54 protein-coding genes and 1 tRNA gene (1 of these 55 running past the window's edge) are annotated in these 57,221 nt (G+C 60.5%); 39 read left to right on the top strand and 16 right to left on the bottom strand.

Going from position 1 to position 57,221, the window contains the following annotated elements:
• Positions 1-418, bottom strand: the beginning of a protein-coding gene (locus AB1E33_RS15755; protein ID WP_372578231.1) for an amino acid ABC transporter permease. It extends 425 nt beyond the left edge of the window; only the first 418 of its 843 coding nucleotides appear in the window; its start codon is at positions 416-418; its stop codon lies off the left edge, out of view.
• Position 419: 1 nt separating this feature from the next.
• Entirely contained in the window at positions 420-1,166 is a 747-nt protein-coding gene (locus tag AB1E33_RS15750; protein WP_372578230.1) for an amino acid ABC transporter ATP-binding protein, read from the bottom strand.
• A gap of 271 nt (positions 1,167-1,437) precedes the next feature.
• Here AB1E33_RS15750 and AB1E33_RS15745 point away from each other — a divergent pair, with 271 nt between their 5' ends.
• The 7 genes from AB1E33_RS15745 to AB1E33_RS15715 all read left to right on the top strand — a co-directional run bounded on the left by AB1E33_RS15745 (position 1,438) and on the right by AB1E33_RS15715 (position 9,843).
• The gene (locus tag AB1E33_RS15745) at positions 1,438-2,016 is read left to right on the top strand and encodes a carboxymuconolactone decarboxylase family protein (RefSeq protein WP_372578229.1); all 579 of its coding nucleotides are present in this window, start codon (positions 1,438-1,440) and stop codon (positions 2,014-2,016) included.
• An 11-nt stretch (positions 2,017-2,027) separates the two neighbouring features.
• Positions 2,028-2,615: a helix-turn-helix domain-containing protein gene (locus tag AB1E33_RS15740; RefSeq protein ID WP_372578228.1), complete on the top strand. Its 588-nt coding sequence runs from the start codon at positions 2,028-2,030 to the stop codon at positions 2,613-2,615.
• Between the two features lie 12 nt (positions 2,616-2,627).
• On the top strand, positions 2,628-4,010 hold the full coding sequence (locus tag AB1E33_RS15735) for an MATE family efflux transporter (protein ID WP_372578227.1): 1,383 nt from the start codon (positions 2,628-2,630) through the stop codon (positions 4,008-4,010).
• Positions 4,011-4,211: 201 nt separating this feature from the next.
• Entirely contained in the window at positions 4,212-4,454 is a 243-nt protein-coding gene (locus AB1E33_RS15730; RefSeq protein WP_372578226.1) for a hypothetical protein, read from the top strand.
• Between the two features lie 73 nt (positions 4,455-4,527).
• The gene (locus AB1E33_RS15725) at positions 4,528-5,109 is read left to right on the top strand and encodes an ImuA family protein (RefSeq protein WP_372578225.1); all 582 of its coding nucleotides are present in this window, start codon (positions 4,528-4,530) and stop codon (positions 5,107-5,109) included.
• Entirely contained in the window at positions 5,024-6,502 is a 1,479-nt protein-coding gene (locus AB1E33_RS15720; RefSeq protein ID WP_372578224.1) for a Y-family DNA polymerase, read from the top strand. Before AB1E33_RS15725 ends, AB1E33_RS15720 begins: the two co-directional genes overlap by 86 nt.
• The gene (locus tag AB1E33_RS15715) at positions 6,499-9,843 is read left to right on the top strand and encodes an error-prone DNA polymerase (protein WP_372578223.1); all 3,345 of its coding nucleotides are present in this window, start codon (positions 6,499-6,501) and stop codon (positions 9,841-9,843) included. Before AB1E33_RS15720 ends, AB1E33_RS15715 begins: the two co-directional genes overlap by 4 nt.
• Positions 9,844-9,920: 77 nt before the next feature.
• Here the strand turns inward: AB1E33_RS15715 and AB1E33_RS15710 are convergent, their stop codons facing one another.
• Together AB1E33_RS15710 and AB1E33_RS15705 are read right to left on the bottom strand one after the other, a co-directional pair.
• Positions 9,921-11,471 (bottom strand): alanine/glycine:cation symporter family protein, encoded by a 1,551-nt coding sequence (locus AB1E33_RS15710; RefSeq protein ID WP_372578222.1) that lies wholly within the window; start codon positions 11,469-11,471, stop codon positions 9,921-9,923.
• 11 nt (positions 11,472-11,482) lie between these two features.
• Positions 11,483-11,920 (bottom strand): universal stress protein, encoded by a 438-nt coding sequence (locus AB1E33_RS15705; protein ID WP_372578221.1) that lies wholly within the window; start codon positions 11,918-11,920, stop codon positions 11,483-11,485.
• 192 nt (positions 11,921-12,112) lie between these two features.
• Between AB1E33_RS15705 and AB1E33_RS15700 the strand changes: the two genes are divergently transcribed.
• Positions 12,113-12,598 (top strand): Lrp/AsnC ligand binding domain-containing protein, encoded by a 486-nt coding sequence (locus AB1E33_RS15700; protein ID WP_372578220.1) that lies wholly within the window; start codon positions 12,113-12,115, stop codon positions 12,596-12,598.
• On the opposite strand, the gene AB1E33_RS15695 is transcribed toward AB1E33_RS15700, so the two are convergent.
• Positions 12,537-13,796, bottom strand: a complete 1,260-nt coding sequence (locus tag AB1E33_RS15695; protein WP_372578219.1) for an Hsp70 family protein — start codon at positions 13,794-13,796, stop codon at positions 12,537-12,539. The genes AB1E33_RS15700 and AB1E33_RS15695 overlap by 62 nt on opposite strands.
• A gap of 162 nt (positions 13,797-13,958) precedes the next feature.
• On the opposite strand from AB1E33_RS15695, the gene AB1E33_RS15690 reads away from it, so the two are divergent.
• Genes AB1E33_RS15690 through AB1E33_RS15675 form a run of 4 tightly spaced genes read left to right on the top strand, consistent with a single transcriptional unit; the run spans position 13,959 to position 17,956 of the window.
• Complete coding sequence (locus tag AB1E33_RS15690; RefSeq protein WP_372578218.1) at positions 13,959-15,083, top strand: MlaE family lipid ABC transporter permease subunit; 1,125 nt, start codon at positions 13,959-13,961, stop codon at positions 15,081-15,083.
• Positions 15,084-15,088: 5 nt separating this feature from the next.
• The gene (locus tag AB1E33_RS15685; RefSeq protein ID WP_372578217.1) at positions 15,089-15,901 is read left to right on the top strand and encodes an ABC transporter ATP-binding protein; all 813 of its coding nucleotides are present in this window, start codon (positions 15,089-15,091) and stop codon (positions 15,899-15,901) included.
• Between the two features lie 7 nt (positions 15,902-15,908).
• Entirely contained in the window at positions 15,909-17,303 is a 1,395-nt protein-coding gene (locus AB1E33_RS15680) for an MlaD family protein (protein ID WP_372578216.1), read from the top strand.
• Positions 17,300-17,956 (top strand): ABC-type transport auxiliary lipoprotein family protein, encoded by a 657-nt coding sequence (locus AB1E33_RS15675; protein ID WP_372578215.1) that lies wholly within the window; start codon positions 17,300-17,302, stop codon positions 17,954-17,956. The genes AB1E33_RS15680 and AB1E33_RS15675 overlap by 4 nt, the downstream gene beginning before the upstream one ends.
• Before the next feature lie 525 nt (positions 17,957-18,481).
• Here the strand turns inward: AB1E33_RS15675 and AB1E33_RS15670 are convergent.
• The 3 genes from AB1E33_RS15670 to AB1E33_RS15660 form a co-directional block, all read right to left on the bottom strand.
• A complete protein-coding gene (locus AB1E33_RS15670) occupies positions 18,482-19,777 on the bottom strand; it encodes an NAD(P)/FAD-dependent oxidoreductase (RefSeq protein WP_372578214.1) in 1,296 nt (431 codons plus the stop codon).
• Between the two features lie 4 nt (positions 19,778-19,781).
• Positions 19,782-21,176, bottom strand: a complete 1,395-nt coding sequence (locus tag AB1E33_RS15665) for an aspartate aminotransferase family protein (protein WP_372578213.1) — start codon at positions 21,174-21,176, stop codon at positions 19,782-19,784.
• Positions 21,177-21,344: 168 nt separating this feature from the next.
• Positions 21,345-21,995, bottom strand: a complete 651-nt coding sequence (locus AB1E33_RS15660) for a GntR family transcriptional regulator (protein ID WP_372578212.1) — start codon at positions 21,993-21,995, stop codon at positions 21,345-21,347.
• Positions 21,996-22,147: 152 nt separating this feature from the next.
• Here AB1E33_RS15660 and AB1E33_RS15655 point away from each other — a divergent pair, with 152 nt between their 5' ends.
• The 10 genes from AB1E33_RS15655 to AB1E33_RS15610 all read left to right on the top strand — a co-directional run bounded on the left by AB1E33_RS15655 (position 22,148) and on the right by AB1E33_RS15610 (position 32,152).
• Positions 22,148-23,236, top strand: coding sequence for a polyamine ABC transporter substrate-binding protein (locus tag AB1E33_RS15655; RefSeq protein ID WP_372578211.1), 1,089 nt, complete (start codon positions 22,148-22,150; stop codon positions 23,234-23,236).
• 60 nt (positions 23,237-23,296) lie between these two features.
• Positions 23,297-24,424: an ABC transporter ATP-binding protein gene (locus AB1E33_RS15650; protein WP_372578210.1), complete on the top strand. Its 1,128-nt coding sequence runs from the start codon at positions 23,297-23,299 to the stop codon at positions 24,422-24,424.
• Complete coding sequence (locus AB1E33_RS15645) at positions 24,424-25,314, top strand: ABC transporter permease subunit (RefSeq protein ID WP_372578209.1); 891 nt, start codon at positions 24,424-24,426, stop codon at positions 25,312-25,314. The genes AB1E33_RS15650 and AB1E33_RS15645 overlap by 1 nt, the downstream gene beginning before the upstream one ends.
• Positions 25,311-26,126, top strand: coding sequence for an ABC transporter permease (locus tag AB1E33_RS15640; RefSeq protein WP_372578208.1), 816 nt, complete (start codon positions 25,311-25,313; stop codon positions 26,124-26,126). The genes AB1E33_RS15645 and AB1E33_RS15640 overlap by 4 nt, the downstream gene beginning before the upstream one ends.
• Positions 26,127-26,132: 6 nt before the next feature.
• The gene (locus AB1E33_RS15635) at positions 26,133-27,464 is read left to right on the top strand and encodes an NAD(P)/FAD-dependent oxidoreductase (protein ID WP_372578207.1); all 1,332 of its coding nucleotides are present in this window, start codon (positions 26,133-26,135) and stop codon (positions 27,462-27,464) included.
• 109 nt (positions 27,465-27,573) lie between these two features.
• The gene (locus AB1E33_RS15630) at positions 27,574-28,533 is read left to right on the top strand and encodes a cytochrome ubiquinol oxidase subunit II (protein ID WP_372578435.1); all 960 of its coding nucleotides are present in this window, start codon (positions 27,574-27,576) and stop codon (positions 28,531-28,533) included.
• Positions 28,530-30,620, top strand: a complete 2,091-nt coding sequence (locus AB1E33_RS15625; protein WP_372578206.1) for a cbb3-type cytochrome c oxidase subunit I — start codon at positions 28,530-28,532, stop codon at positions 30,618-30,620. The genes AB1E33_RS15630 and AB1E33_RS15625 overlap by 4 nt, the downstream gene beginning before the upstream one ends.
• Positions 30,617-31,249, top strand: a complete 633-nt coding sequence (locus AB1E33_RS15620) for a cytochrome c oxidase subunit 3 (protein ID WP_372578205.1) — start codon at positions 30,617-30,619, stop codon at positions 31,247-31,249. The genes AB1E33_RS15625 and AB1E33_RS15620 overlap by 4 nt, the downstream gene beginning before the upstream one ends.
• Entirely contained in the window at positions 31,242-31,571 is a 330-nt protein-coding gene (locus AB1E33_RS15615) for a cytochrome o ubiquinol oxidase subunit IV (protein WP_372578204.1), read from the top strand. Before AB1E33_RS15620 ends, AB1E33_RS15615 begins: the two co-directional genes overlap by 8 nt.
• A 134-nt stretch (positions 31,572-31,705) precedes the next feature.
• Complete coding sequence (locus tag AB1E33_RS15610) at positions 31,706-32,152, top strand: hypothetical protein (RefSeq protein WP_372578203.1); 447 nt, start codon at positions 31,706-31,708, stop codon at positions 32,150-32,152.
• Positions 32,153-32,186: 34 nt separating this feature from the next.
• Here AB1E33_RS15610 and AB1E33_RS15605 read toward each other — a convergent pair whose 3' ends face one another.
• Positions 32,187-33,173, bottom strand: a complete 987-nt coding sequence (locus tag AB1E33_RS15605; protein ID WP_372578202.1) for an aldo/keto reductase — start codon at positions 33,171-33,173, stop codon at positions 32,187-32,189.
• Positions 33,174-33,269: 96 nt separating this feature from the next.
• Here AB1E33_RS15605 and AB1E33_RS15600 point away from each other — a divergent pair, with 96 nt between their 5' ends.
• Positions 33,270-34,079, top strand: coding sequence for a LysR family transcriptional regulator (locus tag AB1E33_RS15600; protein ID WP_372578201.1), 810 nt, complete (start codon positions 33,270-33,272; stop codon positions 34,077-34,079).
• On the opposite strand, the gene AB1E33_RS15595 is transcribed toward AB1E33_RS15600, so the two are convergent.
• Positions 34,076-35,089 (bottom strand): DUF3500 domain-containing protein, encoded by a 1,014-nt coding sequence (locus AB1E33_RS15595; RefSeq protein ID WP_372578200.1) that lies wholly within the window; start codon positions 35,087-35,089, stop codon positions 34,076-34,078. The genes AB1E33_RS15600 and AB1E33_RS15595 overlap by 4 nt on opposite strands.
• A 142-nt stretch (positions 35,090-35,231) precedes the next feature.
• On the opposite strand from AB1E33_RS15595, the gene AB1E33_RS15590 reads away from it, so the two are divergent.
• Together AB1E33_RS15590 and AB1E33_RS15585 are read left to right on the top strand one after the other, a co-directional pair.
• On the top strand, positions 35,232-36,107 hold the full coding sequence (locus AB1E33_RS15590; RefSeq protein ID WP_372578199.1) for a TIGR01459 family HAD-type hydrolase: 876 nt from the start codon (positions 35,232-35,234) through the stop codon (positions 36,105-36,107).
• 105 nt (positions 36,108-36,212) lie between these two features.
• On the top strand, positions 36,213-36,656 hold the full coding sequence (locus AB1E33_RS15585) for a MaoC family dehydratase (RefSeq protein ID WP_372578198.1): 444 nt from the start codon (positions 36,213-36,215) through the stop codon (positions 36,654-36,656).
• 315 nt (positions 36,657-36,971) lie between these two features.
• On the opposite strand, the gene AB1E33_RS15580 is transcribed toward AB1E33_RS15585, so the two are convergent.
• Together AB1E33_RS15580 and AB1E33_RS15575 are read right to left on the bottom strand one after the other, a co-directional pair.
• Entirely contained in the window at positions 36,972-37,781 is an 810-nt protein-coding gene (locus AB1E33_RS15580) for an alpha/beta fold hydrolase (RefSeq protein WP_372578197.1), read from the bottom strand.
• Complete coding sequence (locus AB1E33_RS15575; RefSeq protein ID WP_372578434.1) at positions 37,778-38,380, bottom strand: 2-hydroxychromene-2-carboxylate isomerase; 603 nt, start codon at positions 38,378-38,380, stop codon at positions 37,778-37,780. Before AB1E33_RS15575 ends, AB1E33_RS15580 begins: the two co-directional genes overlap by 4 nt.
• Before the next feature lie 108 nt (positions 38,381-38,488).
• Here AB1E33_RS15575 and AB1E33_RS15570 point away from each other — a divergent pair, with 108 nt between their 5' ends.
• Complete coding sequence (locus AB1E33_RS15570) at positions 38,489-39,508, top strand: ribose-phosphate pyrophosphokinase (protein WP_372578196.1); 1,020 nt, start codon at positions 38,489-38,491, stop codon at positions 39,506-39,508.
• Between the two features lie 9 nt (positions 39,509-39,517).
• Here AB1E33_RS15570 and AB1E33_RS15565 read toward each other — a convergent pair whose 3' ends face one another.
• Entirely contained in the window at positions 39,518-39,742 is a 225-nt protein-coding gene (locus AB1E33_RS15565; RefSeq protein ID WP_372578195.1) for a hexameric tyrosine-coordinated heme protein, read from the bottom strand.
• Between the two features lie 113 nt (positions 39,743-39,855).
• Between AB1E33_RS15565 and AB1E33_RS15560 the strand changes: the two genes are divergently transcribed.
• The gene (locus AB1E33_RS15560) at positions 39,856-40,290 is read left to right on the top strand and encodes a MarR family winged helix-turn-helix transcriptional regulator (protein WP_372578194.1); all 435 of its coding nucleotides are present in this window, start codon (positions 39,856-39,858) and stop codon (positions 40,288-40,290) included.
• Positions 40,291-40,308: 18 nt separating this feature from the next.
• Here the strand turns inward: AB1E33_RS15560 and AB1E33_RS15555 are convergent, their stop codons facing one another.
• Together AB1E33_RS15555 and AB1E33_RS15550 are read right to left on the bottom strand one after the other, a co-directional pair.
• On the bottom strand, positions 40,309-41,370 hold the full coding sequence (locus AB1E33_RS15555; RefSeq protein WP_372578193.1) for a Hint domain-containing protein: 1,062 nt from the start codon (positions 41,368-41,370) through the stop codon (positions 40,309-40,311).
• A gap of 97 nt (positions 41,371-41,467) precedes the next feature.
• On the bottom strand, positions 41,468-42,232 hold the full coding sequence (locus tag AB1E33_RS15550; RefSeq protein ID WP_372578192.1) for a hypothetical protein: 765 nt from the start codon (positions 42,230-42,232) through the stop codon (positions 41,468-41,470).
• A 188-nt stretch (positions 42,233-42,420) separates the two neighbouring features.
• On the opposite strand from AB1E33_RS15550, the gene speA reads away from it, so the two are divergent.
• The 10 genes from speA (at position 42,421) to AB1E33_RS15500 (ending at position 55,030) form a co-directional block, all read left to right on the top strand.
• Positions 42,421-44,391, top strand: coding sequence for a biosynthetic arginine decarboxylase (gene speA / locus AB1E33_RS15545; protein ID WP_372578433.1), 1,971 nt, complete (start codon positions 42,421-42,423; stop codon positions 44,389-44,391).
• A 16-nt stretch (positions 44,392-44,407) separates the two neighbouring features.
• Positions 44,408-45,619: a saccharopine dehydrogenase family protein gene (locus tag AB1E33_RS15540; protein WP_372578191.1), complete on the top strand. Its 1,212-nt coding sequence runs from the start codon at positions 44,408-44,410 to the stop codon at positions 45,617-45,619.
• A gap of 121 nt (positions 45,620-45,740) precedes the next feature.
• On the top strand, positions 45,741-46,910 hold the full coding sequence (gene nspC, locus AB1E33_RS15535) for a carboxynorspermidine decarboxylase (RefSeq protein WP_372578190.1): 1,170 nt from the start codon (positions 45,741-45,743) through the stop codon (positions 46,908-46,910).
• On the top strand, positions 46,907-47,752 hold the full coding sequence (speB, locus tag AB1E33_RS15530; protein WP_372578189.1) for an agmatinase: 846 nt from the start codon (positions 46,907-46,909) through the stop codon (positions 47,750-47,752). The genes nspC and speB overlap by 4 nt, the downstream gene beginning before the upstream one ends.
• 551 nt (positions 47,753-48,303) lie before the next feature.
• The gene (locus AB1E33_RS15525) at positions 48,304-49,830 is read left to right on the top strand and encodes a Hint domain-containing protein (protein ID WP_372578432.1); all 1,527 of its coding nucleotides are present in this window, start codon (positions 48,304-48,306) and stop codon (positions 49,828-49,830) included.
• Between the two features lie 105 nt (positions 49,831-49,935).
• Positions 49,936-50,181: a hypothetical protein gene (locus tag AB1E33_RS15520; RefSeq protein WP_372578188.1), complete on the top strand. Its 246-nt coding sequence runs from the start codon at positions 49,936-49,938 to the stop codon at positions 50,179-50,181.
• A 47-nt stretch (positions 50,182-50,228) separates the two neighbouring features.
• The gene (locus AB1E33_RS15515) at positions 50,229-51,440 is read left to right on the top strand and encodes a Hint domain-containing protein (protein ID WP_372578187.1); all 1,212 of its coding nucleotides are present in this window, start codon (positions 50,229-50,231) and stop codon (positions 51,438-51,440) included.
• Between the two features lie 142 nt (positions 51,441-51,582).
• The gene (locus AB1E33_RS15510; RefSeq protein WP_372578186.1) at positions 51,583-51,825 is read left to right on the top strand and encodes a hypothetical protein; all 243 of its coding nucleotides are present in this window, start codon (positions 51,583-51,585) and stop codon (positions 51,823-51,825) included.
• Positions 51,826-52,031: 206 nt separating this feature from the next.
• Positions 52,032-52,304, top strand: a complete 273-nt coding sequence (locus AB1E33_RS15505) for an SDR family oxidoreductase (protein ID WP_372578431.1) — start codon at positions 52,032-52,034, stop codon at positions 52,302-52,304.
• Between the two features lie 800 nt (positions 52,305-53,104).
• The gene (locus AB1E33_RS15500; protein WP_372578185.1) at positions 53,105-55,030 is read left to right on the top strand and encodes a DUF3604 domain-containing protein; all 1,926 of its coding nucleotides are present in this window, start codon (positions 53,105-53,107) and stop codon (positions 55,028-55,030) included.
• Positions 55,031-55,462: 432 nt separating this feature from the next.
• Here AB1E33_RS15500 and AB1E33_RS15495 read toward each other — a convergent pair.
• Positions 55,463-55,538, bottom strand: a tRNA-Trp gene (locus AB1E33_RS15495).
• A gap of 162 nt (positions 55,539-55,700) precedes the next feature.
• On the opposite strand from AB1E33_RS15495, the gene AB1E33_RS15490 reads away from it, so the two are divergent.
• On the top strand, positions 55,701-56,408 hold the full coding sequence (locus AB1E33_RS15490; protein ID WP_372578184.1) for a lysophospholipid acyltransferase family protein: 708 nt from the start codon (positions 55,701-55,703) through the stop codon (positions 56,406-56,408).
• Between the two features lie 180 nt (positions 56,409-56,588).
• Positions 56,589-57,023, top strand: coding sequence for a hypothetical protein (locus tag AB1E33_RS15485; protein WP_372578183.1), 435 nt, complete (start codon positions 56,589-56,591; stop codon positions 57,021-57,023).
• Positions 57,024-57,221: the final 198 nt, after the last annotated feature.

The raw sequence follows: 57,221 nt of genomic DNA, 5'->3' as shown, positions 1-57,221 counted from the left end.
CGTAATAGAACAGATAAAGCAGAACCAGCAGCGGGATGTTCCGGATCAGTTCCAGATATCCTACCGCAACCGCCGACCCGATCACCAGACCGGATAGCCGCAACAACGCCACCAGCAGACCGATCGCCGTGGCCAGCAGAAAGGCGGTGACCGACAATTTGATCGTGGCGACCAGCCCGATCGGTATCTCGCCCCATTCGAAGCCGACCTCGGTGTTGCGGTAGAGGAATTGCGGCACCCGGTACCATTGCCAGTTATATCCCATGCCCTGCGCCCCGGCATAGGCGCCATAGGCGATCAGCCCGACGATAATCGCGTAGATGGTGACCGAGACCGGAACCGATCCGAAGAACCGCTTGTGAAACGGAGGTTTAGGCAACTCCTGACCGCTTGGCCGTGATATTCCCAGATCGCTCACCTCAATGGGCCAGAATCTGGTCCAGGAACAGCCGGCAGCGTTCGCTGGAGGGGTTGGTAAAAAATTGCTCGGGCGGTGAGATTTCGACGATCTGGCCCGCCTCCATGAAGACCATTGTATCGGCGACCTTGCGGGCAAAACCCATCTCGTGGGTGACGACAACCATGGTCATGCCGGTCTCGGCCAGTTCGACCATCACGTCCAGCACCTCGTTGATCATCTCGGGATCAAGTGCGGATGTCGGCTCGTCGAACAGCATGATCCGGGTTTCCATGCACAGAGACCGCGCGATCGCCACGCGTTGCTGCTGGCCGCCGGACAACTGAGCAGGGTATTTGTCTGCCTGTTCGGGGATATGCACACGGTCGAGATAGTTGCGCGCGGTTTCTTCGGCCTGCGCCTTTGGAATTTTGCGCACTTTCATCGGTCCGATCATCAGGTTTTCCAGAACCGTCAGATGCGGAAACAGATTGAACTGCTGGAACACCATGCCCACTTCCTGGCGCAGTTCGCGGATGTCCTTGGCGCCCTCATAGACCTCGATTCCGTCGATCACGAGACGCCCGGAATTATGCCATTCCAACCCGTTGAAACAGCGGATCAGCGTGGATTTTCCCGACCCAGAAGGGCCGCAGATCACAACCTTCTCGCCCTGATGAACGGTCAGGTCGATATTCTTCAGCGCCTGAAATGCGCCATAGAACTTGTCCAGGTTGGTCACTTCGATCATTGGATCAGCCTGGGTCATGTGGTGCCTGCGATGTTTGCAATGTCTGGCCCGTTGCGGGTTTTGACCGACTCAGAGCGCCGGTCCCCGTTCAGGCAGGAACCGTTCGCATAGCGGGCGCCGGGCTGGCGATGCGACTGGGTGGAGCAATCGGGCAAGGCCTCAGAATCCCCAAAATTGTTGCACTCTGTTCAATATGGTTGCTTAATATGCAATACTCGTCAATAAAAAACTCAGGGTCTCGCCTCAGGCTGCCCCAGGGTTGAACCGCCGATCAAGAGAGGAGCCGTGAATGTCTGCCTGGATCAGGATGATATCCGACGAAGATGCCGACGACCAGTTAAGCGCCGCTTTGGATCTGGCGCGCACGCCGCACGGGACGGTGGACAACGTGATGCGGGTGCACTCGCTGCGGCCCAACACAATGAACGGGCATGTTATCCTGTACCGTGCCTGCCTGCACGACCCCGCCAATACCGTGCCGATGTGGTTTCAGGAGGTGATCAGCTCTTACGTGTCCACGCTGAACGCTTGCCCCTATTCCTATGCCAACCACTGGGCAAACGCCCGCCACCTGATCGGAGACGACGCCCGCGCCAATCGGATCGAGGCGGCACTGAAGGCCCGCAGCCCCCAGGAAGCCTTTGACGGGGCAGAACTCGCCGCGCTGCGTTATACCGAGAAACTGACCCTGTCGCCGGGCACGATGGCCGAGGCGGATGCGGCCGCGCTGAAGGCGTCGGGCTGGCAGGATGGAGAAATCCTCGAAATCAACCAAATCGTGGGATATTTCAATTACGCCAACCGGTTATTGAACGGGCTGGGCGTAACCACCGAGGGCGATGTTGTGGGATATTACGCCAGCGAGTGACAGGATGAACCATGCAGGGTGACGCACCAGGAAGGCAGATCGACCGCGCCATCGGCGCCTCGCTGAAGGAGTTGCGCCAGAGCCGCAAGCAATCGGCCCGCCGCCTGGCCGAACAGTCGGGCATATCCGCCGCCATGGTCAGCCGCATCGAAAACGGGCTGGTCTCGCCCTCGATCGACACGCTGGCTGCTCTGGCCGAGGCGCTTCAGGTCCCCATCGTCTCGCTGTTCCGCGAAGCCCGCACCGATCACACCGATTACACGCTGGTGCGCCATGGCGAGGGGTTGAAATCGACCCGAATCGCCGGGGACCACAGCCACGAATATGTCAATCTGGCGCTGCATTCCCGCACCGACCTGCGGTTTCAGGCCCGCCGGGTGACGCTGTTGCGCGAAGGTGGGCACCCACCCACCTATATCGGCCACGGTGTCGTCTTCGTGCAGGCGCTGGAGGGCGAGGCGATCTACCGCTACGGCGAGGCCCGCTTCACGCTGGTTGCCGGGGACAGCATCAGTGTCGACGCCGAGCTGAACCACGGTTTCGTTGAGGTGCTGACGCCCGAGTTTGTCTTCCTCACCGTTCAGGCCGAACGCCCGTGACGGGCAGCTGACATGGCCGGGCCCGTCGAGCTTGACCTGACACGCGGGCCGATCTCGGGGCATTTTCGCGCCTTGGCCATACCCGCCGCGGTCGGAATGCTGTTCAACACGCTCTACAACGTCGTGGACATGTTCTTTGCCGGGCTTTTGTCGACCAGCGCACAGGCCGGGCTGGCGCTGGGGTTTCAGGCCTTCTTCGTGGCCATCTCGGTTGGCGTCGGCCTTGGCGCGGCAATGAGCGCGCTGGTCGGCAATGCCCTGGGCGCAGGCGAGAACCGCACTGCCCGACGGCTGGCGGCGCAGGGGCTGAGCTATGGGCTGGTCGCGGCAGTCCTGCTGGCGCTGGCCGGGCTCTGGTATGGCCCGGCGCTGATCCGGATGGTCTCGGAACCCGGCGACTATCGCGAGGCGGGGCTGCGGTATTTCCACTGGCTGTTGCTGGCGCTACCGGGGTTTCTGCTGGCCTTCGGGTGCAATGGCATTTTGCAGGCGCATGGCGATGCCGTGTCGATGCAGCGCGCGCTCATGGTCGCCTTCTTTGCCAATATCGGGCTCAATCCGCTGCTGATCTACGGCATACCCGGCCTGATCCCGGGCATCGGGTTCGATGGTCTGGCCGTCTCGACCGTGCTGAGCCAGACCGGAGTGATGGTGTTCATGATCCGGCAGGTTCTCAGGCGGCGTCGCATGCGCCGGCTCAGGCTGGCAAACCTTGTCCCGCGCCTGTCGAAATTCGCCGAGATTTCAATGCAGGCCCTGCCGACCGCCGTTTCGTTCATGGTGATGCTGCTATCGGGTTTTGTGCTGCAGTTTGCCCTGAAGACCTTTGGTGAGCACGCCATCGCGGGCTTTGGGGTCGCCATCCGGCTGGAACAGATCCTGTTGCTACCGGTTTTGGGCGTCACCGGCGCGCTGCTGCCGATCGCGTCGCAGAATTTCGGCGCGCGGAATTTCGACCGTGTCCGCATGGCGGTCTTCCAGTGCTGGAAAGTTGGGTTTGTCATGACAGCCATCGCTGGGCCGGCACTTTGGATCTTCGGTCGGGCCTTGCTGGGGTTGTTCACCGACGACCCCGAGGTGATCCGCGTCGGCCTGAGCTATCTGCGCGTCGACAGCGTGATCCTGCCGGCCTACATGCTGCTGTTTTCGATCAACTCTTTGCTGCAGGCGCTGAAACGGCCCATCTGGACGGTCTGGATCAGCCTCTACCGACAGGCGTTTGGCGTGGCATTCTTCGTATGGGTGTTTGTCGGCGTCTGGGGCTTTGACGAAATCGGGGTCTGGTTCGGAACCGCAGCCGCTGTTGTCACCGGATTGATGATTGCTCTGCTCATGACAACACATGTGGCCCGGCACGAGATCGGGGGCCTGTGGCGCCCTCTGCGCCGGTCCTGAAACTCTGCCGGGATGTGCTCTGTTTTGGTCGCCCTGTTCGGATTCCGGCCAATGGATACCGCATTCCGGCCACGCTATTGATGGGCACCCTCTGCTGCTTACTTGCGGTTTGTTCTTCACGGAACAAGGCTGGGCGAGGGTTCGCGACCCGGTGACCCCAGCCTCCCGTGAAGGTAACGCAACCCGTGAAAGGACCAAAGGATGCTGTGGAACAACAAAGTTGCGGACGCCGTGCAGAAGCGGACGCATGACCTGCTGGATATCGTGAAGGCCGGGCAGGATGCCCGCCTGAAGGGATTGACGCTGGACGACAACCCCTACTGCATCCTGTCCGAACGGCCCTTCATGTTCATGTGGGACAAGGGCTGGAAAGCTGAAGACTGGGCACAGGCGACCAATCCCGACATGGCGTTGGATGTGATCGCACCGAAAGTGACCCACTGACCCTGCGTGAACCTGGCATCCTGTGGCAGAGATGCTCTCGCATCTCTGCCCCGATTGCCTATACTTACCGCTGATGACTGACGTCCCGATCCCCTATTATCCGCCCAAAAAACATCGCACCCATGAGGCCTGCGGTGCCGGTGCGGTGTTTTTCGCCCTCGTGCTGGCCGCGCGGCTGGACGGACCGGTGATCTGGGTGCGCGAAGCCTGGCAGGCAGCGCAGCTTACCCCATCGGGGTTCCACCCGATCCTCGACCCCGCCCACCTGCTGATCGCCTCGGCCAGGGACCAGACCGACGCTCTGGCGGTGACCGAAGAGGCGCTGCGCTCGGGAGCGGTGTCGCTGGTTGTGACCGAGTTGAGCAAGCCGCTCGACCTGACTGCCGGGCGGCGGCTGCAACTGGCCGCACGTGACGGCAAGGCCACCGCGCTGGCACTGATCCCCGACGGCATGGGCAGCAACGCGGCTGAGACGCGCTGGTCCTGCGCGCCGGTATTCGATCCGCAGGACTCGACTCGGCAGCGGTGGGAGCTTATTAAGAACAAATCAGGAACATTGGGGGTCTGGGATGTTCGATGGGATCACTCGGCGCGTCGTATCGCTGTGGTTCCCCCGGTTGGCCAGCGACCGGGTTCTGCGGGCGCGCCCGGCTGAGGGGCCATTTGCCCTGACCCTGATTGAAAGCAACGCCAACCGCCTCTATTGCCTGAACCAGGTGGCCGAGGATCAGGGCCTGAACCGGGGCATGTCCTATTCCGATGCCCGCGCCTTCTGCCCCGATCTGATCAGCCAGCCCGCCCATCCGCAGGCCGACGAGCGGTTTTTGATCGCCCTGCGCCGCTGGGCCACGCGTTATTGCCCCTGGGTCGGGCTTGAGGGGCGCGACGGGCTGGTACTCGACGTCACGGGTGCGACCCACCTGTTGGGCGGCGAGGCGGCACTGATCCAAGATATCCACCAGCGATTCGCCCGGGCGGGAATCACGGTGCGGGTCGGCATGGGGGACACCCGCGGGGCCGCCTGGGCGCTGGCCCGTCATGGCGGCGGTGTGGCCGCGCCGGGCGATATGCTGGAAGCGATCGGAAACCTCCCCGTTGCCGCGCTGCGGGTCGAGGACGCAACCTCCGTCGCCCTGCAACGGCTGGGTTTGCTAACCATTGCCGATCTGTCCCGCACATCGCGCGCCTCATTGGCGCGCCGGTTCGGGACTTCTCTGATGATGCGGCTGGATCAGGCGCTGGGCACCCAGCCCGAAGAGCTTTCTCCGCTCGCCGATCCGCCCCATTACGGCACCCGCATGACCCTGCCCGAACCCATCGGCCTGACATCGGATGTGATGGCGGGCACCGCGCGCCTGCTGGACCAGCTCTGCGCCAAGCTGAAAGCGCAGGAGACCGGCGCGCGGGTGCTGACCCTGACCCTGCGCCGGGTCGATCAGGACAGCCAGCAGGTCGAGCTGCGGCTGGCCCGCGCCTTGCGCGATCCGCACCGCATCCTGCCGCTGTTCCAGCGCGGCGTGGACGCGGTGGATGCGGGTTTCGGCATCGACCAGCTGCGGCTTGAGGCGGTGCAGGTCGAACCGCTGCCGGTCCGGCAGGTCAGCCATGTCGCAACCGGACGGCAGGACCGGCTGGATGACCTTGTCACCCGGATCGGCACAAGGATCGGGCTGGAGAATGTGCAGCGCTTCCTGCCCGCCGACAGCCATATCCCCGAGCGCAGCTTCCTGATCGCGCCCGCCGCCTATTCGCGCCCCGAACGCGGCTGGAGCGCGCCACGCCCGCGCCCGCTCTGCCTGTTCCCGCCCGAACCGATTGCGGGCACCGGTCCCCATCCGCCGCGCCAGTTCCGCTGGCGGCGCATGTCGCTGACCACCGGTCGCGCCACCGGACCGGAACGCATCGCGCCAGAATGGTGGCTGAGCGATGACAACTGGCGGTCGGGCCTGCGCGATTACTGGCATGTGGAAACCCGGCAGGGCCGCCGGTTGTGGCTGTTCCATACCCCGCAAAACCCCGGCTGGTTCGTGCAGGGAGAGTTTGCATGACCCTGCCCGACGCTGCCATCACACCGCCAGCATCGCGCTATGCCGAGCTGTGCGTGACAACGAATTTCACCTTCCTCACCGGGGCCTCGCACCCTGAGGAAATGGTGACCCGCGCCGCCGAGTTGGGGCTGTCGGCCATCGCCATTACCGACCGCAACTCGCTGGCCGGTGTGGTGCGGGCCTTCCGAGCGCTGAAAGAGCTGAAGCGCGGCGTTGAAGAGACGATCCGCATCCCCTCGCAGCACCGCACCGATAGCTGCTCGCGTCAGGAAATCGGCAATCCGAGTGACATTCCGCGGCCCGAAACAGTGCATCTGCCCCGGCTAATCACCGGCTGCCGTCTGGTGCTGCGCGACAGCCCCGCCCATTGGCTCGCCCTGCCCCGCAACCGCGCCGCCTATCAGCGGCTGACACGGTTGCTGACGCTGGGCAAACGGCGGGCCGAAAAGGGCGACTGCCATCTCGATCTGCGCGACTTGCTGCAAGCCGGGCACGGCATGATCCTGATTGCCCTGCCGCAAGGCCCGTTGAAAGCGAATATCAGCGCGATTCGGCAGGTTCAGCGCCGCTTTCCCGGCCATGTCTTTCTGGGGGCCGCGCCGCGCTATGACGGGTCGGATCAGGGCTGGTTCAATGCCTGTGCCACGCTGGCGCAGCGCTGCGCAACCCCGATGGTGGCCGTGGGCGATGCGCTGATGCATCGTGGCGGTCGCAAACAGCTGGCTGATGTGTTGACCTGCATGCGCGAGCATATCACCATCGACCAGATCGGCACCCGCGCCCTGCCCAACGGGGAACGCCGCCTGAAAGGGGCGACGGATATGGCGCGCCTCTTCCGCCACCACCCCGCCGCGCTGCGCCGCACCGTTGAGATTGCCGCGAAATGCAGCTTTGACCTGAGCGAGCTCAGCTATGAATACCCCGACGAGATCAGCGATGGCGAAGCTCCGCAGACCCGGCTGGAGCGGCTGACCCGCGAGGGGCTGCGCCGCCGCTGTCCCGATGGCGTGCCGCAGCGCTATCTGGAAATGGCCGCAAAAGAGCTGAAACTGGTCGCCGATCTGGGCTTTGCCGCCTATTTCCTGACCGTGCATGACATCGTGCACTATGCCCGCAGCCAGGGCATCCTCTGCCAGGGGCGCGGTTCGGCGGCCAATTCGATCCTGTGTTACGCGCTGGGGATCACCGATGTCGGCCCCGACCAGATCACCATGGTCTTTGAGCGGTTTGTCTCGAAATACCGCGGTGAGCCACCCGATATCGACGTCGATTTCGAACATGAACGCCGCGAAGAGGTGATCCAGCATATCTACCAGACATATGGCCGCCACCGCGCCGGGCTCTGCGCCACGGTGATCCATTTCCGCTCGCGCGCCGCGATCCGCGAGGTGGGCAAGGTGATGGGGCTGTCCCAGGACGTGACCGCCAGCCTCTCGGGCCAGATCTGGGGGATGTCCAATGGCGGAGCTGATCTCGACCGGATTCGCGAACTGGGGCTGGACCTGAGCGACCGGCGGCTGGCCCAGACCATCCGCCTGATCGGCGAGATCATCGGCTTTCCCCGCCATCTCAGCCAGCATGTGGGCGGCTTCGTGATCACCAAGGGACGGCTGGACGAGCTTTGCCCGATCGAAAACGCCGCGATGGAGGATCGCACGATCATCGAATGGGACAAGGACGATATCGACGCGCTGAACATTCTCAAGGTCGATGTGCTGGGGCTGGGCATGCTCAGCTGCATCCGCAAGGCCTTTGACCTGATGCATCTGCATGAGCGTCAAGACCTCAGCATCGCCACGGTCCCGCAAGAGGACAGCGCCGTCTATGACATGCTCTGCAAGGCAGATGCGGTGGGGGTGTTTCAGGTGGAAAGCCGGGCTCAGATGAACTTTCTGCCCCGGATGCGCCCGCGCAAATTCTACGATCTGGTGATCGAGGTCGCCATCGTCCGCCCCGGCCCCATTCAAGGCGGCATGGTGCACCCCTATATCAACCGCCGACAAGGGCGCGAGCCGGTCGCGTTTCCCTCGATCGAATTGCAGGAGGTGCTGGGCAAGACGCTGGGCGTGCCGCTGTTTCAGGAACAAGCGATGCAGATCGCGGTGGTGGCCGCCGGTTTCAGCCCCGAAGAGGCCGACCGCCTGCGCCGCTCGCTGGCCACGTTCCGCAAGATGGGCACGATCGGCAGTTTCCGCGACCGCTTTGTCGGCGGGATGCTGGAGCGCGGCTATGAACTGCCCTTTGCCGAACGCTGCTTTTCCCAGATCGAGGGATTCGGAGAATATGGTTTTCCCGAAAGCCATGCCGCCGCCTTTGCCATGCTGGTCTATGTCTCGGCCTGGCTGAAATGTCATCACCCGGCCATCTTTGCCTGCGCGCTGCTGAATTCGCAGCCGATGGGGTTCTACGCCCCCGCCCAGATCGTGCGCGACGCGCGCGAACATTCGGTCGAGGTGCGGCCGATCTGCGTCAATGCCTCGACCTGGGACAACCGGCTGGAACGCCGCGCCGACGGGGCGCTGGCGCTGCGGTTGGGATTCCGCCAGATCAAGGGCTTCAAGGAAGAGGACGCAGGCTGGATCGTGGCCTCACGCGGCAATGGCTATCCTGACCCCGAGGCCTTGTGGCTGCGCGCCGGGATCAGACCGGCGGTGCTGGAACGGCTGGCCGAGGCGGATGCGTTCACTGATATGGGCCTGACCCGCCGCGACGCGCTCTGGCAGGTCAAGGCGATCAGGGGGCAGCAGCCGCTGCCGCTGTTCAACGACCCGATCGACGGCGAAAGCATTCGCGAACCGCAGGTCGATCTGCCGGTCATGCATCTGGGCGAGGAAGTGGTGGAGGATTACGTCTCGATGCGGCTCACCCTGCGCGCCCACCCGATGGAACTGCTGCGCCCCTCGATGCCCGACCTGACACCGCATGATCAACTGTCCAAAGCGCCGCTGAACCGCACCCATGTCTGCGGTCTGGTCATCACCCGCCAACGCCCCGGCACCGCCTCAGGCGTGATCTTTCTGACGCTGGAGGATGAGACCGGGGTCAGCAATGTGGTGGTCTGGCCCAAGGTCTATGGGCGGTTCCGACGCGTCGTGATGGGCGGGCGGCTGTTGCGGGTGACCGGCTATCTGCAACGCGAAGGCATCGTGGTGCATCTGATCGCGCAGGACATCCAGGACATGTCTCACCGCCTGACCGAGCTGGGCCACCCGATGGATGAGGCCATCGGCATCACCCAGCCGCAAGCCGATGACGCCCCACGCCCGCAGCGCCAGCCACCCCGCGCCATGCATCCGCGCGAACAGGCCAAGCGGCTGTTCCCCAGCCGGGATTTTCACTGAAACATGTCGGGAAAGGGCGGCCCCCGCAGGGCCGCAGAGGTGAACCGGGGCACGCGCAGCGCCCCGGTTCGGTTTTGTCAGTGTTCGAACTTGCGAATCTCGCCGCTCTGGAGGCGGGAGGAATAAGAGGCCAGCTCTTCGCGCACTTTCTTCATCAGGAAGTAGAGCGCAAAGACGTTTACAACCGCCATCGCAAAGATCGCCGCATCCGAGAAGTCGATGACCGGGCCAAGATTGGCGGCAGCACCGATAACCACGAAGATGCAGAAGATGACCTTGAAGATCAGTTCCTTGGTGTGACCTTCGCCGAACAGATAGGTCCAGGCCTTGAGGCCATAGTAGGACCAGCTGATCATGGTCGAGAAGGCGAACAGGATCACCGCGACCGCCAGAATATACGGGAAGAAGCTGAACGCGCTGCCGAAGGCGGCAGAGGTCAGGCTGACGCCCGAGTTGCCGTCTACGGTTGCAATCGCAGTCCCGGCTTCGTTCAACATGTAGTTCCCGGTTTCCGGATCGATGATCAGCTGCTGCGTGATGATGATGACCAGAGCAGTCATCGTACAGATCACGACCGTATCAATGAACGGCTCCAGCAGGGACACGAACCCTTCGGTGATCGGCTCTTTGGTCCTTACCGCCGAGTGAGCGATGGCAGCCGAGCCGACACCTGCTTCGTTCGAGAAGGCCGCCCGTTTGAAGCCCTGGATCAGTGCACCGACCATACCGCCGGCAACGCCCAAGCCCGTGAAGGCACCGGCAAAAATCTGGCCGAACGCCCAGCCGATCATGTCGGCGTTCATGATGAGGATGACCAACGCGGTCAGCACATACAGAACACCCATGAACGGAACGACTTTTTCGGTCACCCGAGCGATGGATTTCAGGCCGCCCACGATCACCATGAACACCACAACCGCAAAGACCAGACCGGTGATCCAGCCGGGATAGTCGCCGACAATGCCCGCGATCTGCTGATGCGCCTGATTGGCCTGGAACATGTTGCCCCCGCCCAGCGCGCCAAGGATACAGAAGATCGAGAACAGGATTGCCAGGAAGCCACCACCCGGCAAGCCCAGCTCTTTGAAGCCCTTGGACATATAATACATCGGACCGCCCGAAACGGTGCCGTCTTCGTATTCGTTCCGGTATTTCACGCCCAGCGTACATTCAGTGAATTTCGATGCCATGCCCAAAAGGCCGGCAAGGATCATCCAGAAGGTTGCACCCGGCCCGCCAATGCCAACGGCAACCGCAACACCGGCAATGTTACCAAGACCCACCGTGCCTGACAGCGCAGTGGCAAGGGCCTGAAAGTGGCTGACCTCGCCCGCATCATTAGGATCGGAGTAATCGCCTTTGACCAGGCTGATGGCATGGCTGAAAAACCGCAGCTGCACCAGGGCAAAGTAAATTGTGAAAACCGACGCGGCGACGACAAGCCACATCACGATCCATGGAAAGCTCGTGCCCGGCAAAGGCGCGAAGATGAAGCTGACGAACGGCCCTGTCAGATTGGCAAATGCCTGATTGATCTTTTCATCCAACCCCGGCGCTTCCTGCGCAATCGCAGGATTGGCAAGAAGGGCCGTCGCACCGGCCAGTGCGAGTTTGTTAATCGTTCTCATTGCTGTCCCTCCTAGTTCACGACCGTGACTGGCACATCGGCATGCATGACCAGGTTCTGGGTCGAGCTGCCGAAAATGCGCTTGGTAAAGCCGTGTTCCGAGGCCCGGCCAACGATGATCTGCGCGCCCCCGTTATCCACCGCGATGGTGTTGAGCGTTTCGGCAACGTCGCCATGGCGCACGATGCCGCTGGCGTTGAAGCCCGCCTCTTTCAGGGCGCTGACCGCGGGGTCCACCACGCGACTGGTCGCAGTTTCAATCTCTTCTTCACGCCGCTTGTGCCGCGTTGCGTTTTCCTCGGGTGTCTGGAAGGTGAAGGGTGACCATTCGATCACATAGGCGCAAAGCAATTCGCAAGCATCCAGCCGCGTGGCCAGATCCTTGGCAAAGTCGATCGCGCGACCTCCGGTTTCCGTCCCGTCCAGTCCAATGACTATCTTGACGGTCATTTCTGTCCTCCGTTTTGTCTTTTCTTTTCTTTGGTCGGACCATCAGGCCCCAAAAAGGCTGTTGCGACAAGATGTCACTTCTAGGCCAGCCTTTGTGCAGTATCAGGAATAATCACTAGGGAATGGGTTTATTCTTAGGGAAATTGCAGTAAAAATTCTTTCTGTTAGCGCATTTCAAAGGGAAAAAACCTGATGGGCAGGGAATTAGATCGCATCGATCAACGTATTTTGGCCGAACTGGCGGCGAATGGTCGCCTGTCGATCGTCGAGCTTGCCGCGCGCGTCAACCTGACCAATACGCCCTGTTCCGAGCGTGTCAAACGGCTGGAACGGAGCGGCTATATCAGCGGCTACCGTGCCCTGCTGGACAAGGAACGTCTGGGGCAGGGCCACCTGACGGTGGTGCAGGTCTCGCTCGCAGCGACCGCCGATACGTCGCTTGAGGATTTCAACCGCGCGGTTCGCGACATTCCCGAAATCGAGACCTGCCTGATGGTCGCGGGGTCCTTTGATTACCTGTTGACCGTGCGCACCCGCGACATCGCGCATTTCCGCGATGTTCTGGGCGACCGGATCAACCGGTTGCCGGGTATTCACCAGACCAATTCATTCGCGGTCATGGAAACTGTCCGGCATCCCGATATGCGGCCAGCGCAAGACCATCGACCACAGCAGTAAACGCGTCCGAATAAAGCTGCTCTGCCCCCGGGCACAGCACCGCGATCTCATCGGCGACAAACCGCATCAGACTTGACCCGCCCACGAGGATGACCCGCCCGATCCGCTCCGGGGTGACACCGGCACGTGCCAGCGTCTCGGACATCGCCTTGCGCAGCAGCGCCCGGTTCTCTGCCAGCGCGGCATCCAGCGCGTCCCGCGTGACGGTTGCGGCCAGTCCCGGCTCGATGAACCCCATCTCGATCCACCCCGCCCCGGCACCGGAATTGGCCGCAATCTTCCCCTGCTCGACCGCAAAGGCCAGTTCGTGGCCAAGCTCCATCTCAAGCACGGTGGCGAAGCGCCCCATCGGAACCGGGTCGACGGCCAGCCGGGCCATCCCGGCCACCGCCCGGCGGGTTTCGCCGGTATAGAGGAACGGGATTTTTGCCCAAGTGGCCAGATCAACATAGGGTGCGCGCGGCACCGGCAGCAGACCCGGCCCCATCTGCCGCCGCAACTGCCCGCCCAGTCCAAGCCGCGGCATGGCATGGGCCATCGACACCGCGTGATCGAAATCGGTGCCACCAAGGCGGATCCCGTGGCTGGCAAGGATCTCCGGCCCCGCGCTCGTGCTGCGAAAGACCGAGAAATCCGAGGTGCCGCCGCCGATATCAACGACAAGCCCGATCTCCTCCGCATCTCCCAATCCATGGCTGGCCAGGGCTGCAGCCTCGGGTTCGGCCAGAAAAGCGACATCCTCGAAGCCCGCCGCCAGATAACAGGCGCGCAGATCGTCATCAGCCTGCGCATCCAGCGCCGGGGCGTCGGAATGAAAATGCACCGGTCGCCCCGACAGCGCCCGGCGGAACGTCAATCCCGTCGCCGCCTCCGAGCGCTGGCGCATCTCGGACAGGAATGCGGTGATGATCCCCGATAGCGTGCGCCGCCGCCCGCCGATCAGACGCTTTTCCTGCAACAAAGGCAGACCCAGCACGCTTTTCAGCGCGCGCATATAACGCCCTTCTTCGCCCGCGATCAGCGCCTCGGCCGCCCGTGCGCCGATCTGCATCGGCCCCTCGTCGGCGGGAAAGAACACGGCGGTCGGCAGGGTTTCGCCCCCCTGCTCCACCGGTATCCGCGCCACGCCCCGCTCTGTCACGATGGCGGCGGCAGAGTTCGACGTGCCGAAATCTATGGCCAGAATATCCGTCTGCATGGCTTCACCCGATCAAAAAAGACGCCCCTGCTAAACAAGTTCGAAACCACGTGCAACCGGCTTTCCCGCAACGCCCGATCCAAGGGGCGCAAAGAGCACGTTTTTTCCCGCATTACGCGACTGCCTCTTTGCGCGGGCCATGTCCACCGCTATGACTTGGCCATGGCAGAACCGTCATTGACGATCGAGCAGTCGTCGAACAGCACGAGGATCACGATTCTGGGTGAGCTGCTCACCCGGTATGTCGGCGACGTGCAACCCGCTTTCGACCGCATTTCTGCCGACCTGCCCGATGTGCAATTGGACCTTTCGAAGCTTGAAAGCATCGATACCAGCGGCGCCTGGCTGATTGCCGACATGCAAAGACGGCTGCAACACGGCGGTGCCACTTTGCAAATCACCGGCGCAAGCCCGGCCCATGCCGCCTTGCTGGACACCGTGACAGAGCACCTGCCCGCAGAGTTGGATGCAGACGCCCCCGAACGCGGCATCAAGCCCTTTCTGATTTCGTTGGGAGAGGTCACCGTCTCGGGCTGGCAAGGCTTTTTGTCGGCGCTGGCATTTTTTGGCGAAACCCTGGCCGCGTTGGTTCTGACGCTGCTGCAGCCTTGGCGCCTGCGCCGGGCGGCGCTGTTCAGCCAGATGGAAAGTGCAGGCCTGAAGGCGGTGCCGATCGTGGCGCTCATGGGTTTCCTGATCGGTGTGGTGCTGGCCTTTCAGGGCGCCGCGCAACTGAAACAATTCGGGGCCGAAGTATTCGTGGTCGAACTGATCGCCATTTCGGTCCTGCGCGAGCTGGGCATTCTGCTGACAGCGATCATCGTCGCGGGCCGGTCCGGCTCGGCTTTCACCGCCTCGGTCGGATCGATGAAGGTGCAGGAGGAGATCGATGCCATGCGCACCATCGGCCTGAACCCGATCGAGGCGTTGGTGGTTCCACGGGTGCTGGCACTCATCATCATGATGCCGATCCTGGGTTTTATCGCCAACATGGCCGGGCTGTTCGGCGGCGCACTGATGAGCTGGATCGACCTTGGCGTGACGCCCGGCATGTTCATCACGCGGCTGAAGGAAACCACCGATGTGTGGAACCTGCTGGTCGGCATGATCAAGGCGCCGTTTTTTGCCCTGATGATCGGCGTGATCGCCTGCTGGCAGGCCATGCAGGTGCGCGGATCGGCCGAAAGCGTTGGCCAGCACACCACCGCCTCGGTGGTGCAGTCGATTTTCATGGTGATCGCGATCGACGCGATGTTCTCGATCTTCTTTTCCGAGTTGGGGGTGTGATGCAGATGCAGGCGCCCCAGACCGCCACAGCAGCCCGCGAAGCGGTGATCGAGGTGCGCGGGCTGCGCAACCAGTTCGGACCTCAGGTGGTGCATGACGATCTGAACCTCGATGTCTGGCGCGGCGAGGTGCTGGGTATCGTCGGCGGCTCGGGCACCGGGAAATCGGTGCTACTGCGCACCATCGTGGGGCTCAACACCCCTGCCGCAGGCAGCATCAAGGTGCTGGGTGTCGACGTGGTGAACGGCAGCGACGAAGACCGCCAGAGTGTCGAGCGACGCTGGGGCGTGGCGTTTCAGGACGGCGCGCTGTTTTCCTCGCTCTCGGTTCTGCAAAATGTCGAAGCACCGATGCGCGAGCACCTCAAACTCAGCGAACACCTGATGAGTGCGCTGGGGCAGCTCAAGATCAGTCTCGTGGGTCTGCAGCCGCTGGCCTGTGGCAAGATGCCGTCCGAGCTTTCGGGCGGCATGCGCAAACGCGCCGCCCTGGCCCGCGCGCTGGCACTGGATCCGGAAATCGTGTTTCTGGACGAACCCACCGCCGGGCTCGACCCGATCGGGGCGGCAGCTTATGACGAGTTGATCGGCGAATTGCAGCATGCGCTTGGCCTGACTGTCTTTATGGTGACCCATGACCTCGACAGCCTTTATGCGATCTGCGACCGGGTTGCGGTGCTGGCGGAAAAACGCGTCTATGTCGAAGGCCCGATCGAAATGATGCCCTCGGTCGACCACCCCTGGATACAGGAATATTTCACCGGTCCCCGCGCCCGCGCGGCCCAGACCAAAACCGACACCGCGAGCACGGAAAGTTAGGCGTCCGATGGAAACCAAAGCGAACTATCTGCTGATCGGGGCCTTCACGCTGGCCGGCATTCTGGGCGCATTCCTGTTTGTGCTCTGGCTGGCCAAGGTGAATGTGGACAAGCAATACGACTATTACGACGTCCTGTTCGACGATGTCTCGGGGCTGAGCACGGCGGGTGACGTGCGTTATAACGGACTACCGGTGGGGCAGGTCACATCGCTGCAACTGGACGAGAACGACCCGTCCAAGGTGCGGGTCAAAATCCAGGTAGATGCCGACACGCCGGTCAAGACCGACACCACCGCAACCCTTGAATCGCAAGGTGTCACCGGCGTCAGCTATATCGATCTGCGTGGCGGGTCTGCCACCGCGAAAGCGCTTGAGCAAGACGGCGTGATCACAAGCAAGCGCAGCGCGTTGCAAAGCATCTTTCAGGGCGCGCCAGAGCTGATGGACAATGCCATCGACCTGCTGGAAGAAATCAAGAAGCTGGTCGATCAGCCAAACCGCGAGGCGGTCACCAAGACGCTGGCCAATCTCGAAAGCGCCTCGGGGCGGCTCAACGATGTGCTGTCGGATGTCGAGGGGCTGTCGGGCGACATCCGCAAAACGGCCGGAGATATCTCGAAGTTTTCGGGACGGCTCGGGGAGTTGTCCGATACAGCTGAGAGCACCCTGAAAACCGCGCAAGGCACGCTCGACTCGATCAAGGATACCTCGGACAATATCGACACTATCATCAAGGAAGACGGCAAGGCGATGGTCAGCGAGGCGCGCGAAACCATCGCAACCATCAACAACACCGTGAAAAACGACCTGCCCGGCCTGGTCGAGGATGTGCGCGGCGTCGTGAAAAACGCGAATACCGTGATCGAAACCGTTGGCCTCGACATTTCGCGCGTGACCGACCGGATCGACACCCTGTCCAGCGAGGGCAGCACGGCGCTGTCGGCGGCCACCGTGACGATCGAGAATGCCAACAAGACGCTGTCGGATATCTCGGGCGCGATGGATGCGGCCAAGACCACGCTCGATACCGCCGACCAGACATTCACCAAGGTCAACAAGGTGATCGACGAAGATGTCGATGTGGTGGTCAGCGATGTCCGCAAGGCGGTAAGTGAAATCAGCACCACCGTGCAGACCGTGACCAAGAATGTCGACCAGATCTCGCAGGAGGTGCTGAGCGCGTCGAAATCAGCCTCGGACCTGATCGGCACCGTTGACGGCATCATTCAGGAGAACCGCGTGCAAGTATCGGCCTTTCTGCGGGTCGGCCTGCCCCAGACCCAGCGCTTCATCGAAGAAGCGCGCCGTCTGGTCGTCAATCTCGAACGCCTGAGCGACAGGCTCGAAAGCGACCCCGCCCGCTTCTTTTTCGGAACCCAAGGCTCGGAGTATCGTCGATGACACGGCCCGGATTTGCCCTCATCTTTCTTCTTGCAACCGCGCTCGGTGGCTGCGCCAGTCTCAGCGGTCTGAGCCAGGCCACCAAGCCCAGCAATCTCTACGCGCTGACGCCCAAAAGCACCTTCAGCAAGAACCTGCCGCGGCTGAGCCAGCAGATCGTGGTCGAGGAACCCACTGCCACGGCAGCGGTGAACACCGACCGTATCGCCGTGCAGCCCAACGTGTTCGAGGTGCAGTACCTGCCACGCTCGCGCTGGGTCGACCGGGCGCCATTGATCATCCAGGCGCTGATGATCGAAAGCTACGAGAATACCGGCAAAGTGGCCGCCGTGGGCCGGTCTGCGGTGGGCCTGCGATCCGATTACAATGTCATCACCGACCTGCGCGAGTTCCAGGCCTTTCAGGTCTCCGACGAACCGGGCGACGACTCGCTGCGCGTCGTGGTGCGGCTCAACATCAAGCTGGTGGATGCGGTCGAGGACACCATCCTCGCCTCACGGTCCTTCGAAGAGGTCGCGATCTCGGCCGATGACGACCCGCTGACGCTTGTCACCGCCTTCGATCAGGCGCTGGGCAACGCAATGAAGGATTCAGTGGAATGGAGCATCCGCACCATCCATTCCTACGCTCGGAACAATCCCAGTTCGTTCTAGCGATGGTGTCGCTTTGCGGACTTTGTTGCCGTTCGTTCCAATCTTCTACATCTGGACTTCGGAGCCAAACAGATTCACTTTGAACCAAACCCACCAAATGCCAGAGCTCAAGTCCTAGTTAGTTGAGGAGACCGCATGTACTTTCAAATTTCGGCATTGCTCGCAACGGCGCTGCGGCATGCGAAGAATGCCTATCTTTGGGTCGTCGGCAGGTTCTTAAGGCTTGTTTTTATGGTATTTGTCTTAGGTCTTGGGACGGCAATTGCGCCTATTATTGTACGAAATCTCGGTGGAAATATATTCTGGGAGCTCGGGGTTATTGGGTTGGGAGGGTTCTTGACCCTCCACTTTGCGATGCAGACAAGGAAGTTCATAAGCCCCGACGAATAGACCGTCGACTAACGCACAGGTCTGGACTGCAGCAAAAGGTAGAATGGGCTCGAAGCAGACCTTTGCCTCTTCGTATGGGCTTTGTGAGGTTCGCATCCAATCGGCCGCAGCAGCCCTTTCCCGCATACCCAACCCTCACAGCCTGTCGCGCAGGCTGTACCAGAGCATCGCCAGCACCAGCAGCGGTGACCTCAATGCAGCACCGCCCGGAAAGCGGGTGGTCGGGACCTGCGCCATCAGGTCAAAGCGCTCGGCCTGTCCGGCGATGGCCTCGGCGGCGATCTGGCCCGAGAGCGTGGCCATGCCCACCCCATGCCCGGAAAAACCCGATAGTGACAGGACATTGCCCGCCAGCCGCGCATAATGCGGCATCCGGTTCATGGTGATGCCCAGCGTTCCGCCCCAAGCATAATCGATCCGGGTCTCGCGCAACTGCGGAAATATCTCCAGCATCGGCTTGCGCACTTTCGCGGCGAGATCGGCCGGGAAGCGGTAGCCATAGCTTTCGGTGCCGCCGAACAGCAGCCGGTGATCGTCGGAAAACCGAAAGTAGTTCACCACGAATTTGCTGTCCGCCACCGCAACATTGTTCCGGATCAACTCTTCCTGCTGGTCCGGCGTCATCGGTTCAGTGGCGAGGATGTAGTTGTTGATCGGCATAACCCGCGCGGCAACGTCGCGCTGCAGACCTCCGAGATAACCATTGCAGCCCAACACGACATAGCGCGCAGAAATGGTCGCGTCCGGGGTTCGCAGCTGTGTGGGATTGCCCGCATCCAGTTCCTGAACCTTGGAGCGCTCGAATATCCGCACCCCCGACAACAGCGCCAGACGCGCCAGGTTAAAGGCAAATTGCAAGGGGTGGATATGCCCCGCCCCCATGTCGATGGTGCCGCCGTGATATGCGGGAGAGTTCACCAGATGGCGGCATTCCTCGGCGTCCAGTGGTCGGATCTTGTCATAGCCATACTCAGTATTGAGTTTGTCCGCATAGTCCCAGCTATGGGGCACATAACGCGCGCGGTGGTCGGCGTGAACGATCCCGTCATGGAACGGCATATCAACTTCGGCACAGAGGTCGCGCACCAGGTCGACCGATTGTGTCGCGATCCGCCACAGATCTTGCGCATGAGATTTGCCCAGCATCTCCTCAAGCGCGTCTTGCTCCACGCGCTGTCCCTGCCCCACCTGCCCGCCATTGCGCCCGGACGCACCAAAGCCGACGCGCTGCGCTTCAAGCAGGATCACGTCATAGCCGCGCCGCGCGAGATGCAGCGCTGCCGAAAGCCCCGTGAACCCACCGCCCACCACGCAGGCATCGCAGGCCAGCGCGCCGCGCGCGGGAGGGAAAGGATCCTGAGGTCGGGCACTCGCCGCGTAGTAGGACGGGGGGTATTCCCCCGGCCGGTCATTGGCGGTCAGCAGGTCCACCCGATCAGGCCGCCCGATTCAGGCCGTCCGCCTCAAGCCGCGCCAGGCATTCATCCAGCGACAGGTGTGCCCGCGCGATCAGGATGTCGATCTCGTCCGGTGTGATGATCAGCGGCGGCGAGATGATCATCCGGTCGCCCACATGGCGCATGATCACGTTATTGGCAAAGCACCGGTCGCGGCAAATATGGCCCACAACGCCGGGGTCCGAGACAAAGGGCGCGCGGGTTGCCTTGTCAGGCGTCAACGCGACCGAGGCCATCATGCCGACGATTTTCGCCTCGCCTACCAGCGGATGATCCAGCAACCCCTCCCATTTCTCCTTCAGATAGGGCGCGGCGACGTTCTGGACGTGACCGACGATGTCCTCTTCTTCCAAAATCCGCAGGTTTTCCAGCGCCACAGCCGCCGCCACGGGATGTCCCGAATAGGTATAGCCGTGGTTGAAGTCGGTCCCCGACAACACCTGCGCGATCTCGTCCGTCACCACCGAAGCCCCGATCGGTTGGTAACCGGAGCTGAGCCCCTTGGCCATTGTCATGATGTCGGGTCTGATCCCGAAGGTCTGCGAACCGAACCAGTTGCCGGTGCGACCAAAACCGCAGATCACCTCATCCGCGATCAGCAGGATGCCATATTGGTCGCAGATGCGCTGGATTTCCGGCCAGTAGCTCTCGGGCGGGATGATCACGCCACCAGCGCCCTGCACCGGTTCACCAATAAAGGCCGCGACCTTGTCCGGGCCGATCTCCTTGATCTTGGCCTCCAACTGGCGGGCGCGCTCCAGTCCGAAGTCTTCGGGTGTCATATCGCCGCCCTCGGCCCACCAGTTGGGCTGGTCGATGAATTCGATGCCGGGAATCGGCAGACCGCCCTGCCCGTGCATGCCCTTCATCCCGCCCAGGCTGGTGCCGCCGATGGTCGAGCCGTGATAGGCGTTCCAGCGCGAGATGATCACGTTCCGCTCGGGCTGGCCTCTTTCGGCCCAATAGGTGCGCACCAGACGGATATTGGTGTCATTGGCATCCGATCCGCCCGTCGAGAAAAACACATGGTTCAGATCGCCGGGCGCCAGTTCGGCCAGTTTTTGAGCCAGCATAAGCGCCGGTGTATGGGTAGTCTGGAAAAACGTGTTGTAATAAGGCAGTTCGCGCATCTGCCGGGCCGCCACATCGGCCAGTTCGTCGCGCCCATAGCCGATATTGACGCACCAGAGCCCGGCCATCCCGTCGATGATATCGTTGCCGTCGCTGTCCTTGAGCCAGACGCCTTTTGCGCTTTTGATCACACGGGCGCCCTTTTGGGCCAGTTCGCGGCCGTTGGTGAACGGATGCAGGTGATGCGCCGCATCCAGCGCTTGCAGCTCTGCGGTGGGCAGGTGGTTGGCCATTATCGTCATGTCAGATCTCTTGAGCTATGGCGTTCAGACCGGCGGCTGGCACAGGCGGCCAACAGGACCGGAATGATCCCGCGGGGATGAAGTCAGGGTGGTCCAGAGGATTTTGATCAAATTATTCGACCGCGTCAATCCGCCTCGCACGCCAGCAGGGTTCCCGGGTGTCCGGGGTCATTCGTCGAACGTTTGCCGGACGAAATCCAACCCCTGCCGGATGTCCCCCTCGATGGCGTCGGCGACTTCCTGCGGCGCGCCATCGCGCAGGGCGGCAATCGCCTGCCGATGGAGGTCCTTGAGGTTCGACGTGCCATAACGCCCGCAAACCACCCGCAGCGACGGACCGGCCTGCAACCAGAGTGATTCGGCAATCCGGCGCAGGATCGGTGCGTCCGCCGCGTCATAGAGCGTGAAGTGGAACCGAAAATTTGCCTCCAGATATCCCCGGATATCTCCGGCCCGGATCGCCAGATCGACCCGCGCATCCAGCCGCTCCAGGTCCGGAATCACCGCAGTTGCCGCCCGATTTGCAGCCATATAGGCCAGTTTGGGTTCAACCGTCAGACGCACAAGGTCGATCTGAGCCAGCCTGTCAGGCGTCATCACCGGCACCTCGACCCGGCGGTTTTCACGGGCCGCCAGAGCCCCTTCAGCGGTCAGGCGACGCATGGCTTCACGCACCGGCGTGATACCTGCGCCGATCATGTCAGCAAGGCCGTGGATGGTCAGCGGCTGGCCCGGCACGACCTCGCCAAACAGAATCAATTCCTTGACCTGAACATAAATCGCCTCGTGCTCAGGGCGTTTTGCGACAAGCCGGTTCATTTTTTTGTCTTTCATCCGGGTCCAAGGGGGCTGCGGCATCATTTGACTCTACTCAACTGTCAAAAATCTATCATACTGTCACCGGGAGAGGAAAAAGAATCGGTTTTGATCAAACTCCGGCACTCTCTCTCAGAACCAACAGGAGGATTGAAATGCCAAGAAAGATAACTCCCGCCCTCGCAACGATTGCGCTTCTGGCGCCGTTTGCGGCCTGGGCCGAAGAGGTGCGTGTCTATAACTGGTCGGACTATATCGACGAAGACCTGCTGAAGAAATTCGAAGAAGAGACCGGCTATGACCTGATCTACGACGTCTTCGACAGCAACGAAGTGCTGGAAACCAAGATGTTGGCAGGGGGCTCGGGCTATGACGTTGTGGTCCCGACCGGCGATTTCCTGCAGCGACAAGTTTCGGCAGGTGCTTTTCAGAAGCTCGACAAGTCCAAGCTACCCAATGCAGGAAACATGTGGGGTATGATCGAAGATCGGACCGCGCAATACGATCCGGGCAATGAATACTCGATCAACTATATGTGGGGCACAACCGGCGTCGGAATCAACGTCGGCAAGGTCAAGGAAGTGCTGGGCGAAGACGCGTCGCTCAACAGCATGGATCTGGTGCTGGATCCCGCCAACATGGAGAAACTGGCCGATTGCGGGGTCTACTTTCTGGATGCCCCGACCGAGATCGTGCCCATGGTGTTGCAATATCTGGGCGAGGACCCAGACAGCAATGATCCCGACGTGATCGGCAAGGCCGAGGCCCCCCTGATGGCGGTCCGCCCGCATATCAAGAAGTTCCACAGTTCAGAATATATCAACGCGCTGGCCAATGGCGATATCTGCGTGGCCGTCGGCTGGTCGGGCGATGTGTTGCAGGCGCGTGATCGCGCAGCCGAGGCTGATAATGGTGTCGAGATCGCCTATCACCCTTTCGCGCAGGGATCGCTGATGTGGTTTGACCAGATGGCCATTCCGACCGATGCACCCAATCCCGACGGCGCGCATGCATTCCTGAACTTCATCATGGAGGCCGAGAACATGGCGGCGGCGTCGAACTACGTCTATTTCGCCAATGGCAACAAGGCGTCTCAGGAGTTTCTGGCAGAGGACGTGATTGGCGACACCGCGATCTATCCCGATGATGCGACGTTGGAGAAGCTCTATACCAAGTCGCCCTACCCGTCCAAGGTTCAGCGCGTGGTCACGCGGATGTGGACCAAGGTTAAATCCGGCACCTGAGCTGGACCCCGGCGGGGCGCATTAGCACCCCGCCGATTTCTTTTAGAACAAGGACCTGCCGTGGACGCCTCACTCTTAGCGCCTTGGGAAGATCCCCAAGCACAGCCGCTGATCCGGTTCAAGAACGTCACCAAGTCATTCGGCGCGTTCACTGCCATTGACGACCTGTCGCTGGATATCTTCGAGAAAGAGTTCTTTGCCCTGCTGGGCCCCTCGGGCTGCGGCAAGACCACCATGATGCGGATGCTGGCCGGGTTCGAGGCACCCAGCAGCGGCGTGATCGAACTGGCCGGTCAGGACATCGCGCCGGTGCCGCCCAATCAACGCGCGGTAAACATGATGTTCCAGTCATACGCGCTGTTCCCGCATCTCAGCATCTGGGACAACATCGCCTTTGGGCTAAAACGCGACAAAATGCCAAAACATGACCTGCAAGAGCGGGTCGAAGCGATGCTCAAACTGACCCGGTTGGAACAGTTTGCCCGCCGCAAGCCGCATCAGATCTCTGGCGGGCAACGGCAGCGGGTGGCGCTGGCGCGCTCGCTGGCCAAGGCGCCGAAACTGCTGCTACTGGACGAGCCGCTGGGCGCGCTCGACAAGAAACTGCGGCAGGATACGCAGTTCGAGTTGATGGATATTCAGGAAACCACCGGCACCACTTTCGTGATCGTCACCCACGATCAGGAAGAGGCGATGACCGTGGCCAGCCGCGTCGCGGTGATGGATCATGGCCGCATCATTCAAGCCGACACGCCCGACCGCATCTACGAAACGCCAAATTCGGTCTATGTGGCTGATTTCATTGGTGATGTGAACATCATTCAGGGGCAGGCAAATCCCGGTGAGGGCGAAGGCTATCGCCTGTTCTGGACCGAAGGTCAGCCGCCCCTGATCGCAAACTCGACAAAGTCGTTTTCCGCAGGGCAGACCTGCCATCTGGCGATCCGTCCCGAGAAGGTGACGATCAGCGCCGAACGCCCCGAGGAGGCCGCAAATGCGGTGCAGGGCAAGGTTCTGGACATCGCTTATCTGGGTAATCTGTCGACGTATCACGTCGAACTGCCAAATGGTCTGGTCATCAAGGCGCAGACCGCAAATACCCGCCGCATCTCGCGCCGGTCCTTCACATGGGAAGACCCCGTATGGCTGTCCTGGACCGCCACCGCGGGCGTGTTGTTGGCGAATTGATGCGACGGTTTTTCCTGATCGCCATTCCCTATGCCTGGCTGCTGGTCCTGTTCCTGATCCCCTTCGTGATCGTGCTCAAGATCTCGCTGTCGGACACCGAATTGGCCATCCCGCCCTACACGCCGACGCTCGACCTCTCGGCAGGCTGGGCTGGCATCCGGGAGTTCTTTGCCGGGCTTGATCTGGAAAACTTCGTCTGGCTGACCGAAGATGATCTCTATTGGAAGGCCTATCTGAGCAGCCTCTGGATCGCCACTATCTCGACCCTGCTGACATTGCTGCTGGGCTATCCCATCGCCTATGCCATGGCGCGCAGCCCCGAGCAATGGCGTGCCACGCTGATGATGCTGGTGATCCTGCCCTTCTGGACCTCGTTCCTGATCCGGGTCTATGCGTGGATGGGCATCCTCAGCCAAGAGGGATTCCTGAACCAGCTCCTGCTCTGGATCGGCATCATCGACAGCCCGCTGACCATCCTCAACACCAACAGCGCCGTCTATATCGGCATCGTCTATACTTACCTGCCCTTCATGATCCTGCCGATCTATGCGGCTCTCGACCGGCTGGATGGCTCGCTGATCGAGGCGGCAGAGGATCTGGGCTGCTCGCGCCTGATGGCCTTCTGGCTTGTCACGATGCCGCTGTCGCGCCCCGGAGTCATTGCCGGCAGCTTTCTGGTCTTCATCCCCGCACTGGGTGAGTTCGTGATCCCGTCGCTGCTGGGCGGATCAGGCACGTTGATGATCGGCAAGGTGCTGTGGGAGGAGTTCTTCTCGAACCGCGACTGGCCGGTGGCCAGCGCCGTGGCTGTTGTGCTGCTGCTGATCCTGGTGATCCCGATCGTGCTGTTCCAACGTAACCAGCAGAAACAGCAGGAGGCCGAGCAATGACACGCCTGAGCTGGTTCAATGTGGTGTCGCTGACGCTGGGCTTTGCCTTTCTTTACCTGCCGATGGTGATCCTGATCATCTTCAGCTTCAACGAAAGCAAGCTGGTCACCGTCTGGGCGGGTTTCTCGACCAAGTGGTATGGCGAGTTGCTCCAGAACGAGGCGTTTCTGGATGCCGCCTGGGTCACGCTGCGGGTGGCGGTGTTCTCGTCGACCATTGCCACGGTGCTGGGCACGATGGCCGCTTATGTGCTGGTGCGCGGCGGGCGGTTCTTTGGCCGGACACTGTTTTCCGGCATGATCTACGCGCCGCTGGTGATGCCCGAGGTGATCACCGGCCTGTCGTTGCTGCTGCTCTTCATCGGCATTGGGTTGGATCGCGGCATCTTCACCATCGTGCTGGCGCATACGACCTTTTCGATGTGCTATGTCTCGGTTGTCGTGTCCTCGCGCCTCGTCACCTTCGACCGCTCGCTGGAAGAGGCCGCACTTGATCTGGGCTGCTCCCCAGCCGAGGCATTCCGGCTTGTTACGCTGCCCATCATCGCGCCCGCGGTAATCTCGGGCTGGCTCTTGGCGTTTACGCTGTCGCTGGATGATCTGGTGATCGCGTCATTTACCTCGGGCCCGTCATCGACCACCTTGCCGATCAAGATCTTCTCGTCTGTGCGACTGGGTGTCAGCCCCGAAATCAACGCATTGTCGACGCTGATGATCGCGATTGTCGCCGTGGGGGTCATCATCGCCTCACTGGCCACCAAACGCGCCGCCCTGCAGCGTCAGCGCGAAGAGCGTCAGGCGGTGCAGACGTGACCGGCGATGCGGCTCTTTGAGGATCGGGCCTATGGGCCAGAGCCCATCGCCAACAGCTATTGGGCCACCACCGCCACCGCGCCGTCCTATCCGCCACTTGCCGGCGGGCAAAGCTGCGACACCGCCATTATCGGCGCGGGTTATACCGGGCTGAACGCGGCGCTGGAGCTGGCCCGCGCGGGGCAGGATGTAGTGGTGCTCGAGGCTGAACAACCCGGCTGGGGCGCCTCGGGGCGCAATGGCGGGTTCTGCTGTTTGGGCGGCTCAGCCGCTGGGTTCACCGCGATATCGCGGCAGGTTGGCCGCGATGGGGCTTTGACCTATCTGCATACCGAGCGGAATGCGGTGGATTTCGTCCGCACCCGGCTGACTGAGTACGGGATCGACGCGGACACCCATTCACGGGGCGAGACCTGTCTGGCGCATTCGCCAAAAGCTGCGGCAAGGATGCGCGACGAGCTTGGGGAAATCCGCGACATTTACGGGATCGATGCCGAAATCCTACCGCGTGAGGCGCTTGCCTCAAACGGGTTCGCCAGCTCGGAATTCCACGCAGCGCTGACGATACCCTATGGCTTCGCACTGAACCCGATGAAATACGTCGCCGGGCTGGCGCGGGCAACAGATGCCGCGGGGGCGCGCATTCATGGCAAAAGCGCCGTGACGGGAATGCAAACCGCACCCGATGGCAGGCACCTGCTGCAATCGGCACAGGGCGAGCTGCGGGCGGCAAACCTGATCATCGCCACAAATGGCTACAGCTCGGACAGCATGCCACCATGGCTGGGCGGGCGTTACCTGCCGGTGCCTTCGGCTATCATCGCCTCGCGCCCGCTGACCGAGGATGAATTGGCCGCGCAGGGCTGGACCAGCCGTCAGATGTGTTATGACAGCCGCAACCTGCTGCATTATTTCCGCCTGCTGCCGGAGAACCGCATACTCTTTGGCCTGCGCGCCGCCTGGCGCTGCACGGAAGCAAGCGACGCGGCAACGCTGGCTCAGGCGCGCGTTGATTTCGCCCGTTTCTTCCCGGCATGGTCGGAGGTCGAGATCACCCATCACTGGTCCGGCCTGGTGTCTCTCTCGCGCAATCTAACCCCCTTTGCCGGTCCCGTTCCCGGCATGGACCGCGCCTGGGCGGCGCTGTGTTATCACGGCAACGGGGTGGCGATGGGCAGCTATGCAGGTGCGCTGCTGGCCGCGCAGATCACCGGGCAAGGCCCCGCCACGCCCGCGCTCATGACGCGGCCCCTGCGCCGGTTCGAACTGGGCCGTTGGCGCCGCGCGATCCTGCCACTCATCTATGGGTGGTACGGCCTGATGGACCGGCGCGGCTGACCCGCCAGTCGGTCCCGATTGCCCATCGCCCGCGAAAAGAGCTTGAGAAATTGCCTCCCTGCCCCGATAGTCCAAGTGGATCAGTGACATAGTAAGGCGGGTAAGCGTGATGAAATCAGCCCGGCCCCCGGCGGCCCTACCAGTTCTGGTTGTCCCGGTCTTGTTGCTTGCAGCGGCACCCGCGCTGGGTGACAGCAACAGCTTCATGGACCCGCAAGGCCCAGTGGCGCTGGCACAGAAGGATCACCTGATCCGCGCCACCGCTCTTATCATGATCGCGGTCATCCCGGTGCTGTTGCTGGTGCCGTTGATCGTGTGGCGCTACCGGCGGCGCAAGAACTCCTCTGCCGCCTATCGGCCCAAATGGGAATTCTCTCCCGTTTTGGAGACCACGATGTGGACCGTGCCGGTGCTGATCGTGGCAATCCTGTCATTCTACCTGTGGAAATCGACCCATCGGCTCGACCCCTATGCCGCCAATTTCGGCACCGATCCGGCGGTTGAAGTTCAGGTGGTCGGCCTCGATTGGAAATGGCTGTTCATCTATCCCGACCTGGGCATAGCCACTGTGGGCGAAATGGGCATGCCGGTGGACAGCCAGATAGCCATGGAGCTGACCACCGACACGGTGATGCAAAGCTTCCTGATCGCCGCGCTTGGCGGGCAGATCTATGCCATGCCCGGCATGACCACCCAATTGCATCTGTCCGCGAGTGAGCCGGGCCGGATGCAGGGCGAGAACACGCAATATAACGGGCGCGGCTTTACGGGTCAGAAATTCGACGCGGTTGTGATGCAGGCGGATGATTTCCAAAGCTGGGTCGATACCGTGCGCAGCAAAGGCCGGGTGCTGGATGACACAACCTATCGCATCCTCGCCCAGCGCACCGACCGGGCCGAGGTGCAGCAGGCGCTCGGCACGCCCGACATGCCCGAGACCGCGCTTTACTTCACGCTGCCCGACGCCGGGCTCTTCGACAAGATCGTCCACCGCTACCACAGTGACGCGGCGCTGCCTGTCGCTGATCAACCCGGCACCCTCGTTTACGGACAGGAGGCCACTCAATGAGCTCCGTCGAGTCCACCGTCTTTGGCCGCCTGACCTGGGACGCCCTGCCCATCGCCGCGCTGATCAAGAACCCCGGCACCAATGAGATCGTCGCCAATGCCGCCGGCGCCATTTTGGTGCTTGGCGCGGCGGTGGTGCTGTTCATTCTAAGCTATTTCAAGCTTTGGGGTCCGCTCTGGCGCGACTGGCTGACCAGCACCGATCACAAGAAACTTGGCATCATGTATATCGTCTTTGCGCTGGTGATGCTGGCGCGCGGCGTGCTGGAAGGCGTGGTGATGCGCGCCCAGCAAGCCGCCGGCCCCGGTGACGGTTTCCTTGAGGCCGGGCATTTCGCCCAGCTTTTCAGCACCCACGGCACGATCATGATCTTCTTTGTCGCCGTGCCTTTTGTGGTGGGCTTCATCAACTTCATCATGCCCCTGCAAATCGGCGCGCGCGATGTGGCCTTTCCGGTGATGAATCAGATCAGCCTCGGCCTGACCGTCTCGGGCGGGATGATGCTGATGGTGTCGCTGGTGGTGGGCGAATTCTCGACCGGTGGCTGGACCGCCTATCCGCCTTATACCGGTGCCGCCTTCAACCCCGGTGTTGGGCCGGATTACTGGATCTGGGCTATCGTGGTCTCGGGCGTCGGCACAACGCTCAGTGGGATCAACTTTGCGGTTACCATCTACAAGATGCGTGCCCCGGGAATGGGGTTCATGCGGCTACCGATGTTCTGCTGGACGGTGATCTGCAGCTCGATCCTGATCATCTTTGCCATGCCGCCCCTCGGGGTTGCCGCGCTGTTGCTGGCCGCCGACCGCTACCTGGATTTCCACTTCTTCACCAATGACCTTGGCGGCAACATGATGAACTACGCCAACCTGTTCTGGCTGTTCGGCCACCCTGAGGTCTACCTGCTGGTGCTGCCCGCCTATGGCATCTATTCCGAGGTTTTCGCCACCTTCTCTGCCAAGAAGCTCTACGGCTATGTCTCGCTGGTGATCGCCACCATGTCGATCGCGGTGCTCAGCTTTACCGTCTGGCTGCACCATTTCTTCACCATGGGTCAGAGCGCGCTGATCAACGCGGTGTTTGGCGTGGCTACCATGCTGATCGCGATCCCCACCGGCGTGAAAGTCTATGACTGGATGGCCACCATGTATCGCGGCCGCATCCGGCTGTCGGTGCCGATGCTCTATGGGATCGGTTTCCTGATCCTCTTCGTGATCGGCGGGCTGAGCGGCGTGATCCTCGCCAACCCGACAATCGATTTTCAGGTCCACAACACCCTCTTCCTGGTCGCCCATTTCCATAATGTGCTGCTGCCCGGCGTGCTGTTTGCGATGCTGGCGGGCGTCAACTATTGGTTCCCAAAAGCCTTTGGGTTCCGGCTGGATGAGCGGTGGGGCCGCATTTCCGTGGCTCTTTGGGTGGTGGGGTTCCTGTTCACTTTCATGCCGCTCTACTTCGTGGGTCTGATGGGCATGCCGCGCCGATCGTTCAGCTGGGAGGACCCCAGTTTCCACCCCTATATGATCGTCGCTGTGATAGGCGCCCTGATAATTCTGTTGGCATTGCTGTCGGTGCTGGTGCAGCTTTATGTCAGCATCCGCGACCGCGCGCGGAACCTTGTACCGGTGGGCGATCCCTGGGATGGGCGCACGCTGGAATGGTCGATCTCGGCCCCGCCACCTGCCTATAATTACGCCGTCCTGCCGCAGGTCCGCGACCGCGATGCCTTTGCCGAGGCCAAGGAAAGCGGCAGCGCTTACCTGAAACCCACCGGTTATGACGATATCGAGCTGCCGAAAAACACCTCGATCGGCTTCCTGCTCTGCGTCCTCAGCGGGGTGTGGATGTTCGCGCTTGTCTGGTGGATCTGGTGGCTGGCGCTGGGGGTTACTGTCCTGATGCTGCTCATTGTGATCGTATGGAGCTTTGACACCGAAACCGAGATCGTGATCCCCGCTGCGCAGATCAAACAGGAGCACGAGGCCTGGCTTGATCTGGTCGCACGCACCCCGGCCGTGGACCGCGATGACGAGGCCGCGCCCGCCAATCTGGGCTATGCACGGCCCGACATGGAGGGCGCCACTTGAGACATTCCGACCACCAGACCTATCCCGGCATAAACCTGGGCGATATCGACCCCAGGCATCAGCAGCGGGTCGAGACCGCGCAGTTTGGCTTCTGGGTCTTCATCATGAGCGATCTGGTCTATTTCGGCCTGATGTTCGCGATCTATATCACCATGATCGACGCGCAGGCGGGCGGACCGGGCCCGCATGAGCTGTTCGACCTGCGTAGCCTGTTTGCCCAGACCGTGCTGCTGCTGACCAGCAGCATGACCGTGGGGCTCGCCTCGCTGGCGCTGAAATACCATCTGGGGCTGGGGCGGGTCTATCTCTGGCTGGTGGCGACGCTGTTGCTGGGGTTTGGTTTTTTGACACTCGAGATCATGGATTTCATGAATATGGCCGCCAAGGGCGGTGTGCCCCAGCGCAGCGGCTTCCTGTCGGCTTTTTATGGGCTGGTGCCGCTGCACGGGCTGCACGTGGCGACCGGGTGCCTGTGGCTGGTGATCCTGATGATCCAGATGCAAGTGGTCGGAGTGACCGATCAGATCAAATCGCGGCTAATGCGGTTCGGCCTGTTCTGGCACTTCCTCGACCTGATCTGGATCGGCATCTTCACCATCGTCTATTTCGGAGGGCTGGCCTATGGATGACAAACACGCCATGCACGCGCGCGAGCGCAGCCGCTATGTGCGCGGTTTTCTCTTTGCGCTGGCCTTGACGCTGACAGCATTCGGGATCGGCCATCTCTACGGACCGCAGACGCCCTATGTCTACTTGGCCATCGGGGTGCTGGGCCTGCTGCAACTGATCGTGCAACTGGCCTATTTCCTGCATATCGACCGCCGCCGCGACAGCCGCGAGGATCTGGACCTGATCCTCTTCTCGACCATGGTCCTGCTGATCATCATCCTCGGAACAGTCTGGATTCTGGGCGATTTGCATATGCGGATGCATATGGGTATGCAGCTGTAGAATAGCTCACCAAATTGATTTGTGATTTTGGCCCCATGTCGGTTCAATGATAGGGGGATCTCAAGAGCCGAGTGCAGCACCCCGTTGACTTGGGCCCGAGCGGCAAAAGCCGGGTAGTTGGGAAGGTCATCGCAATGCGAAAAAGATGGGTTTCACTGGTTTTTCCTGCAATCGCGTTCGCGACGTTGGTCGTTGGCGCAGGCCCAAGCCTGGCCGGTGACTGCGGCCGTGTTCGTGCTCTGGAGGAATTTGCCTCCACCGGATCCGAGCCTTCCGGATCGCGCTGTGAGACGTTTGTAGGGCTGACCTCCGGAAACGGCGTGTCATGCTATTGGGAATTCCCGTTTCGGGATGGTGCAGCTCTTGCATATTACGAAGCGACATGGTCCGAGCTGACCACTTGCCGAGGCGGTATTCAGTCCGCCGCCGAAAATCCCGTGAACCATCCCGACAGCTACGACATTCGGGAACTGAGCGTTGCGCAAGATATCTACCGTGTCACGATGAAAGACAAAGGCCGCTTGAACCGCACTCTGGTCTTTTTCAGTTTCGAGCAAGGCAAAACCTACGAAACCGACTAATCTGCCGGAGCGTCGCATATGCTTCTGCCTCAGGCTAGCGCGCCCGGTCAGGCGCCCCGGGGTCGCGGGGCAACAGGGCCTCGATCTCGGCCATCACGGCGGGCGGCAGCGGACCCTTGGCAAGAGCGCCTGCCGTATCGGTGATCTGCGCCGCCGTTCGCGCGCCAGGCAGAGGGATACAAGCAGGCGACCGCCCCCAGAGCCAGCATATCGCCCCCTGGGCAAGGCTGCGCCCGCCCGATTGCAGCAATTCGCGCACCGCCTCGAGTCGTGTCAGAAACTCCGGGTTCGGGCGCGCATTCGTGAAATAGGAGACCCAGTTCTGATCGCTCGCCCGGACGTCATTACCGGGCAGCATGCTATCCGCGCCGTAACCGCCTCCTAACAGACCCATTGCCAGCGGCGAACGGATCAGCGACGTCAGCGCGTGTCTGTCCAGCGCCGTGCACATCCTTGGCGCGTCGAGAAAAACATTCATCGCATGCTCCACGGCGACAAAGCCGTCGCGATCCGCCATCGCCTCGGCATTGGCGCTAAGATCGGTGCTCCAGCCATACCCACGGATTTTGCCCTCCGTGCGGGCGCGCTCCATCTGATCAAAGAGCGGTTCTGCCTGAGCGACATCCATGTCATTCAGGTGCAGCAAAAGGATGTCGATGCACTCCCGATCGAGCCGGTCGAGGCAGCGGTCGAGCGCTGGCATGACATGAGCGGGATCAGGATCGGGCTCGGTCACCTGTTTGGAAACCTCGTCAACCTGCAGCCCGATCTTGGTGACAATCATCGTCTCGCTGCGCCCGCGCAGCGCCTGTGCCAAGAGCCGGTCAGCATGACCCGCCCCATAGGCGGCGGCGGTGTCGAACAGGTGAATGCCCGCATCCAGCGCCGCATGGATCGCCCGGATCGCCTCCGCATCATCGCTGCGGGAATAACCCAAGGAGGTTTCGCCACTAAACATCGCACCGCCAATCGGCCAGCATCCCATGCCCATCAGATTTGTGTTCGGTTCAAACAAGGTCATCGCTGTGGTCTCCTTTGCTTTACCCACAGCCTGCACGTCTGGTTCTGGAACATCCACGAACGATACTGTAACTGTCATTTCATGCATGAAACGAACTTGGATTGGGATGATCTGCGCCTCTTCCTCGCGGTGGCGCGCGGGGGCGGTCTGGCAGCAGCATCGGACACGACCAAAAAAAGCGCCCCGACACTGGGAAGGCGCATGGTGGCTTTGGAAAAGCGGCTGGGGGTGGATCTGTTTATTCGGTTGCCGCGCGGATATGCGCTGACCGCTGAGGGCGAGGCACTACTGGCAAAGCTCGCGGAGGTCGAAAGCCGTATCGTGCCGCTATCAGAGGCGGGCAAGGAACGCAAACCGCTGGTCAAGCTTTCGGCGGGCACCTGGATGACCCATCTGCTCTGCCGCAAGGCGCAGTCTATTACCGGTGGGGACGTGGCAATCCGCTTTATCTCGGCAGATCACGTGCTGGATATCCGGCGCCGCGACGCGGTGATCGGCATCCGCAACCACCGCCCCGATCAGATCGGGCTGGCCTGCCGCCGGGTCGGCAGAGTGAGTTTCGCGGCCTATGCTACTGGTCCGGAGGTCACCACTTGGGTGCGGGTCATGGGCCAGACGCCCTCTGCCCGATGGACCGCGCAGGCAAGCGCCGGGCATCCGGTGATCGAAGTGACGGGCCCACGCAACGCGCTCGACCTTGCGCAGGCGGGTGCGGCACGGGCTGTGCTGCCCTGTTTCATTGGTGATGACACCGCCGGGCTAACCCGCATCGCGGGCCCTATCGACGCGTTGGCCCATGATCAATGGCTTGTCACCCATGATGAGGAACGGTTTGCACCCGAGGTTCGCATGGTGATCGGACGCGTCGAGGCTCTACTGCGCGATCTGCATCACCCAAGGGCCTAGATCAAATGCCTGCCAAAATTTCGGGCGGTGTCGTGGAAGACCGCATGCAGGTGCAGTGGCTGATCGCGCAGGCTGGCAAACTCGATCAGGATGTCCTGCCCTGTCAGCCGGTAATAGATTGAGCCGTCCAGATCCGCCCCGCCCCAGGCGAAACGCAGCGCCGTCATATCCTGCTGCGCGTTCAGGCCCGTCTGCGCGGCGGCCATCGGTGCGGGCAGCACCTCGGTGGTATAGACCTCGACCAGTCGCGCGGCCATATCGGCCTGATCTTGTGGCAGATCGCCCAGTGCGATACCCGCCAGTTCTGCCGCCAGGGTCCGTTCGGTCCCGCCATTGGACAGGATATTGCCCGGCGAGCGCGGCCAGACCAGCGCGCGCTGGCGGGCCGTGTCGCTCAGCCCGGAATACAGCGCCCGGGCCAACGCCTCTTCCTCCTTGAGCACCACAAGACCGCGATAGGGCCCCGAGGGCACGGTGTTGGGCTCGGAGGAATACGAACTTGGCGTGGTCGAGATCACCTGATCATCCAGCAGCGTGAAGCTCAGCGACAGGTGGTGCCCTTCCCACCGCCACGCCCAGGTGCCAGTTTCCGAAGGCAAGCCGTAGAGCTGCACCGAAAAACGTTCGCGGTTGCGATCGGCTGACCCCTTGCCCCATTCATCGCGCAGGATGTCCTGCTGCAGCATGATGTTCATCGCCTTTTCAAGCCCCGGCGCGCTGGCAGCAGTGGCAAGCAGATCCAGCGCCAGATCCTTCTGGGCCGGTGTCATCTGCTCCAGCGCCAGCCCCGGCGCGCGGCGCGATCCGGTCATGAAGTTCCAGGCCAGACGATTGGGCGTATGAAAACCGAACAGCGCCGCCGCCCGCTGGGGTTCATCGAGCGCATCAAGCAAGGACTGCGCGCGCGTCCGCATCTCCGATCCAGAGGGCGCGGCTGCAAAGGCTCCGGCAAATGGCAGGGCGGTGACAGCAGCGCCTGCTGCGAGAAACATGCGTCGGTCGATACTCATGCGAAACCCTCCGTTGTGGCTTGTCTCTGAGTATAGCCCGTTTTCCCGCACCTTCCGATCAAAGCACCGCGATCCCGCAAAGCTGTGGTCATTGCCGCCCGGTTCGGGCATATCCCGATGAGACCCTTGCGCAGGAGACCCCATGAGCCAGATTATCCACTCGCTGAGCGATGTGTCCGACCGGTACCGCGCGCTGTTCGTCGACCTCTGGGGCTGCGTCCACAATGGCGTCACCGCTTTTCCCGATGCGGTTGCGGCGCTGAAAGACTATCGCGCGCGTGGGGGCATCGTAGTGCTGGTCACCAACTCGCCCAAACCCCGCGCAGGCGTGATGACCCAGCTCGAAGGGTTCAACGTCCCGCGCGACTCCTATGACACCATCGCCACCAGCGGCGATTCCGCGCGCTCGGCCATGTTCCGGGGCGCCGTCGGGCAGAAGGTCTATTTCATGGGTGAACCCCGTCGTGATGCAGGGTTTTTTGAACCCCTGCACATCCTTGAAAGCCCCATCACCATCGAACGTGTACCGCTGCGCGAGGCCGAAGGTATTGTCTGCTGCGGACCCTTCGATCCGATGGCCGACCCTGACGTGAACCGGCCCGATTTTCTCTATGCCAAGCAGATGGGCATGAAGCTCCTTTGCGCCAATCCCGATATTGTCGTGGACAGGGGCGACGTGCGCGAATGGTGCGCCGGTGCGCTGGCCAGGCTTTATGCCGAAATGGGCGGTGAAAGCCTGTATTTCGGCAAGCCGCACCCGCCGATCTACGACCTCGCCCGCCGCCGGTTGCTAAGCCTGGGTCATGACATTCCCGATGCCGAGATCCTTGCCATCGGGGATGGCGTGCTGACCGATATTGCTGGTGGGATGGGCGAAGGGATCGACTCGCTTTTCATCAGCGGCGGGCTGGCCGCAACCGAGACCAACACCCATCACGATCCCGACCCCGCCGCGCTGCAGACCTATCTGGAGCGCGAGATGTCTAATCCCACATACACGATCGGTTTTCTTCGCTAGTGCAGAAAGTTCTTGATTTTCTGCAGGTGCGAAGTAATAAAATTACCCAAGTGATCAGAATCACGTCAGTTAATTACCGCCAAGATGGCGGAAGACGAGGGTGACATGTTGGACAACCTGCCGCGCGGAACAATTTGCATCGAAGATATCGAGATGGGCATGAGCCGCCATCTGCACAAAGTTGTGACCGATGAGGACATCGAGATGTTCGCTCAGGTCTCGACCGACCGGAACCCGGTGCATCTGGACGACGACTATGCCCGCGACACCATCTTCGAGGGGCGCATCGCCCATGGGATGCTGACGGCGGGGCTGATCTCGGCGGTGATCGGCGAGCAACTTCCGGGGCATGGCACGGTCTATATGGGCCAGTCGCTGAAATTCCTCGCCCCCGTGCGCCCCGGTGATATGGTCTATGCCGAGGTAAAGGTGGTCGATATCGACCACGGCAAGCGCCGCGTGAAGCTGGATTGCCACTGCTCGGTGGATGGCAAGAAGGTTCTGATCGGCGAGGCCATGGTCCTGGCGCCCAGCCGCAAATTCGACTGACGGTTACCCCCACAGACCAATCGGGCAGCACGCCCTGATGAGGCAAGCAACTTTGTCCGCCACCGGCTTGGCCGGGGCGGTTCATCCCGTCAGGGCAGTGCATCTGCGATAAAATCGGTGGCGCCACCAAGTGCGGAGATCGGAATCGGGGCGTCACCCCCGCTCGGCCAACCGGTCGGTCGAGACCCCTGCCAAGGGGTCCGGTTCCACGTCTGTTGCGACACCCGGGCCCAGAGAGGCGCGGGTGAAGGATCGATCGCCGCCACACTGCCCCATGAGAGGTTTGCGTGCCGTAACCAGGGCGTACGTTGCGGGTCAGCCACGCGACCAGAACCGCGTGATCTCATCGGCCACACGGGCGGAATGGGTCAGCGGGGCCATATGGCCGGTACCCTCCACAACCGAGTTGACAGCATCCGGCAGGCGTCGGGCCAGCCCCGCATTCGCCGTCGCGGTAATAGCCGGCGAGTGCGCACCGCGCAGCAGCAGCACGGGCGCTGTCACACTGTCCAGCCCACCGGGACGCAGCAATCCATGGGGATCGCGGGTGATCTGGGTATTGGCGTCTGCCAGAATCGCAACTCCACGTGTCATGGCCGCACGGGTCGTCTCGGCAAGATCGGACCAGCGTACCCCCCCCGCCCCCCAGAGCCTGTTGAACAGCCGCGCCGCGGTTTCAGGATCCCCGGCGGCCAGCGCGTCATGCACCGGTTGCATGCTTTTTGCGTCCTCCACCGTGTCTTCGGGCCGGTCCTGTTTGGCGACCGCGAAGAAGACCGGCTCGAACAACACGACGCTGCGGACAAGATCCGGGCGCTGTACCGCCAGATGCAGGGCGACCACCCCGCCAAAGGAATGCCCGATCAGGTCCATTGGTTCACTCAGCAGCGCGCTGCCAGCCTCGATCATACGGTCCAGGATACTGCCCTGCCCGTCCCAATCTGGGCTGCGCCCATGCGAGGGCATATCGGGTACCGTCACGGCAACGTCCTCGCCCAGATTTTGCGCCAGCCCCCGCAAGGCGCCGGAATGGGCCATGGTACAGTGAAAGCCCAGCACCTGCCGCGTGCCACGCCCAAGCCGCCTTACATGCAGCCCTTGCGCCACTGCAGGCAGGACTGTCACTTCGCCCGCCCGGCCAGATGCCGGCCAAGATCGTCCAGCCGGTCCTGCCCCCAGAACCGCTGATCGTCGGAGGTGATGTAGAAAGGCGCGCCGAATACACCTCGCTCGACCGCCTCCTCCAGATTGGCGGCATAGGTTTCGGCACCGACCAGAAGGCCACTGTCGGCCAGACCGGGGTCGAACCCCGCCCCCTCCAGACAGGCCCGAATCACCGCATCATCGGAGATGTCCTTTTCTTCTGCCCAGCAGGCGCGCAGGATCGCATGGCAGAGACCGCCCAGATCGCCGCCGCCCGCCTTGGCTGCCGCGATGATCGCGTAAGACGACGGCGCGGCATTGGTGGGCCAATGGGCCGGTTTCAGATTGAATGCCATGTCCAGCTTGTCGGCTTGCCGCCGCAACTCCTGCAGGCGGTATTCCTGACGCGACACATGCCTGTCCTTGGGCGGAGTGCCGCCAGTACGGCCGAACAGGGCCACGATATCCATCGGCTTGTAGGCAATAGTTGCCCCATGCTTGGCGGCGATCTCTTCCAGCCGGGTTCCGGCAAGGTAGGAATATGGCGACAATGTCGCAAAAAAGTAGTCAATGTCGGCCATCGTCAATTTCTCCATCACGGTCTCTTTGCCGGACGGTAAGCCCATGCTAAGCGGTGTCAACATCACGAATCTGTCACATTCGACACCGCTGCCTCGGGGATTCTTCATATGCCGACACCGACCGAACCCAAGCTGATCGCTGGGAACGCCAACAAACCTTTGGCCGACACGATCGCCAGGCGGATGAGCCTGTATCGCGGCGTCGATCAAGCCCCGGTCGAGGCGCGGGTGGAGCGCTTCAATGATGGCGAGATTTTCGTCGAAGTGTTCGAGAATGTGCGCGGTGAGGACATGTTCATCATCCAGCCGACCTCGAACCCGGCCAATGACAATCTGATGGAGCTGCTGATCATCTCGGACGCGCTGCGCCGGTCGTCAGCGTCCCGGATCACTGCCGTGATCCCCTATTTCGGCTATGCCCGCCAGGACCGCCGCACCAAGGCACGCACCCCGATCTCCGCCAAGCTGGTCGCCAACATGCTGACCGGTGCCGGGATCGAGCGGGTGCTGACCATGGACTTGCACGCGGCGCAGATTCAGGGGTTTTTCGACATTCCGGTCGACAACCTCTATGCCAGCCCGATCTTCGCGCTGGACGTAAAGACCCAGTTCAAGGACCAGATGGACGAGTTGATGGTGGTCTCGCCGGATGTGGGCGGCGTGGCCCGCGCCCGCGAGCTGGCCAAACGTATCAACGCGCCGCTGTCGATCGTGGACAAGCGCCGCGAGAAGGCGGGCGAAGTGGCCGAAATGACGGTGATCGGAGACGTGAAGGACAAGATCTGCCTGATCGTGGACGATATCTGCGACACGGCCGGCACGCTCTGCAAAGCGGCGCAGGTGCTGATGGACAAGGGCGCGAAGGAAGTCCACTCCTACATCACCCATGGCGTGATGAGCGGCCCGGCGGTGGAAAGGGTGACCAATTCGGTGATGAAGTCGCTGGTCCTGACCGACACGATCCAGCCGACCAAACCGATCCAGAAGGCCAGCAATATCCGGATCGTGCCCACCGCGCCGATCTTTACCCAGGCGATCCTGAACATCTGGAATGGCACCTCGGTGTCATCGTTGTTTGAAGACAAGACGCTGACACCGATCTATGAATCGCTCTACCAAATGGACTGACCCTGCGGGTCACGACCTCCAGTAATCATTGGCCTGGGCGACGGTCTGAAAATTGGCCGCCACCACGTGCGAGGCCATGGTCAGGCTATCGGCGTTATTGGCATAGTCCGGGCGCATCCGCGCGCGGGCGGCGTCATCGGGCTGGGTCTTTTTGACCGCCATCCGCGACAACTTTATCGCAAGATCAAAGCCCTCTTCCGGCGTTTCGGTCTGCAGGCTGGGCAGCCAGGACATCTTCTCTCTCCATTACATTGCGTGCGATTTAATCGTTTTCGATTTAATATTGAACTCGGCGCTCGGTCAAGCAATTATATCGTGCACGATACAATTCGGCGGGACTCAGACACGTGACACACAGCACATTGCCCAGCCGGGCCGAGGACATGTTCTGCCATTCGGTTTATGTGGCCTCGCATGTGATCAACCGAGCCTACATACCGCATCTCAAAAAGCTGGGACTGACCTATCCGCAATATATCACCCTGACGCTGCTATGGGAAAGGGACGGCCAATCGGTGGGTGCGTTGGCAGGCCAATTGCGGATGAACACCAGCACGCTAACCCCGCTGATCAAGCGGTTGGAGGCGTTGGGCCATGTGCAGCGCAGGCGTGGTGAGACGGATGAGCGGCAGGTCTTCGTGCACCTGACCAGGGACGGTCGTTCTTTGCAGGCGAAGGCACCCGAAATCACTGCCTGCATGGTCGAAGGCACCGGCCTGACGCGTGAGGAATTGCACAGGTTGCAGGACCTGCTGAAACGGCTCAGCGACGGGCTGCAATAGAGCTGACCAGCTGCGGCGTCAGGCCACTTCGTGCATCAGCAGCGCCGCTTCGCTGTCCGTCAGCGCGCGACGGGCGAAATCACCATAGCTGTCCGGGTTGCTTTCCAGCGATGGCCGCTGTTGCAGCAACCGGGCACGGTCCTGCTCGGTCAGCGCCGAAAGCGCAGCGCTGGCCGGATGAAAGCTCTCGGTTTCAACCCCGTTGGCCCAGATGATCTGATGCGCGGGGAGCAGCAGGTGCACATAGGTCACCTCGCGTGCCCGCAGGTCCACGGTCACGCTTGATCCGTTGATCAGTTGCCGCGCGGGCACCAGCACTTCGGGTGTGTTGAATAGGGCCCGCGCTGCCCGGCCCCGCAGCAGCATCCGATGCTCGGGTGAGACCAGCAATTCGGCATCGGGGCGATCGGTCTCGAACGCCCCGGCGGCAAAGCGGATCGGTCGCAGATCCGGCATCACGAAAAGCCGCGCGCCACTCATCCGGCGCTGCCCGGCCCACTGGACCTCTTGCGCGCCGCTGTCGCGGGTCTCGACCAGATCGCCCTCGCGCAGATCCTCGACCAGTTGGAAACCGTCAGGCGTGCGGATCCGTGTGCCCGGCGTGAAACAGATGACACCGCCCGAGGCCGCGTTCATGCTTGGCCCCGGCCATGCGTCGAAGCGGTGCTGCACCACATGCAGGTCGGTTTCGCGCGGCGGTATCCCGTTATGGAACATCAGTAGCGGCTGCGACCCGCGACCGGCTTCGATCAGCGTGATGGTGAAACACTGCGCCCCGTCGGTGACCACAAAGCTGCGATCCATCAGGCGATCGCTCGGATCAGAGCCGATGTCGCTGGTTTGCTGAACCGTGGCACCAACCATCCGGTGCACCCGGTCCGCCGCGTTTCTGCGATGTGTGTCTTCGTTGCCCGTCTGTCCCCCGTCACACAGACCACCGGGTTCATCCACCCGCACGGCCTCGCCGCGCCATGACCAAACCGCCCCGTTGGTGAGTGTATCCAGTGGAGCGGCCCTAAGGCCATCGAGTTCCGTCTGTGTCCAGGAGATGACGAACGTGCCGCTAAAGCCCGTATTCATTGCCCTGATTGCCCGCTGTTATTGTTATTAACGAAAGGTTAACAGGCCAAACCGGTCTGCAAAAGCTATTCGTGTCAGGGGCCGGAGGGGCGTGATCTCAAAACCTCAGATTGATGCCCAGAGGTGTCATCGGACGGTCCTCGTTGCCGGCGTCGATGCCCTGCCCGCTAGACGCAGGGCCATAGGCGGCAGAGGGCGAATTACCCGGCCAGTCGTGTTTGGGTTTCGTTTCCAGAAGGCTGAGCGCGCCGGATGCGTCGCCCGCATCCTCACCGCTAAATGTGACCTCGGGCCCCAGGCCGACCCCCAGAAACGCACTGTAGAGCGATCCGGTCTTGGCATCCGGTGTCAGCAACTCGCCCGAAAGGCCGCTGCCCAGCGTGAACTGGGTCGCGGGATCACCGCCATCCTTGTCGCGGGTCAGCAGCTTGGTGAAGGGCTGGAAGGGCTGCAACTTGGCATCGCCATCGCGATTGAACAGCTTGGCCAGAAAACCCGCCGAATTGGTGGTGGAGGCCGCTGGATACGCCTCATCAACCGCGTCTTCCTTGACCACGTCGCGGCGAACGCTCACCTGCCGGGAAGGTTCCGCAGTGGTAGCCACCGCGATCTGCTGAATATCCGGCGCTGGCGCTTTGCGTTTGCTCCGCAAGCCGAGTTTCTGCAGAGGGTTGAGCCACCCGGTGCTCGCCTTTGGCTGGGCGCTGCGGGTCAAATCCGTGAACGGAGAGGGCAGCGCGACGTCTTGCGCGTTTCGTGAAACCGTGATCGATGCATCGCTACCCGGAACCGGGCCATCTGCCTGCGCAAAGGCGCACAGCGGAAAGACTATTGCCAAAGGGACAATGAGACGGCGCAACATATTCAATTCCCTGTTCTGTTGTGCCCCCTTTGGACCTCAGTTTTCTAAAGGAATGGTTGATCTCTCACTAGTGTATTTCGGCAACAGCTTCGAAGATTGACGCTGGATAAGCACTTAAAGGGGCCGCAAAACCCCTGTTTTGGCACCGAATTCCTTGTTGCAGGGCAAAAGAATCGCGCGTGCGGCAAATGGTTTGGGTATTGGAAGAATCGACCCCCTCGCTTAAACGCGCGGACAAGGTGACGAATTGGACGGAAGGGCAGCGTGTGTTGAAACAAAACCAGGATCCCGCGCATTCGGCCTATGCGGTCGACAAATGGGGCAAGGACCTGATCGTGGTGACCGAAGCGGGCGACATCGGGCTGAAAAACCCGCTATCGCCCGAGACACCCGCCATCAGCCTGCCGGGCATTCTGCAGGATCTGGACCAGCGCGGCATCAAGGCACCGATGCTGCTGCGCGTCAGTTCCTATCTGGAAAACGAGATCGCCCATATTAATGAGAGCTTTGCCGACGCCATCGCGCGGGTGGGCTACAAGGGGCGCTATCGCGGCGTGTTCCCGATCAAGGTCAACCAGCAGGCGCAGGTGATCGACCGGATCGTCGAGTTCGGCCAGAAATACAGCTATGGGCTTGAAGCCGGATCAAAGCCGGAATTGGTGATCGCGCTGGCGCACCGGCTGGCGCGCGAGGCGCTGATCGTGTGCAATGGCGTCAAGGATGCCGAGTTCATCCAGCTTGCCATCCTCAGCCGCAAGATCGGTTTCAACACGGTGATCGTGCTGGAAAGCCCGCGCGAGGCCGATACCGTCATTAAAGTCTACAAGGAACTGGGCATCGAGCCGCTGCTGGGCGTGCGCGTCAAGCTGACCAACCAGATAAGCGGCAAGTGGGAGGAAAGCTCGGGCGACCGCTCGGCCTTTGGCATGAATACCGACCAGTTGGTTGCCGTCGTGGACAAGCTGCGCGACGCCGGACTAAGCCACTGCCTGAAGCTGCAGCATTCGCATCTGGGCAGTCAGGTACCCGATGTGAACGACGTGCGCCGCGCGGTGGGCGAGGCCTGCCGCTACTTCACTGAGCTCACGCGTGAGGGCGTGCCGCTGACCCATCTCGATCTGGGCGGCGGCATGGGCGTGGACTATACCGGCGAAAAGAAAGCCACCGAGAACTCGATCAACTACACGGTCGAGGAATATTGCGCCAATGTGGTGGAAACCGTGTCCTATGCCATGGACGAGGCCGGGATAGAGCACCCGACGCTTGTTACCGAAAGCGGACGGGCGGTTGTGGCGACCTCGTCGATGCTGGTGTTCAACGTGCTGGAAAGCACGCTGTATGACGCGCCCAGCGCGCCCGAAGTGGACCCCGATGACCATCACCTGCTGTCGGACCTGGCGGCAGTGAACGGCTATCTCAGCGCAGAGCGGTTGCAGGAATGCTGGAACGATGCCTCGTTCTACCGCAACGAGCTGCGCGCGCTGTTCCGTCGAGGCTATGTCGACCTGCGCCAGATGGCGCGCGCCGAACGCATCTATCTGTCGCTGATGGCGCGGATCAAGGCGCTGGTGGCGGCAGCAGAGGGTGAAACCGATGTCGATGACGAGCTAAAGACCCTCGCCGATATCTATCACTGCAATTTCTCACTGTTCCAGTCGCTGCCGGATGTCTGGGCCATCGACCAGCTACACCCGATCGTCCCGCTACAGATGTTGAACCAGACCCCGGACAGACGCGCCGTGCTCAGCGACATTACCTGCGACAGCGATGGCAAGATCGACCGGTTCATCCTGTCCGACGGTGTCTCGCCCAGCCTGCCGGTGCACAGCCTGCCCGAAGCGGACGAATATTACATGGGCGTGTTCTTTGTCGGCGCCTACCAGGAAACGCTGGGCGACCTGCACAACCTCTTTGGCGATACCAATGTAGTGACCATCGATCTGCGCGCCGATGGCGGGTTCGACCTGCTGCACGAGCAGGAGGGCGACACCATCTCGGAAGTGATGTCCTATGTCGAGTTTGACCCGGGCGATTGCGTCGCGGCCTTCCGCAAAATGGTGGACGAGGCGATCTCAACCGGTACTCTGCAATCCAAGGACCGCAAGACCTTGATGAACGCTTATCGCGACAGCATCAACGGCTACACTTACTACGAATAACCAGAGGAGAATTTCCATGGGTAAGACACTGGTTGTGGGCGCGGGTGGCGTCAGCCACGCCGCCGTGCACAAAATGGCGATGAACAGCGACATCTTCACCGAGATTACTCTGGCCAGCCGGACCAAGTCGAAATGCGATGCCATCGCGGCGGCGGTAAAGGACCGCGTGGGCGTCGAGATCAAGACCGCCGCGCTGGATGCCTATGACGTTTCCGCCACCGTCGCGCTGATCCGCGAAACCGGGGCCGAGATCCTGGTGAACCTCGCCCTGCCCTATCAGGATCTGGTGCTGATGGATGCCTGCCTTGAGGCGGGCTGCCACTATCTGGACACCGCCAATTACGAGCCAGAGGACGTGGCAAAGTTCGAATATCACTGGCAATGGGCCTATCAGGACCGGTTCAAAGAGGCCGGTCTGACCGCCATTCTCGGCTCGGGCTTCGATCCGGGCGTGACCTCGGTGTTTGCCACCTGGCTCAAGAAGCACAAGCTCGACACGATCCGCCAGATCGACGTACTAGACGCCAATGGCGGCAGCAACGAACAGGAGTTCGCCACCAATTTCAACCCTGAGATCAACTTGCGCGAAGTGCTGGCCGAAGTGCGCCATTGGGAAAACGGTGCCTGGCAGACCAGCCCAGCCATGACCACCAAGGTTGAATACGACTTCCCCGCCATCGGCGCCAAGAACATGTACCAGATGTATCACGAGGAGCTGGAGTCGCTGACCACCCACTTCCCCGAAATCGAACGCGCCCGCTTCTGGATGACCTTCGGCGATGCCTATATCACCCATGCCAAAGTGCTGGAAAATGTCGGCATGACGCGCATTGATCCGGTGATGCATGACGGTAAGGAAATCATCCCGATCCAGTTCCTGAAAACCCTGCTGCCCGATCCCGGCGATCTGGGCGCGGAAACCAAGGGCAAAGCCTGTATCGGCGATATCGCGACCGGTCAGGCCAAGGACGGTTCGGGCGAGAAGACCTATTACATCTACAATATCTGCGACCACGAGGATTGTTATGCCGAAGTCGGCAGCCAAGCGGTCAGCTACACAACCGGGGTTCCGGCGATGATCGGCGCGGCGCAGGTGCTGAAAGGCAACTGGGTGCAGCCGGGCGTATGGAACATGGAACAGCTCGACCCGGATGATTTCATGGACATGCTCAATACCCATGGGCTGCCCTGGCAGGTGCATGAGCTCGGCGGCCCGGTCAATTTCTGATCCGCCGCAGGCTTCATCTGGCTAAAATTATCCCGGGGTTCGACATCGTCGCGCCATTGGTCCGAGAGACAATGGCGACGGGCAGCGCCCCGGGCCTCTCTACCTGACGGAGGTGCCGTCCATGGCAGATATGATGACAACACAGGCAGGAGATGCCGGGGCGTTTCGTCGCTTCGATCTGGCCCGAGTCCCCTCGCCCTGTTTCGTTGTCGACGAAAAAGCGGTTGAGCGGAACCTGACCATTCTCGCCGATATCGGCACTCGCTCAGGTGCGCATGTTCTCAGCGCACTCAAGGCATTTTCCATGTTCGCGCTGGCCCCACTGATCCGTCAGCATCTCGACGGCACCTGCGCAAGCGGCATCTTCGAGGCGCGGCTGGGCCGCGAGGAATATGGCGGCGAGGTCGCGAGTTACTGCGCCGGGTACAAAGACACCGACATGGACGAAATCCTGTCGCTGTCGGATCACGTCATCTTCAACAGCCCGGCGCAAAAGAACCGTTTCCTGACCCAAGCCCAGGCCGCAAAGGTGCAGGTCGGACTGCGCATCAATCCCGAACATTCTGAGGGCGAGGTCCCCAAATACGACCCCTGCGCGCCTTGCTCGCGGCTCGGCACGCCGGTGTCTCAGCTCACCACCGACATGCTTGCCGGGGTGGACGGGCTGCATATGCACACGCTGTGCGAACAGGGGTTCGAACCGCTGGCGCGGACATGGGCGGCGGTGGAGCCGAAACTCGCCCGGTTCATCCCTAATCTGAAATGGCTCAATTTCGGCGGTGGCCAACATATCACGCGGGACGATTATGACCGCGAAGCGCTGATCACCTTCATCAGGGCAATCCGCAAAAAATATGCCGTCGAGGTCTATCTCGAACCCGGCGAGGCGGTGGCGCTGGACGCGGGTATTCTGGTGGGCGAAATCCTTGACCTGCCCCACAATGGCATCGACCTCGCCATCACCGACATTTCGGCCACCTGCCACATGCCCGACGTGATCGAGGCCCCCTACCGCCCGGCGCTGATGGGGGAGGCTGAGGCGGGCCATACCTATCGTCTCGGCGGGCCGTCCTGCCTCGCCGGGGATGTGATCGGGGATTACACTTGGGCCGAGCCGCTGCATGTCGGCCAGCGCTTCGCCTTTCTCGATCAAGCGCATTATTCGATGGTAAAGACCAACACGTTCAACGGCGTCCCCCTGCCCGCCATCGCGCTGTGGAACTCTGAAACCGACGATCTGCGGATCGTCAAGAAATTCGGATATGACGATTTCAAGGAGCGTCTCTCGTGAGCATATTCCTCGACAGCGAATTGACCGCGACCGAGCGTAGCGACGCAGCGCGCTTTCGCGTGATCCCGGTACCGCTGGAGCGCACGGTCTCTTACGGTTCGGGCACCGCCACGGGACCCGAGGCGATCATCGAGGCTTCAAACGAGCTGGAACGACTCTGCCAAGGCCACGAGCCCTGTGCCGCGGGTATCTTCACCGAAAAGTCGCTGGATTGCACCGGCGCGCTGCCCGATATTATGGAAAGCCTGGCGCAACGGACAGAGGCAGCGGTGTGCGCCGGGTCCATCCCCGTCACGCTGGGTGGTGAGCACTCGCTGACCTATGGCGCGGTAACAGGCGTCGCGCGGGCGCTTGGCAAGCCGTTGGGCATCGTGCAGATCGACGCCCATGCCGATCTGCGCGTGGCCTATCAGGGCGAGAAACACAGCCACGCCTCGGTCATGCATCTGCTGGCCGAAGACGGCGTGCGGCTGGCACAGTTCGGCGTGCGCGCGCTCTGCCAGCAAGAGGTCGACAGCCGCGTCAAACACGGCGTCTTTCACCACGATGCCGAAGATCTGGTGACGCACGGGTTTCACAAGGTCGATCTCCCCGAAGATTTCCCCGAGCATGTCTATGTTAGCTTTGACGTCGATGGGCTGGACCCGTCGCTGATGCCCGCCACTGGCACGCCGGTGCCCGGCGGGCTGGGGTATTATCAGGCGCTGCATCTGGTGGAACACGCGCTTGGCGGCCGACGCTGTGTCGGCTTCGACGTGGTGGAACTGGCCCCGGACGGCAATACGGCCTGGGACTTTACCGCCGCCCAGATCGTCTATCGCCTGATGGCCGCCTGCCTCTGAGACCTGTGGGACTTCCGCCCGCGTCCGTCGCCCAGGATACGCGATGCAATTCCGTCGATGCATTTGAGAGCAAGAGGTTGCCGCCCACGGATACGTCGAAAGCGGTTTCCCCTTTTTTCGAAAGATCCAGGAGTCCTTTTTCCGAGAAGTGCGAAACGTAGGCAGATCAGTTGCGCGAAATCGCGTGGGTGCGCGATGGCTTCATGCTCGGCTAGGTAGCTTAAGCTAGCCACAACCCGGTATCTCGTCGACAGCATACAAGTGGACACCAGATCGCCTTTCGTTGCGGGTGCCAAGATGACACTCAGGGCGCATGTTGGGCGGCTCAAACATTCAGAAATGGAAGAACCGAGGACCTTAATGTGGCTATGGCTAGCCGATAGAGAATGTATACGAGCATAACCCCGTCCACGGCTGCCTGCGCCGCCCCTGCATATGGACAATGCTCGCATAAGGTGTAGAATTGGACGTTGAGTCGCCTCAAGAGATCGTTGGTTGGGCTCTTTGCTGGTGTATTTTGCAGACATGTTGGAGGATGGGTTTTGGCTACCGTGATAATCACCGATGCCAATGCGGGCGATGTCGTCGCTGTAGATGGTAACATATACATTATTGATCCATCGCTGACACAGGACGTCACCTTCACCAACGCGGGCGGCTCCGACGTCAACTTTGAAGTTCGCTTCGACCAAAGCAATCCAAACAGTTTGAAAGTCGATTTCGACAATGACCCGGGCCTAAACCCGCAATTCACGATTGCTGATGACGTGAACATTGCGGATATTCAGATCGACGCGAAAAACGCGGCTTCGACGTCCGTTTCTGTTGGGAACAACGTCGAACTTGAGCGTTACACCGGTTCCGATCAAGGCGATGACACGATTGTAGCGGGCGACAACTTCGACCTCGACGGCAATCTGGATCTTGGCGAGGGCGTAAACAGCTTCACGACCGGCGACTTCTTTAATTCCGACGGCAGCAACGTCAATATCGATGGTGGCGACGACGGAAACACAATCTCCATTGGCGCAAATGGTCAAGTCAGGAACATCAAACTCGGTGACGGAGAAGACAGCGTCACGCTTGGGGACGGGTCGGATTTCAATGACCTTGATACCAAAGATGGTGAGGACACCGTCACCATCGGTGACGGAGTAACGGGCAACAATATCGACCTCGGGGATAGTGCCGATACGCTGAACATTGGCGTGCTCGGCGAAGACGCACTCGGCGATGTGAAGGGCGGCAAACCTGACACCGGCGGGCCAGGCGTCGGCGATACACTAAACACGCAAACCGATCCAGCCGTCGTCGATTTCGCCAAAAAAATCGACGAGTTCGAGAACATCAACATCGTTTGCCTCGCGAGTGGCACGCTCATCGAAACGCACGAGGGTCCTGCGCAGATCGAAGATTTGCGCGTCGGCGATCTGGTGTCGACGATGGATCACGGGCTGCAGTCGATTCTATGGATTGGAAGAAAGAAGCTGACCAAGACCTGTCTAGCGTCACAGCCCAAGCTGCGCCCCGTCCGGATTACGGCAGGTGCTCTGGGCAGTGGCTTCCCGAAGCGGGACTTGCTGGTGTCGCGCCAGCATCGCATGTTGGTCTCGTCCAAAATTGCAATGCGCATGTTCAGCAGTCAGGATATATTGGTCGCGGCGATCAAACTGACGGAACTTCCGGGCATATGTATTGATGAGACTGTCGAAAGTGTCGAGTACTTCCACCTGCTGTTTGACCGGCACGAGATAATCTATGCCGAGGAAGCGCCGACGGAAAGCCTCTACGCGGGTGCTGAGGCTTTGAAGGCTATCTCCCTGGACGCTCGCGAGGAAATTCTGACGCTCTTTCCGGAACTGCAGGACGAGACTCATGCGCCAGAGCCAGCGCTGCCGATGCCGGCCTGTCAATTGCAAAAGCAGCTTGTGGCCCGGCACGTGAAAAACGGCAAACCGCTTCTTGAGGCCTCACCGGGTGTCAGCGATCTCATGTTCTGCATCGGGCCAGGCAGGACGACATCCTTGCGCTCTACCCTGGATTTGAAATCAGCGCATCAAAGTCCCGCGTTCCTATGAACGAGAGGCGTCACAAAGACATGGATTGCGCCTTTCCGGGCCGCCAACGGGATGGCGAGGCCATGGCCGCTCAATCGGATTCCAAAAAATCAGGAGGCGGTTTGAATGCACAAGACCGTCAATCTCGCTGCTTCCGTCCCGGCTCTGGTCGTGTCGGGCTGCACGATCCCGTTCTACTATGAAACATCACCCGTCGTGGTCGAGACGCGCCGAGGGATCGTGACCCGCCAACTCTACACGCCGGAGTTGGTGGTCTCGGACGAGGCGATACTCGCGCCCGTGGGTATGTCGATCCCGGAAGCAGACAAAATCAGTCGCGTCGAAGGTCATCGCAGAGAAAGCGATGGCTGATGGAGGCATCGTGTTGAGGTGTCGCTTAACCTTGTGGGATTAAGACTATGGCAGATGCGTTACTAGGTGGACTTGTTATCAATGAACTGCTCATTGATCCAAACGGTGCGAACAATTTCGATACTGGCAGAAACGGTGTTGCGCGGGCCGGTGACGAGTTCATTGAACTGCTGAACACGTCCACTGGCCCGATCGACGTTTCCGGCGTGGAACTGTGGGATGCCAGCCGGGACAACTGGTTTACGTTTCCCTCTGGATCGGTGCTGCAGACTGGCGCGCGGGCGACGGTCGTTCGCAACGTTCAAGCCGGAGGTAACCTGCCCACGGGCGGGCCAGATGATCTTGTGTTCGATGCCGATGTCTCCGGCGGTGTTTTGAACAACAAAGGCGACAATGCCGTTGTCTATGACCCCGCCGCTGATGCGTTCATCCAGACTACTTACAACGGTGACAGCCTCGACGATCCCACATCCGGGCCGGGCTATGTGGGGTTTTCATCAACCGCTACCCGGATCGGTACGGGTGAGGATTTCGGCTCGGACAATGATGGTTTCTCGATCCAGCGGTTAGTGGATGGCAATGATAATTTTTCAAATGATCAAACGCCCACACCTTCCGCTCAATACGTGTGTTTCACGACCGGAACGCTGATCGAAACACCCGGTGGACCGCGCCCTGTCGAACAATTGATCGAAGGCAATGCGGTCACCGCCTATGAGCCGGACGGTTCGGAGGCTGACACCGCACGGCTTCTCGTCAGGATATTCCGCCGCCAGATTGGACCCGGCGAGTTGATCCAGAACCCAAAGCTGCTTCCTGTAAAGATCGAGGCCGACGCACTTGGCAACGGATTGCCGCGGCGTGATCTGGTTGTGTCACGACAACACAAGATGCTGATTACCTCCAACATCGCTGAGCGGATGTTTGGAGCGCGAGAGGTGCTTGTGGCCGCGATCCGGCTCACGGAACTTCCGGGGTTCTATGTCGATGAGAAGGTTCAAAGCGTCGAGTATTTCCACTTGTTGTTCGACAAGCACGAGATCATCCTTGCCGAGGGTGCTCCGACAGAAAGTTTCTTTATCGGCCCCGAGACACTCAGGGTGCTTCCAAGAGAAGCTCGGGAGGAAGTTCTCACACTTTTCCCCGAGATCACTCTGGAAAGCGAGACCCCTGTTCCAGCCCGGCCCATTCTGGCCGGACGCCTGCAAAAAAGACTGATCGATCGGCACAGGAAGAATATTGAAGAGCTGCTGTGTTAAGCGCTCTCGATCACTGCGGCCAATCTCGACCTAGCCGACATTGGCTGCAGTTCAGAGGCTTGATGCACCCGGTCACCCAACAGCCCGTTTTGACGGGCGGGGCGTTGATGGTGTGGAGGAAAACAACCTGTTGATACCCGGAATGCCGTCTCTTTGGGGCAGTGACGTACCTGTCAAGCTTACTGGATCAATCGACATCAATGGTGAAACCGCGCGGGCCGAATTCGAGACCACGCTGTCTCGCGCCCTGTTTGGCATCGGTGAAGCGACGGCGCAGTATCTACCTGAACACGGTGCAAATGTCGTGCTCGCGGCACGGTCAATTAGCGCCATTCAGGCCATCGCTGATGAACTTCGGCAGACCGGCGTGAGAGCAACCGCTTAGCCTGCGATGTCAGCAATCACAAAGCGGTATCAAACCTGATGCGCCATACGCAAATTACCTTTGGCGGCGTTGATATCCTGGCAAACAAGGCGGAGTTGATCGACCCCATCACCCGCATCGCGAAAAACGACCCGGAGGCCTAGGGCACCGTCATCGATGTGAAAGTGAAAAGTGTCTATCATGCTCTGCGCTCCACCAACCCGATCATGCGGGAACAGGATAGCGGGACAATCATCAACATCTCGTCCGGGGCAGCCAACTCGTTTCTCGAAGGTTGGTCGCATTATTGCGCGATCAAGGCGTCCAACATTAACCCCGTGGGCCAGCTTGATCCGTTGTCTCACATTCCCGCCAAATGGGTCGCAAAAGCGATTGCCTATTTATGCGGCCGGAGGGAGTTCAATTTGTCGGACAGGACTTTTCGTCGAAGACTGAGGAGGGCCTCAATCGCGCAGGCCGTCCAGCGCTCCAAAACTTGAGAAAGTGAACATCCACGCCTCAGCGCTGGATGTCCGCATTGTCCTGTGTGGATGGCTCCCTTTTTCGCAAGTCCAATTCGCGCTTGGTGATGTGTCAGAAGCAGTCTTGTATTCAGCCTGTTTGCGCGACGCACATGATCGTTGGCCCTGATGGTTTCCGGCAACCAAGTCACATTCCGCGCATCGAACAGCAAGCGTTCAGGGCAAAGCGCGCGGTGTCTTGGTTTCAGGCTGACAAAGCTCCATCACGTCATTGGTCTTGCATTACCTGACCGCAGGCCGGGTACACGTTGTTTTTCCGAAAAATGCACAAAATAGCGCACAAGATTAGGTACAGCCATTCTGTTATCTTGGCGTAAGCTATTGATTTTACTGGCAGGGCCAGCAGGGATCGAACCCGCGACCTACGGTTTTGGAGGCCCTTGAAGGTCGTTGTTTCTATTGCCAAAAATTTCCAACCTGGCAAAATACTTTTATAAAAATAGAGGCTTACAAGGACTTTCCCAACCATAAGAGATGGCACAAGCCACCCAAAGGTTGGCGACTGCATTCCTACTTGCGTCGCTCGGGCCCGCAAGCATCGCCGTTTCCCACGTATGCTTCACACGCTCTGACCTGCGGATTGGAACCCTTCCCAGATACCTTGTGCTCTCTGGCGTGTCGCAACGTGCACTTTGAGCCCAATGTGGACGTATGGTCCGATGTAGCATTTTGCTTATGGTGCAGTTTGCGCTGTATCTGCCTTATGATATTGGTAAAAAAATAAAATATCGATTTCATGATGCCTATGGGAGCCGATTATGGCCAAATTTGCTTTCTGGTCGCTCGCACATATCGCCGTCGTCGGATCCACCCTCATTCTGCCCCACCCGGCTACGTCGCAAGAATTAGGTGATTTGGGCTCCCATCCGACTGAGGACATCGAGTATTCACCTTACATAAAGGACGACTTCCCAAATCAGGTCTTTTTTGGCGATACACATCTGCACACGGCTTTTTCTGCCGATGCCGGTCTGGTAGGTGCAATTCTGACGCCAGATGACGCATACAGGTTTGCCAAAGGTGAAGAGATCATCTCATCCAATGGTGTTCCTGCACGTCTGCAACAACCTTTGGATTGGTTGGTTGTCACCGATCATGCAGAAAACCTGGGTCTGCCAATAGCGCTTGAAGAAGAGAACCCCGTCTTGCGGGAGAATGAGTGGGGGCGCAAAATCAGCGAGATTTACGCTCCTCGGACGGATGATTCCAGAGCCTTGTCGTATGATACCTGGATGCAGGACGCACTTAACGTTGTCACCGACCCGCTTGCCGGGACCGGGTTTAGTGAGGCCATGTGGCCGCGCATTACAACAGCGGCTGAAGAGCACAATCAGCCAGGCACATTTACGGCGCTGATCGGCTATGAATGGACGTCCGGACCCAATGGCAACAACCTGCACCGGAACGTCATTTTCCGAGATGGAAAATCGCGCGCGGATCAGATCATCCCCCTCAGCGCCTATGACACTGAAGATCCCGAAAAATTATGGGATTGGTTAGAAAACTATGAATCTTTGACAGGTGGTCGAGTGCTGGCAATTCCGCACAATGGCAACTTGTCAAACGGACTGATGTTCGATGATATCACCCTTTCGGGTGAGCCGGTTAACCGCGATTACGCATTGCGCCGTCAACGTTGGGAACCGATCTACGAGATTACTCAGATCAAAGGTGATGGAGAGGCACATCCCTTGTTGTCACCAACGGATGAATTTGCCGACTATGGAACTTGGGACAAAGGAAGTTTTGGGCCCGAGCCCAAGTCAAACGATATGTTACCCAAAGAATATGCCCGCAGTGCTTGGAAGCGTGGCATGGCCTATGAAGACGATTTTGGCGTCAACCCGTTCAAATTTGGTGTGGTCGGATCAACGGATTCGCATACAGGCCTTTCTACCGCACAGGAAGACAACTTTTTTGGTAAAGTGTCGCTTGTCGAACCGTCCTCCAACCCGCATCGCTTTGAAGAGCGCATCACAGGGCGTTTCACCCCGGATGACCCATCTGATGACCTGACCCATGCGGATGGGTTGGCTGCGGGGTTGGCTGCGGTCTGGGCGCGTGAAAACACCCGTGAGGGTATTTGGGATGCGTTAATGCGCAAAGAAGTATTTGCGACCACTGGCACTCGTATGCGCGTGCGCGTTTTCGCCGGCTTCAATTTTAAAGAAGATGACCTTTCTCGTTCTGATTTTGCGAAATATGGATATGCAAACGGAGTTCCGATGGGAGGGGACTTGACCGCCAGTCGGCAAATGGGTGCGCCTAAATTTCTGGTGCGGGCGTTGCGTGATCCAAATGGTGCAAATCTTGATCGTGTTCAGATTATTAAGGGGTGGCTGACCGAAACCGGCGACATGAGCGAGCAGGTTTTTGATGTTGCATGGTCAGATGACCGGATTATGGGCGCCGACAACAAGCTTCCACTGGTCGGTAATACAGTGGATGTCGAAACCGCAACTTACCGAAATTCAATAGGAACCCCCTTTCTTGAAGCTTTCTGGGAGGATCCGGACTTTGCTCCAAGCCAGCGTGCATTCTATTATGTTCGTGTTCTGGAAATCCCAACACCGCGTTGGACTACTATTGACGCTTTGGTGTTTGGAATTGACCGACCGTCGCATCTTGAGCCTTGGCAACAAGAAAGAGCCTACACCTCTCCGATTTGGTTCACGCCGGAATAACGAACAAAGACCAACCAATTGGGTCACCGCTCGCAAACCTTGGTCACCAACATAGCAAACTCCGAAGTAGAGCACTGACACCTACCCATATTACAGATTTGAATGGCAGCTAAATCCGCATTGCCGACATGGGTAACGAGTATTTCCCAGACGCCCTAATCAGTCGCGCGGCAGCGTTTTAGAGTGAGCTAGTTCGGACTGTGTTGCCGGCGGTTACCAGACGAATTGGAATCGAAATAGCGACTATCACTGGGCACAACCTCGAGTCTGCGGAGGCTAACTTGGAAGTGCACAATCTGAGCTGGAATATGAGGCTTACAAAATCGGAAGCTCGTAGGCCGGAACAAAGGTAAATTGGAACAAAAATCCCAAGTGACTCCCAACTGGTCCAACTTGGTCTGATCGAAAACAGTGTAAGTCATTGATTTTATTTGGCAGGGGCAGCAGGGTTCGAACCCGCGACCTACGGTTTTGGAGACCGTCGCTCTACCAACTGAGCTATACCCCTAAGGCCGTGCTTGGCATAGGCCAGCGGGGCGCGGGACTCAAGGGGGTTTCGACCGCTTGACGCATAATTTTCCAACCCCGCGTTTGGGCCGGGCCAAGAAAACGGATTGCGCTGATGTGGCGATCGGGTAAGACAAAGACCGGTTTTCCGGGGGAAGCAAACGTGAGCCTGCGCAAGAAGATCGCCGATAGCGAAACGGTCCTGAACTGGGCCGCGCGCCGGATCGCCTGGTATATCCGGCTGGTGCGCAAGCATTCCACCTGGCAACGGATCGGGTACGAGGAGCTGGACGCACTGGTCGATCAAGGCGAACCGGTGATCGTGGTGCTTTGGCACCAGCGGCTGACGCAGTCGCCCTACTTGTTCCCGCTGGACAAGGGGCGCGTCTGCACGATCACTTCGGCCGCACGGGCAGGCAGCATGGTAGGCCGGGTGCAGAAGCTGTTCGGGATGGACACGATCGCCATGTCCAGCCGCACCCGCCACGTAGCGCTGTCGCGCGCGGTGCTGGGCAAGATGAAAGACGGCATTTCGATCGGTATCGCCGCAGACGGCCCGCGCGGCCCGGAACGGGTGTTGTCCACCGTGCCACTGGTCTGGGCGCGCAGTTCGGGCAAGCGAGTCTTCGGTATCGCATATTCCTGCCGCCATGCCTCAGAGGCCGGCACCTGGGACCGGTTGCTTCTGCCCCGCCCCTGGCGCAACGAAGGGGTGCTGCTCTGCCGCGAATGGACTGAGACGGTGCCCCGTAAAGCCAACGAGGAACAGATCGAGGCGCTGCGGCAAAGCCTTGAGCAGCACATGAATGACATCACGGCGGAAGCGGACCGGATGGTGGGGCGGGACCCGTGGGTATCTACTGCCAATTGAGCAGCGCCTGAACTGGTCGCATCCGAACACGCGAGAAACCCAGCGTCGAACTCCTCGCTAAGGGCGCCCGCGCGTTACAGGTAATCAAGAGGTGAGACAAGTGAGGTTTCTCTTTCTTGTTTGGGAAACTCAAATGCCCCTAGGGTTGCACCGGTTCGCTTCGTTTCACCACGGGTAATAATGTTCAAATCAACTGCAATGTTCTGGGGCTTTGTAATTCTTGGCGCCGTAGTTTCCAACATCCTGTCGATTGTCGCTCATTATCAACACGACATTCCCAGAGGGGTTCCGTTAGCGCGCCTTGGGACCATGGGAGCAGTGACGCAAGTATTCTTGATGGTACTGCCATTGATTATTGCTTCAGTATTAGTGGGTTTTGTTCGCATTCGACGCGATCCGCACCCTCCGGCCAGAGACGAGATCAAAGGTCTCACCAAGGCCATTGCGATGTCAGCGTTGGTTCTGTGTCTTGCTTTTTGGATCCTAAGCGGAGCTTGGTTCGGCCTGGTTCAAGCTCCGGTCTGGGCAATACCTTTAATTGTTTTCGGGCCGATTCTAGGCGTAGCAATTATATTCTGGCTGGTATTTTCGATGACTACTCATTTGTTGCGCTAATCAATTGCGAAGTCCGCAGGCCAACTGCCCGGCAGTTCGTCAAAACTGCCACGAAAAAAGGCCGCTCCTGTTTGGAGCGGCCTTTGTTTGTTTCTATGGTGCGGGCTCGCTTTGCTCCTTCGGAGCAACGGCTGCCCACCAGTCGGCAAAGCCGACTTATTCGATGATCTTCGACACCACGCCGGCGCCGACGGTGCG

This window comes from Ruegeria hyattellae, from assembly GCF_041537925.1.
Lineage (GTDB): Bacteria > Pseudomonadota > Alphaproteobacteria > Rhodobacterales > Rhodobacteraceae > Ruegeria_C.
The sequence above is the reverse complement of the archived record's forward strand: the minus strand, read 5'-3'. Positions and strand labels throughout refer to the sequence as shown.

Coding starts and splice junctions, on each gene's coding strand:
- AB1E33_RS15750 (WP_372578230.1), bottom strand. CDS start 1,166: ATGACCCAGGCTGATCCAATGATCGAAGTGACCAACCTGGACAAGTTC.
- AB1E33_RS15630 (WP_372578435.1), top strand. CDS start 27,574: ATGAAATCAGCCCGGCCCCCGGCGGCCCTACCAGTTCTGGTTGTCCCG.
- AB1E33_RS15510 (WP_372578186.1), top strand. CDS start 51,583: ATGCCGTCTCTTTGGGGCAGTGACGTACCTGTCAAGCTTACTGGATCA.
- AB1E33_RS15610 (WP_372578203.1), top strand. CDS start 31,706: ATGCGAAAAAGATGGGTTTCACTGGTTTTTCCTGCAATCGCGTTCGCG.
- AB1E33_RS15540 (WP_372578191.1), top strand. CDS start 44,408: ATGGGTAAGACACTGGTTGTGGGCGCGGGTGGCGTCAGCCACGCCGCC.
- AB1E33_RS15520 (WP_372578188.1), top strand. CDS start 49,936: ATGCACAAGACCGTCAATCTCGCTGCTTCCGTCCCGGCTCTGGTCGTG.
- AB1E33_RS15655 (WP_372578211.1), top strand. CDS start 22,148: ATGCCAAGAAAGATAACTCCCGCCCTCGCAACGATTGCGCTTCTGGCG.
- AB1E33_RS15555 (WP_372578193.1), bottom strand. CDS start 41,370: ATGAATACGGGCTTTAGCGGCACGTTCGTCATCTCCTGGACACAGACG.
- AB1E33_RS15515 (WP_372578187.1), top strand. CDS start 50,229: ATGGCAGATGCGTTACTAGGTGGACTTGTTATCAATGAACTGCTCATT.
- AB1E33_RS15550 (WP_372578192.1), bottom strand. CDS start 42,232: ATGTTGCGCCGTCTCATTGTCCCTTTGGCAATAGTCTTTCCGCTGTGC.
- AB1E33_RS15585 (WP_372578198.1), top strand. CDS start 36,213: ATGTTGGACAACCTGCCGCGCGGAACAATTTGCATCGAAGATATCGAG.
- AB1E33_RS15685 (WP_372578217.1), top strand. CDS start 15,089: ATGCAGGCGCCCCAGACCGCCACAGCAGCCCGCGAAGCGGTGATCGAG.
- nspC (WP_372578190.1), top strand. CDS start 45,741: ATGGCAGATATGATGACAACACAGGCAGGAGATGCCGGGGCGTTTCGT.
- AB1E33_RS15565 (WP_372578195.1), bottom strand. CDS start 39,742: ATGTCCTGGCTGCCCAGCCTGCAGACCGAAACGCCGGAAGAGGGCTTT.
- AB1E33_RS15680 (WP_372578216.1), top strand. CDS start 15,909: ATGGAAACCAAAGCGAACTATCTGCTGATCGGGGCCTTCACGCTGGCC.
- AB1E33_RS15710 (WP_372578222.1), bottom strand. CDS start 11,471: ATGAGAACGATTAACAAACTCGCACTGGCCGGTGCGACGGCCCTTCTT.
- AB1E33_RS15625 (WP_372578206.1), top strand. CDS start 28,530: ATGAGCTCCGTCGAGTCCACCGTCTTTGGCCGCCTGACCTGGGACGCC.
- AB1E33_RS15675 (WP_372578215.1), top strand. CDS start 17,300: ATGACACGGCCCGGATTTGCCCTCATCTTTCTTCTTGCAACCGCGCTC.
- AB1E33_RS15735 (WP_372578227.1), top strand. CDS start 2,628: ATGGCCGGGCCCGTCGAGCTTGACCTGACACGCGGGCCGATCTCGGGG.
- AB1E33_RS15660 (WP_372578212.1), bottom strand. CDS start 21,995: ATGAACCGGCTTGTCGCAAAACGCCCTGAGCACGAGGCGATTTATGTT.
- AB1E33_RS15715 (WP_372578223.1), top strand. CDS start 6,499: ATGACCCTGCCCGACGCTGCCATCACACCGCCAGCATCGCGCTATGCC.
- AB1E33_RS15740 (WP_372578228.1), top strand. CDS start 2,028: ATGCAGGGTGACGCACCAGGAAGGCAGATCGACCGCGCCATCGGCGCC.
- AB1E33_RS15570 (WP_372578196.1), top strand. CDS start 38,489: ATGCCGACACCGACCGAACCCAAGCTGATCGCTGGGAACGCCAACAAA.
- AB1E33_RS15615 (WP_372578204.1), top strand. CDS start 31,242: ATGGATGACAAACACGCCATGCACGCGCGCGAGCGCAGCCGCTATGTG.
- AB1E33_RS15575 (WP_372578434.1), bottom strand. CDS start 38,380: ATGGCCGACATTGACTACTTTTTTGCGACATTGTCGCCATATTCCTAC.
- AB1E33_RS15590 (WP_372578199.1), top strand. CDS start 35,232: ATGAGCCAGATTATCCACTCGCTGAGCGATGTGTCCGACCGGTACCGC.
- AB1E33_RS15665 (WP_372578213.1), bottom strand. CDS start 21,176: ATGACGATAATGGCCAACCACCTGCCCACCGCAGAGCTGCAAGCGCTG.
- AB1E33_RS15645 (WP_372578209.1), top strand. CDS start 24,424: ATGCGACGGTTTTTCCTGATCGCCATTCCCTATGCCTGGCTGCTGGTC.
- AB1E33_RS15695 (WP_372578219.1), bottom strand. CDS start 13,796: ATGCAGACGGATATTCTGGCCATAGATTTCGGCACGTCGAACTCTGCC.
- AB1E33_RS15720 (WP_372578224.1), top strand. CDS start 5,024: ATGTTCGATGGGATCACTCGGCGCGTCGTATCGCTGTGGTTCCCCCGG.
- AB1E33_RS15595 (WP_372578200.1), bottom strand. CDS start 35,089: ATGAGTATCGACCGACGCATGTTTCTCGCAGCAGGCGCTGCTGTCACC.
- AB1E33_RS15605 (WP_372578202.1), bottom strand. CDS start 33,173: ATGACCTTGTTTGAACCGAACACAAATCTGATGGGCATGGGATGCTGG.
- AB1E33_RS15700 (WP_372578220.1), top strand. CDS start 12,113: ATGGGCAGGGAATTAGATCGCATCGATCAACGTATTTTGGCCGAACTG.
- AB1E33_RS15635 (WP_372578207.1), top strand. CDS start 26,133: ATGCGGCTCTTTGAGGATCGGGCCTATGGGCCAGAGCCCATCGCCAAC.
- AB1E33_RS15485 (WP_372578183.1), top strand. CDS start 56,589: ATGTTCAAATCAACTGCAATGTTCTGGGGCTTTGTAATTCTTGGCGCC.
- speA (WP_372578433.1), top strand. CDS start 42,421: ATGGTTTGGGTATTGGAAGAATCGACCCCCTCGCTTAAACGCGCGGAC.
- AB1E33_RS15640 (WP_372578208.1), top strand. CDS start 25,311: ATGACACGCCTGAGCTGGTTCAATGTGGTGTCGCTGACGCTGGGCTTT.
- AB1E33_RS15705 (WP_372578221.1), bottom strand. CDS start 11,920: ATGACCGTCAAGATAGTCATTGGACTGGACGGGACGGAAACCGGAGGT.
- AB1E33_RS15725 (WP_372578225.1), top strand. CDS start 4,528: ATGACTGACGTCCCGATCCCCTATTATCCGCCCAAAAAACATCGCACC.
- AB1E33_RS15505 (WP_372578431.1), top strand. CDS start 52,032: ATGCGGGAACAGGATAGCGGGACAATCATCAACATCTCGTCCGGGGCA.
- AB1E33_RS15730 (WP_372578226.1), top strand. CDS start 4,212: ATGCTGTGGAACAACAAAGTTGCGGACGCCGTGCAGAAGCGGACGCAT.
- AB1E33_RS15690 (WP_372578218.1), top strand. CDS start 13,959: ATGGCAGAACCGTCATTGACGATCGAGCAGTCGTCGAACAGCACGAGG.
- AB1E33_RS15745 (WP_372578229.1), top strand. CDS start 1,438: ATGTCTGCCTGGATCAGGATGATATCCGACGAAGATGCCGACGACCAG.
- AB1E33_RS15500 (WP_372578185.1), top strand. CDS start 53,105: ATGGCCAAATTTGCTTTCTGGTCGCTCGCACATATCGCCGTCGTCGGA.